The sequence below is a fragment of the Bordetella pseudohinzii genome (assembly GCF_000657795.2).
Classification (GTDB): Bacteria; Pseudomonadota; Gammaproteobacteria; order Burkholderiales; family Burkholderiaceae_B; genus Bordetella; species Bordetella pseudohinzii.
In genome coordinates, this window is sequence record NZ_JHEP02000011.1 from 53,547 (window position 1) to 110,390 (window position 56,844).

At 67.6% G+C, this 56,844-nt stretch carries 50 protein-coding genes and 4 tRNA genes (1 of these 54 cut by a window edge); 22 read left to right on the plus strand and 32 right to left on the minus strand.

The features are described 5' to 3' along the window. Window positions 1-48 precede the first annotated feature (48 nt). Complete coding sequence (locus L540_RS14740; RefSeq protein ID WP_043214290.1) at window positions 49-597, minus strand: NADPH-dependent FMN reductase; 549 nt, start codon at window positions 595-597, stop codon at window positions 49-51. Window positions 598-666: 69 nt separating this feature from the next. Continuing rightward, window positions 667-1,038, minus strand: a complete 372-nt coding sequence (hpxZ, locus tag L540_RS14745) for an oxalurate catabolism protein HpxZ (RefSeq protein ID WP_043214292.1) — start codon at window positions 1,036-1,038, stop codon at window positions 667-669. Window positions 1,039-1,228: 190 nt separating this feature from the next. On the opposite strand from hpxZ, the gene L540_RS14750 reads away from it, so the two are divergent. Then, a complete protein-coding gene (locus L540_RS14750; protein WP_043214294.1) occupies window positions 1,229-1,759 on the plus strand; it encodes an antibiotic biosynthesis monooxygenase in 531 nt (176 codons plus the stop codon). On the opposite strand, the gene L540_RS14755 is transcribed toward L540_RS14750, so the two are convergent. The 5 genes from L540_RS14755 to L540_RS14775 form a co-directional block, all read right to left on the minus strand. Next, entirely contained in the window at window positions 1,756-2,433 is a 678-nt protein-coding gene (locus L540_RS14755) for a GntR family transcriptional regulator (RefSeq protein WP_043214296.1), read from the minus strand. The two genes, L540_RS14750 and L540_RS14755, sit on opposite strands and share 4 nt — an antisense overlap. Before the next feature lie 112 nt (window positions 2,434-2,545). Then, complete coding sequence (locus L540_RS14760; RefSeq protein ID WP_043214298.1) at window positions 2,546-2,728, minus strand: AtzG-like protein; 183 nt, start codon at window positions 2,726-2,728, stop codon at window positions 2,546-2,548. Between the two features lie 19 nt (window positions 2,729-2,747). After that, on the minus strand, window positions 2,748-3,569 hold the full coding sequence (locus L540_RS14765) for an ABC transporter ATP-binding protein (protein WP_043214301.1): 822 nt from the start codon (window positions 3,567-3,569) through the stop codon (window positions 2,748-2,750). A 3-nt stretch (window positions 3,570-3,572) separates the two neighbouring features. After that, complete coding sequence (locus L540_RS14770; protein WP_043214303.1) at window positions 3,573-4,349, minus strand: ABC transporter permease; 777 nt, start codon at window positions 4,347-4,349, stop codon at window positions 3,573-3,575. A 3-nt stretch (window positions 4,350-4,352) separates the two neighbouring features. Beyond that, window positions 4,353-5,354: an ABC transporter substrate-binding protein gene (locus tag L540_RS14775; RefSeq protein WP_043214306.1), complete on the minus strand. Its 1,002-nt coding sequence runs from the start codon at window positions 5,352-5,354 to the stop codon at window positions 4,353-4,355. Window positions 5,355-5,652: 298 nt separating this feature from the next. On the opposite strand from L540_RS14775, the gene L540_RS14780 reads away from it, so the two are divergent. The 5 genes from L540_RS14780 to L540_RS14800 all read left to right on the plus strand — a co-directional run bounded on the left by L540_RS14780 (window position 5,653) and on the right by L540_RS14800 (window position 11,493). Then, window positions 5,653-6,951 carry an imelysin family protein gene (locus L540_RS14780; RefSeq protein WP_043214307.1) on the plus strand — a complete coding sequence of 433 codons (1,299 nt, stop codon included), beginning with the start codon at window positions 5,653-5,655 and terminating at the stop codon, window positions 6,949-6,951. Between the two features lie 86 nt (window positions 6,952-7,037). Then, complete coding sequence (locus L540_RS14785; protein WP_372432927.1) at window positions 7,038-8,444, plus strand: di-heme oxidoreductase family protein; 1,407 nt, start codon at window positions 7,038-7,040, stop codon at window positions 8,442-8,444. Then, a complete protein-coding gene (locus tag L540_RS14790; protein WP_043214310.1) occupies window positions 8,441-9,511 on the plus strand; it encodes an imelysin family protein in 1,071 nt (356 codons plus the stop codon). The genes L540_RS14785 and L540_RS14790 overlap by 4 nt, the downstream gene beginning before the upstream one ends. Continuing rightward, window positions 9,501-10,589 (plus strand): DUF1513 domain-containing protein, encoded by a 1,089-nt coding sequence (locus tag L540_RS14795; protein ID WP_043214313.1) that lies wholly within the window; start codon window positions 9,501-9,503, stop codon window positions 10,587-10,589. Before L540_RS14790 ends, L540_RS14795 begins: the two co-directional genes overlap by 11 nt. A gap of 58 nt (window positions 10,590-10,647) precedes the next feature. Next, window positions 10,648-11,493: a mechanosensitive ion channel family protein gene (locus L540_RS14800; protein ID WP_043214315.1), complete on the plus strand. Its 846-nt coding sequence runs from the start codon at window positions 10,648-10,650 to the stop codon at window positions 11,491-11,493. A 9-nt stretch (window positions 11,494-11,502) separates the two neighbouring features. Here the strand turns inward: L540_RS14800 and L540_RS14805 are convergent, their stop codons facing one another. After that, the gene (locus L540_RS14805; RefSeq protein ID WP_043214318.1) at window positions 11,503-12,258 is read right to left on the minus strand and encodes an IclR family transcriptional regulator; all 756 of its coding nucleotides are present in this window, start codon (window positions 12,256-12,258) and stop codon (window positions 11,503-11,505) included. A 175-nt stretch (window positions 12,259-12,433) separates the two neighbouring features. On the opposite strand from L540_RS14805, the gene L540_RS14810 reads away from it, so the two are divergent. Next, a complete protein-coding gene (locus tag L540_RS14810) occupies window positions 12,434-13,429 on the plus strand; it encodes a Bug family tripartite tricarboxylate transporter substrate binding protein (RefSeq protein WP_043214320.1) in 996 nt (331 codons plus the stop codon). Window positions 13,430-13,502: 73 nt separating this feature from the next. On the opposite strand, the gene L540_RS14815 is transcribed toward L540_RS14810, so the two are convergent. Beyond that, entirely contained in the window at window positions 13,503-14,312 is an 810-nt protein-coding gene (locus tag L540_RS14815; protein WP_109842542.1) for an RNA methyltransferase, read from the minus strand. 129 nt (window positions 14,313-14,441) lie between these two features. Between L540_RS14815 and L540_RS14820 the strand changes: the two genes are divergently transcribed. The 3 genes from L540_RS14820 (at window position 14,442) to L540_RS14830 (ending at window position 17,856) form a co-directional block, all read left to right on the plus strand. Continuing rightward, on the plus strand, window positions 14,442-15,221 hold the full coding sequence (locus L540_RS14820; protein WP_043214322.1) for an inositol monophosphatase family protein: 780 nt from the start codon (window positions 14,442-14,444) through the stop codon (window positions 15,219-15,221). Window positions 15,222-15,385: 164 nt separating this feature from the next. Then, window positions 15,386-16,972, plus strand: a complete 1,587-nt coding sequence (locus L540_RS14825; protein WP_043214323.1) for a TerC family protein — start codon at window positions 15,386-15,388, stop codon at window positions 16,970-16,972. Between the two features lie 20 nt (window positions 16,973-16,992). Further along, on the plus strand, window positions 16,993-17,856 hold the full coding sequence (locus L540_RS14830) for an undecaprenyl-diphosphate phosphatase (protein ID WP_043214325.1): 864 nt from the start codon (window positions 16,993-16,995) through the stop codon (window positions 17,854-17,856). 80 nt (window positions 17,857-17,936) lie between these two features. Here L540_RS14830 and L540_RS14835 read toward each other — a convergent pair whose 3' ends face one another. The 3 genes from L540_RS14835 to L540_RS14845 are packed head-to-tail and all read right to left on the minus strand — an operon-like array spanning window position 17,937 to window position 20,012. After that, window positions 17,937-18,707, minus strand: a complete 771-nt coding sequence (locus tag L540_RS14835) for a UDP-2,3-diacylglucosamine diphosphatase (protein ID WP_043214327.1) — start codon at window positions 18,705-18,707, stop codon at window positions 17,937-17,939. Then, the gene (locus tag L540_RS14840; RefSeq protein ID WP_180961734.1) at window positions 18,700-19,341 is read right to left on the minus strand and encodes a peptidylprolyl isomerase; all 642 of its coding nucleotides are present in this window, start codon (window positions 19,339-19,341) and stop codon (window positions 18,700-18,702) included. The genes L540_RS14835 and L540_RS14840 overlap by 8 nt, the downstream gene beginning before the upstream one ends. Further along, window positions 19,338-20,012: a tetratricopeptide repeat protein gene (locus L540_RS14845; RefSeq protein ID WP_043214330.1), complete on the minus strand. Its 675-nt coding sequence runs from the start codon at window positions 20,010-20,012 to the stop codon at window positions 19,338-19,340. Before L540_RS14845 ends, L540_RS14840 begins: the two co-directional genes overlap by 4 nt. 200 nt (window positions 20,013-20,212) lie before the next feature. Between L540_RS14845 and cysS the strand changes: the two genes are divergently transcribed. The 6 genes from cysS (at window position 20,213) to L540_RS14875 (ending at window position 25,933) form a co-directional block, all read left to right on the plus strand. Continuing rightward, on the plus strand, window positions 20,213-21,670 hold the full coding sequence (cysS, locus tag L540_RS14850) for a cysteine--tRNA ligase (RefSeq protein WP_043214332.1): 1,458 nt from the start codon (window positions 20,213-20,215) through the stop codon (window positions 21,668-21,670). A gap of 10 nt (window positions 21,671-21,680) precedes the next feature. Next, the gene (locus tag L540_RS14855) at window positions 21,681-22,325 is read left to right on the plus strand and encodes a DNA-3-methyladenine glycosylase family protein (protein ID WP_043214334.1); all 645 of its coding nucleotides are present in this window, start codon (window positions 21,681-21,683) and stop codon (window positions 22,323-22,325) included. A gap of 33 nt (window positions 22,326-22,358) precedes the next feature. Then, window positions 22,359-23,324, plus strand: a complete 966-nt coding sequence (locus L540_RS14860; protein ID WP_043214336.1) for an acetyl-CoA carboxylase carboxyltransferase subunit alpha — start codon at window positions 22,359-22,361, stop codon at window positions 23,322-23,324. An 81-nt stretch (window positions 23,325-23,405) separates the two neighbouring features. Continuing rightward, window positions 23,406-24,389 (plus strand): tRNA lysidine(34) synthetase TilS, encoded by a 984-nt coding sequence (gene tilS, locus L540_RS14865; protein ID WP_372432912.1) that lies wholly within the window; start codon window positions 23,406-23,408, stop codon window positions 24,387-24,389. Between the two features lie 97 nt (window positions 24,390-24,486). Next, complete coding sequence (locus L540_RS14870; protein ID WP_043214341.1) at window positions 24,487-25,746, plus strand: aspartate kinase; 1,260 nt, start codon at window positions 24,487-24,489, stop codon at window positions 25,744-25,746. A gap of 94 nt (window positions 25,747-25,840) precedes the next feature. Next, window positions 25,841-25,933, plus strand: a tRNA-Ser gene (locus L540_RS14875). 49 nt (window positions 25,934-25,982) lie between these two features. On the opposite strand, the gene L540_RS21585 is transcribed toward L540_RS14875, so the two are convergent. Then, window positions 25,983-26,702, minus strand: coding sequence for a C39 family peptidase (locus L540_RS21585; RefSeq protein WP_231584819.1), 720 nt, complete (start codon window positions 26,700-26,702; stop codon window positions 25,983-25,985). 499 nt (window positions 26,703-27,201) lie between these two features. After that, entirely contained in the window at window positions 27,202-27,672 is a 471-nt protein-coding gene (locus L540_RS14880; RefSeq protein ID WP_043214342.1) for a nuclear transport factor 2 family protein, read from the minus strand. Between the two features lie 124 nt (window positions 27,673-27,796). Here L540_RS14880 and L540_RS14885 point away from each other — a divergent pair, with 124 nt between their 5' ends. Then, window positions 27,797-29,179: an MFS transporter gene (locus tag L540_RS14885; protein WP_043214344.1), complete on the plus strand. Its 1,383-nt coding sequence runs from the start codon at window positions 27,797-27,799 to the stop codon at window positions 29,177-29,179. A 21-nt stretch (window positions 29,180-29,200) separates the two neighbouring features. On the opposite strand, the gene L540_RS14890 is transcribed toward L540_RS14885, so the two are convergent. From L540_RS14890 to L540_RS14900, 3 genes are read right to left on the minus strand one after another with little or no spacing between them, the layout of a single operon-like run. Next, a complete protein-coding gene (locus tag L540_RS14890; protein WP_043214346.1) occupies window positions 29,201-31,291 on the minus strand; it encodes a TonB-dependent receptor in 2,091 nt (696 codons plus the stop codon). After that, window positions 31,288-31,953 (minus strand): TetR/AcrR family transcriptional regulator, encoded by a 666-nt coding sequence (locus L540_RS14895; RefSeq protein ID WP_043214347.1) that lies wholly within the window; start codon window positions 31,951-31,953, stop codon window positions 31,288-31,290. The genes L540_RS14890 and L540_RS14895 overlap by 4 nt, the downstream gene beginning before the upstream one ends. Before the next feature lie 16 nt (window positions 31,954-31,969). Next, the gene (locus tag L540_RS14900) at window positions 31,970-34,330 is read right to left on the minus strand and encodes a membrane-bound PQQ-dependent dehydrogenase, glucose/quinate/shikimate family (protein ID WP_043214348.1); all 2,361 of its coding nucleotides are present in this window, start codon (window positions 34,328-34,330) and stop codon (window positions 31,970-31,972) included. A gap of 194 nt (window positions 34,331-34,524) precedes the next feature. Between L540_RS14900 and L540_RS14905 the strand changes: the two genes are divergently transcribed. Beyond that, window positions 34,525-34,601 (plus strand) — tRNA-Arg (locus L540_RS14905). 52 nt (window positions 34,602-34,653) lie between these two features. On the opposite strand, the gene L540_RS14910 is transcribed toward L540_RS14905, so the two are convergent. From L540_RS14910 to L540_RS14935, 6 genes are all read right to left on the minus strand, one after another. Continuing rightward, window positions 34,654-36,246: an MFS transporter gene (locus L540_RS14910; protein ID WP_043214350.1), complete on the minus strand. Its 1,593-nt coding sequence runs from the start codon at window positions 36,244-36,246 to the stop codon at window positions 34,654-34,656. Between the two features lies 1 nt (window position 36,247). Then, window positions 36,248-38,161, minus strand: coding sequence for an amidohydrolase (locus L540_RS14915; protein ID WP_043214352.1), 1,914 nt, complete (start codon window positions 38,159-38,161; stop codon window positions 36,248-36,250). A 176-nt stretch (window positions 38,162-38,337) separates the two neighbouring features. After that, entirely contained in the window at window positions 38,338-39,171 is an 834-nt protein-coding gene (locus L540_RS14920; RefSeq protein WP_043214354.1) for a metal ABC transporter permease, read from the minus strand. Next, complete coding sequence (locus L540_RS14925) at window positions 39,168-40,016, minus strand: metal ABC transporter permease (RefSeq protein ID WP_043214356.1); 849 nt, start codon at window positions 40,014-40,016, stop codon at window positions 39,168-39,170. Before L540_RS14925 ends, L540_RS14920 begins: the two co-directional genes overlap by 4 nt. Next, the gene (locus L540_RS14930; RefSeq protein WP_043214357.1) at window positions 40,013-40,873 is read right to left on the minus strand and encodes a manganese/iron ABC transporter ATP-binding protein; all 861 of its coding nucleotides are present in this window, start codon (window positions 40,871-40,873) and stop codon (window positions 40,013-40,015) included. The genes L540_RS14925 and L540_RS14930 overlap by 4 nt, the downstream gene beginning before the upstream one ends. Then, window positions 40,873-41,781, minus strand: coding sequence for a metal ABC transporter substrate-binding protein (locus tag L540_RS14935; RefSeq protein WP_043214360.1), 909 nt, complete (start codon window positions 41,779-41,781; stop codon window positions 40,873-40,875). The genes L540_RS14930 and L540_RS14935 overlap by 1 nt, the downstream gene beginning before the upstream one ends. A 193-nt stretch (window positions 41,782-41,974) precedes the next feature. Here L540_RS14935 and L540_RS14940 point away from each other — a divergent pair. The 4 genes from L540_RS14940 (at window position 41,975) to L540_RS14955 (ending at window position 43,833) form a co-directional block, all read left to right on the plus strand. Further along, window positions 41,975-42,051, plus strand: a tRNA-Arg gene (locus tag L540_RS14940). Window positions 42,052-42,251: 200 nt separating this feature from the next. Next, window positions 42,252-42,551 (plus strand): ArsR/SmtB family transcription factor, encoded by a 300-nt coding sequence (locus L540_RS14945; protein ID WP_082149649.1) that lies wholly within the window; start codon window positions 42,252-42,254, stop codon window positions 42,549-42,551. 41 nt (window positions 42,552-42,592) lie between these two features. Then, window positions 42,593-43,711 carry an alkene reductase gene (locus tag L540_RS14950; protein ID WP_043214362.1) on the plus strand — a complete coding sequence of 373 codons (1,119 nt, stop codon included), beginning with the start codon at window positions 42,593-42,595 and terminating at the stop codon, window positions 43,709-43,711. Window positions 43,712-43,756: 45 nt separating this feature from the next. Next, window positions 43,757-43,833, plus strand: a tRNA-Arg gene (locus L540_RS14955). A gap of 41 nt (window positions 43,834-43,874) precedes the next feature. Here L540_RS14955 and L540_RS14960 read toward each other — a convergent pair. The 9 genes in view from L540_RS14960 to L540_RS15000 are tightly spaced (at most 50 nt apart) and all read right to left on the minus strand, a layout consistent with a single transcriptional unit that may run on beyond the window. After that, window positions 43,875-45,539: an AMP-binding protein gene (locus L540_RS14960; RefSeq protein ID WP_043214364.1), complete on the minus strand. Its 1,665-nt coding sequence runs from the start codon at window positions 45,537-45,539 to the stop codon at window positions 43,875-43,877. 7 nt (window positions 45,540-45,546) lie between these two features. Continuing rightward, window positions 45,547-46,089, minus strand: coding sequence for a chalcone isomerase family protein (locus L540_RS14965; RefSeq protein WP_231584822.1), 543 nt, complete (start codon window positions 46,087-46,089; stop codon window positions 45,547-45,549). Beyond that, window positions 46,086-46,658 carry a DUF4442 domain-containing protein gene (locus L540_RS14970; protein ID WP_043215516.1) on the minus strand — a complete coding sequence of 191 codons (573 nt, stop codon included), beginning with the start codon at window positions 46,656-46,658 and terminating at the stop codon, window positions 46,086-46,088. Before L540_RS14970 ends, L540_RS14965 begins: the two co-directional genes overlap by 4 nt. Further along, complete coding sequence (locus L540_RS14975) at window positions 46,659-47,852, minus strand: acetyl-CoA C-acyltransferase (RefSeq protein ID WP_043214366.1); 1,194 nt, start codon at window positions 47,850-47,852, stop codon at window positions 46,659-46,661. A gap of 9 nt (window positions 47,853-47,861) precedes the next feature. Further along, window positions 47,862-50,246, minus strand: coding sequence for a 3-hydroxyacyl-CoA dehydrogenase/enoyl-CoA hydratase family protein (locus tag L540_RS14980; protein WP_043214367.1), 2,385 nt, complete (start codon window positions 50,244-50,246; stop codon window positions 47,862-47,864). A 50-nt stretch (window positions 50,247-50,296) separates the two neighbouring features. Then, the gene (locus L540_RS14985; protein ID WP_043214370.1) at window positions 50,297-51,589 is read right to left on the minus strand and encodes an OmpP1/FadL family transporter; all 1,293 of its coding nucleotides are present in this window, start codon (window positions 51,587-51,589) and stop codon (window positions 50,297-50,299) included. A gap of 20 nt (window positions 51,590-51,609) precedes the next feature. Beyond that, window positions 51,610-53,568 (minus strand): 3-hydroxyacyl-CoA dehydrogenase NAD-binding domain-containing protein, encoded by a 1,959-nt coding sequence (locus tag L540_RS14990; protein ID WP_043214371.1) that lies wholly within the window; start codon window positions 53,566-53,568, stop codon window positions 51,610-51,612. Then, complete coding sequence (locus L540_RS14995; protein ID WP_043214372.1) at window positions 53,568-54,857, minus strand: acetyl-CoA C-acetyltransferase; 1,290 nt, start codon at window positions 54,855-54,857, stop codon at window positions 53,568-53,570. Before L540_RS14995 ends, L540_RS14990 begins: the two co-directional genes overlap by 1 nt. 10 nt (window positions 54,858-54,867) lie before the next feature. Beyond that, a protein-coding gene (locus L540_RS15000; protein WP_043215518.1) for an acyl-CoA dehydrogenase crosses the window boundary here: on the minus strand, window positions 54,868-56,844 show its 3' portion. It continues 345 nt past the right edge of the window; 1,977 of the gene's 2,322 nt are visible here — the last part of the coding sequence; its start codon lies off the right edge, out of view; the stop codon is at window positions 54,868-54,870.

A 56,844-nucleotide genomic window follows, 5' to 3' on the forward strand; every position in this document is an offset into this window, starting at 1 on the left:
ATTGGCCGGGGATAAGGCCGCCGCCCGGGGCGGGCGGCGGCTGGAGCATCAGGCGAGCTTGGAGACCCAGTCCACGTAGCGGTCGATCCAGCCCTGCAGGAATTTGCGGGTGTCTTCGTTGGTGATCTGGTATTGATCGTCGATCAGGCCGTCCTTCATCTGCAGGAAGATCTCCGGCGTGGTCAGGACATTGACGCCCTCGGCGGCCAGGATATTGCGCAGGTGCTGTTGCGCCATGGCCGTGCCGGCGGCGCTGGGCGAGGTGCCGACGATGCCGGCCGGCTTGCCTATCCACACGTTCTGGCCCCAGGGGCGGGTGCCCCAATCGACGGCGTTCTTCAGGGCCGCCGGAATGGAACGGTTGTGTTCCGGCGTGACAAACAGAATGCCTTGCGCGTCCTTGATTTGCTGCTTGAGCTTGGCCGCGCCCGCGGGCATGTCGTTCTCGATGTCCTGGTTAAAGAGCGGCACGTTCAGATCGACGTAGTGGAATTTCACGTTCGCGGGAACGAGTTTTTCCAGTGCCCGGGCCAGGCGCAGATTGATCGAGGCGGCGCGCAGGCTACCGACAAAAACCGCGATATTGAGGGTGCTCATGAGGGGCATGCTCCGGGGTTGACGGGAAGCCCAGTGTAGACCCGCGGCGATGACGGCTCAATGTATTGCTCAGGCCATCTGACTGACGTGGGCGGCCACCACGCGCCAGCCCTGCGGCGTGCGCATCCAGGTCTGGCTCTGGCGGCCGATGCGGTCGGCCCGGCGGAATTCCAGATGCGTGGTGGCGAAGTCTTCGCCATAGGTCGTGACCTGGGTGCGCAGCACTTCGCGCGCCAGGCCGGCGGCCGGACGCTGCTTGCGGAACTCCCGGATCGCGTCGTAGCCATAGAGGTTTTCGCCGGCGCCATAGCGCAGGGTGTGCGGGCTGTCCCAGAACAGCTCGTCCAGGACCGCGATGTCGTTGCCGACCAGGGCGCGTTCGTAGCGTTCAAAGGCATGCTGGACTTCGGCTAGGACGTGGGGAAGGTTGATGGCGGTCATGAGGGCTCCGATGCACCAGGGCGGTGCTAGGGTTATCACCAATATGGTGTGTGTTGCGGTGCAATAAAAAAGGGGGATGGGGTGCCGAGGCCTCTCTCAGAGGGAGAATGCTGCGCTGCAAGGTTGGCACGGCGATTGCTAGGGTAAGTACCGAGGCGCGTTGTCGGCGCCGCTTGCCTAGGAGTCTGCGATGTCCCACCCCGTCACGATGTTGGTCACCCGGCGCATCTCGCCGCAGCGCTATGGGGATTTTCTGGCCTGGATGCGCCAGGGCGAAATCCTGGCCGCCGGTTTTCCCGGCTTTCTGGGATCGGGGGTACTGCAGCCCCCCGAAGGCGGCGACCTCTACCAGATCGTGCTGCGCTTCGAGGACGAGGCCAGCATGAAGCGCTGGGAGGGTTCGCTGCCGCGCCGGATGTGGCTGGAGCGCGGCGCGAAGCTGGTGCAGCACAGCCGGATCGAGCGCGTGGCCGGCATCGAGAGCTGGTTCGGGCCGCGCAAGCTCACGCCGCCGCGCTGGAAGCAGGCCATCAGTATCTGGCTGGCCTATTTCCCCATGCTGCTGTTGTTCAGCACGCTGCTCAATGAGCAACTGAGCGCCTTGCCCCTGTTCTGGCGCGTGCTGGTCACCACACTGAGCATGACCCCGGTGCTGTCCTTCATCTGTATTCCCGTGATCTCGCGTATCTTGCATCGCTGGTTGCACGCCGGGCGCGTCTAGGCCGCCGTCCGGCGGGAATACAGGCGGTGCAGCGTGATCTTGCGCACTTCGGCCTGGCTGTCGGCGATATGCGCCCGCAGCAGGCCCAGTGCCCGCCTTGCGTCGCCGGCCAGGATGGCAAGCAGGATGGCGCCATGTTCTTCATAGGTTTTCTCGACCCGCCCGGCCAGCGTGAAGTCCAGGCGCCGCACGATGCGTATGCGCTCGGTGGCTTCGCGGTGCACGCGGGCGATCTCGGGATTGCCGGCCGCGCGCACTAGGTCCAGGTGGAAGTGCTCGTCCAGCCGCGCCACTTGCGCGCCGTCGCGGCAGGGCTGCCGCGCCAGCCAGATATCGGCCAGCGCCTCCAGCGCGGCGCTGGCGTCCGGCAGCGCGCATAGCCGTTCGACCGCCGTTTGCTCCAGCACCAGGCGCAGGTCGTAGAAGTGATCCAGTGTCTCGAAGTCCAGCGGCCGCACCAGCCAGCCATTGCGGTGCCTGACTTCCAGATAACCTTCACGCTGCAGGCGGAACAGGGCTTCGCGCACGGGCGTGCGGCTCACCAGCAGCCGTTCGGCCACCTCGGTTTCGGTGAAGCGGTCGCCGGGCGCCAGCCGATAATCCAGGATGTCCTGCTTGACCGCGTCGTAGACGGAGTCGGCGCGCGACCGGGGTTCGGCGGCGCCTGCGCTCATGGGACGGCCTTGCGGTAATCGGCCAGACCGGCGCGCGCCAGCGTGTCGTCCAGGCTATCGACGGCCCGGCGTTCGCCCGAGGCGGCCTGTCGTGCCAGGGTCAGGGCGTCGGTCATGCGCGATACCCCGCGGCCGCTTCGGCTTCCCGCGGCAGGGCCTCATCGGCGAAGCTGGCGGCGATCGCCGGGATGCGCTCGAATCGCCGCGTGGCTTCGCGCGTGGCGGCCTCGCCCAGGCGGTAGCCTTGCAGCATCAAGGCGCTGCGGACATAGCGGTCTATGGTGTCTTGCGTCATGGCGGTCTCCGGGCGGCGCTTACTTGCGGACCTCGCGCTGGAAGATCTCCAGGCTCAGTTTCTTGGCGCGGATGAAAGAGGGTTCGCTCAGTGTTTCCACGGTGCGCGGGCGCGGGTCGTCGTAGTGCAGGATCTCCGCGACCCGGGTCGGGCGCTTGGTCAAGAGCAGGATCTCGTCGGCCAGGTAGACGGCTTCCTCGAGGTCATGCGAGACCAGCAGCATGGTGGTGCCCGTTTGCATATGCACCTCCTGTAGTTTCTCGCGGATGAACAGCGTCATCTCGAAATCCAGCGCGGAGAAGGGCTCGTCCAGGAAGAGCACCTCGGGTCCGGGCGCCAGCGCGCGCATGATGGAGGCGGTCTGCTGCTGTCCGCCCGACAGTTCGCAGGGATAGCGGTTCAGGTCGAACTTGACGTCGAAGGAGGCGATCAGCTCTTCGACGCGGCGCTGCACCTCGGCCTTGCCGCGTCCCTCCAGCCGCAAGGGATAGGCGATGTTGTCGATGGTGCGCAGCCAGGGAAAGAGCGCTTCGCGATAGTTCTGGAAGACATAGCCTATCTTGGTCTGCGCCAGGGACTTGCCGTCAAAGAGGATCTCGCCCGAATCGATGGGAATGAGGCCGGCGATCATATTGATCAGCGTGGATTTGCCGCAGCCATTGGGCCCGAAGACGGAGACGATCTTGCCCTTGGGGATATCCAGATTGAAGTCGGTGTACAGCGGCGCGCCGGCGAAGGTCTTGTGCAGCCCGCGTATCGTGATGTGAGTGCCGGCCGGGCCCGGAACAAAGGGTTCGGGCTGGGGGTCGGGCCAGATGGCGGGATTGATGACGGTACTCATGGCTTACCTGCCGCTCCAATGGACGATGCGTTTTTCGATCAGCAGAAAAAGGATGTTCAGCACATAGCCCAGGGCGCCCGCGGCCAGGATGGCCGCGTACATCTCGCGCACATTGAGCACTTGCTGGGCGTTGATGATGCGGTTGCCCAGGCCGTTTTCGGCGCCGATGAACATTTCGGCCACGATGACGATCACCAACGCCATCGACACGCCGCTGCGCAGGCCCACGAACGTCGGCTGCAGGCTTTCCCAGATCAGCACATCCTTGAAAATGCGCCAGCGCGAGGCGCCCATCACCCGGGCGGCCATCACGCGCTGCTTGCGGGCATTGAGCACGCCATAGGCGCTGTTGAACAGGATGACCAGCACCGCGGCGAAGGCGGCGATGGCGACCTTGTTCAGATCGGTGACGCCGAAAATCATCAGAAACAGCGGGATCAGCGCCGAGGAGGGCGTGGAGCGGAAGAAGTCGATCAGGAACTCGACGCTGCGGTAGAGCTTTTCATTGCTGCCCAGCAGCACGCCCAGGGGCACGCCGATGACCGCGGCGATGATGAAGGCCTGCAGGCTGCGGCTCACCGAGGCAATGAAGTCGGTGAGCAGCGGACCGCCGGCCATGCCTTGCGCCAGGGCGCTCAGGGTCGCCGCCGGCGTGGGCAGCAGCACGGGGCTGACCAGGGCCAGCCGCACGGCCAGGTCCCAGACCAGGAACAGGGCCAGCGGGCCGACCAGGGGAAGCCAGCGCGTGAGATCAGGGGCTCGCTTGGAGGAAGTCGGCATGAATCAACCCTTGTAGAGCATGCTGTCCACATTGACCTTCTGCGCGAACACGCCCTTTTCGGCGAAGAGGTCGAAGAATTTCTGGAAGTACTGCACGTCGCTGGCGGTGAATTCGTTGTAGAGCGTGTAGGCGGCCAGCGGCACTTCCTGGGTCATCGGGCCCTCGATGGCGGTGTAGCCCTTCAGGTATTGACGGGCTTCTTCAGGCTGCTTGCGCACCAGTTCGATGCCCCGCGCATAGGCCTGGATAAAGCGCTTGGACTCTTCGGGATGCTTCTTCAGGAAGGCCGTCGTCAGCGAGGCCGAGCCGCCGAACCAGGGCGCCATGGGGTCGCCCAGCACATATTTGGCGATGACGCCGGACTCCAGCACCCGCGTGGTGCCGTTCAGGCGGCCTACCGTGCCGGTGGGCTCCAGGGTGTAGCAGGCGTCGAGCTGGCCGGCGGCCACGGCGGCCACGTGCTGGCTGATGGCCAGTTCGACCACGGTCGCGCCGGTGGCGCCGGCGCGCTCAAGCACCGTGCGCGCCAGGGTCGCGTTCTGGATGCCGGGGCCCGAGCCTACCTTCTTGCCCTTGAGATCGGCGATGGACCGCACCGGGCTGTCCTTGGCCACGATGAATTCGTCCAGCACATGCTGGGCGTTGCTGGGATTGGAGGCAAAGATCTTGAACAGTCCCGGCGAAGCGATCTCGCCGATGGCGAGGTTGGCCGAGCCGGTGCCGTTGGCGCTGCCATCGGAACGGCCGGCCAGCATGGCCTCCATCACCTGCTGCGCGCCGGCGAATTTCTGGGCCTCGACGTTCAGGCCGGCTTCCTTGAAATAGCCCTTTTCCATGGCGGCATAGAAGGGCAGGCCGGCGGCCACCGGCCAGAAGCCGATGCGGATGACCGGGCTGGCTTGCGCGCGGCCCAGGGACGGCAGGCCCAGGCAGGCCGCGCCCAGGGCGGCGGTTTGCACCAGACGGCGGCGGGACAGGTTGATCAAGGACGAACGTTGGCTCATGAAGGCGCTCCGGGTTGGCGCTTGCCTTGGCGACAAGCTTGTATACCAACCCCAAGCAAAGACCGTGCCAGTTCTCTCCCCGCGGCGCGCCTGGCGTTTTGCCAAGGGCGGACGCTTCCGGATGGCCGGTCGCGCACTGCCGTGGTGCATGCGTCTGCCCCAGAACAGGCGCCGCCGCCCGGCAAGCTGACGAAAATCTGAACAGCAAACGAAAATTGTTTACACTCGCATTCGCTGAAAAATGTGATCAAACGGGTCGGCCGCGGGGCGGTCCGCACCCACACTCAGGAGAAGTTGGATGCGCAAATTGCTGCAAGGCATGTTGCTGGTGGCCGCCGTCGCGGCGGGGGGCGCCCAGGCGGCGGTCGAGCCCAAGGCCGTGGTCAAGACTTACGCGGATATCGCCGCCGCCGGCTACAAGGACTCGCTGAGCACGGCGCAGGCCCTGCAGCAGGCGGTCGATGCGCTGATCGCCCAGCCGAGCCCGGCCACGCTGGCCGCCGCGCGCCAGGCCTGGATCGCCGCCCGCGTGCCTTATCAGCAGACCGAGGCCTTCCGCTTCGGCAACCCCATCGTCGATGACTGGGAAGGCCGCGTGAACGCCTGGCCCCTGGATGAGGGCCTGATCGACTATGTGGACGCTTCCTATGGCACCGAGAGCGACGAAAACGCTTTCTATGCGGTCAATGTGATCGCCAACGCCAAGATCTCGGTCGGCGGCAAGACCATCGATGCCAGCAGGATCACGCCTGAATTGCTGTCCGAGGTGCTGCACGAGGCCGACGGCAACGAGGCCAATGTGGCGACCGGCTATCACGCCATCGAATTCCTGCTCTGGGGCCAGGATCTCAACGGCAGCGGCCCGGCGCCCAAGGACCGCGCCGGCACGCCCCAGGAGCGGCACGCCGGCAACCGGCCGCACACGGATTTCGATCCCAAGCAGTGCACGGGCGGCCATTGCGAGCGCCGCGTCGAGTTCCTCAAGGCCGTGACCCAGCTGCTGGTCGATGACCTCAAGGAGATGGCGGGGCAATGGGCCGAGCAGGGCGCCGCCCGCCAGGCCGTGGAGGAAGATCCCAAGGCCGGCCTGGTGGCCATGCTCACGGGCCTGGGCAGCCTGTCGTATGGCGAGCTGGCCGGCGAGCGCATGAAGCTGGGCCTGATGCTGCACGATCCCGAAGAAGAGCACGATTGCTTCTCCGACAACACCCACAACTCGCACTATTACAACCAGATCGGCATCCGCAACGTCTATCTGGGCAGCTATACGCGCCCGGATGGCAGCCAGGTGCAGGGCGCCAGCCTGTCGAGCCTGGTCAAGGAAAAAGACGCCAAGCTGGACGCCGAGGTGCGCGCCAAGCTGGATGCGACCGTGGCCGCCATGCAGGCCATGCGTGACCGCGCCGAGAAGGTCGAGACCTACGACCAGATGATTGCCGAGGGCAACAAGGAAGGCAACGCCGTGGTGCAGGCCGCCATCGACCGCCTGATCGACCAGACCCGCAGCCTGGAGCGCGTGATCGCCTTGCTGGAGCTGGGCGATGTCGCCATCGAAGGTTCCGACAGCCTGGACCAACCGGACGCCGTATTCAAGTGAAACCGCTGGTCGTATTGCTCCTGGCGGCGCTGGCCTCGGCCGGCGCCAGCGCCCGCGGCGACCTGAGCGCCGAAGACCTGCAGCGGGTGCGCGGCATCACCGCGCCCACCCGGGATTTTTCGGCGCCCGAGGCCTTCGAGACCATGCAGGCGGGGGCGGCCACCGTCAAGAAGCTGATCAACGCCGATATCTTTTCGCACGCCTCGGCCAACCTGAGCTTCGAGGGCCGCCAGCAATTCCTGGTGGGCAATGGCCTGTTCCGCAAGGACTGGGTGTCGGCGCCGTCTTCCACCCAGGCTTCCGACGGCCTGGGCCCCTTGTTCAATGCGCGTTCCTGCCAGGCCTGCCACGTCAAGGATGGGCGCGGCACGGTGCCGGGCTTCGACCCGCTGGCGCGCACCGATGCGGTGGCGCTCCTGCTGCGCCTGTCGGTGCCGCCCGCGACCGAAGCCGAACGCCGCGCGCTCTCTTCCGGAGAGCTGGCCGCGCTGCCCGAGCCCGTCTATGGCGCGCAGCTGCAGAACTTCGCCGTGGCCGGCCTGCCCAGCGAGGGGCGCATAGCGGTCGAGTACACGCCCATCACGGTGCGCCTGGCCGGCGGCGAGACGGCCATCCTCATGCGGCCCGCCTATCGCATCGAGGACCTGGGCTATGGCCCCATGCGCGCGGACACGCAGATCTCGCCGCGCCTGGCGCCGCCCATGATAGGGCTGGGCCTGCTCGAGGCCATCCACGAGGACGACATCCTGGCGCATGCCGCCGCCGACAAGGGCGACGGCATCAGCGGCAAGCCCAATTGGGTGCATGACCTGCGCACCGGCGCCAAGGTGCTGGGGCGCTTCAACTGGAAAGCCGGCCAGCCCACGGTCGAGCAGCAGAGCGCGGCGGCCTTCTCCAACGACATGGGGCTGTCCTCGCCGCTGTTTCCCAGCCACCATGGCGATTGCACGGCCGCGCAGCAAGCCTGTTTCGACATGCCCCATGGCGCGCAGCCGCATCTGGGCGAGCACGAAGTGCCGGCCCGCCTGATGGACTTCGTGAGTTTTTATTCCAACAACCTGGCCGTGCCGCAGCGGCGCGACCCCGACGATGCGCGCGTGCTGGCGGGCAAGAAGCTGTTCTACGAGGCCAATTGCATAGGCTGCCACGTGCCCAAGTACGTCACGCGGCGCGATGCCAAGCAGCCCGAGCACCAGTTCCAGCTGATCTGGCCGTATACCGATTTGCTGCTGCACGATATGGGCGAGGGCCTGGCCGATGGCGTCAGCGAAGGCCAGGCCAACGGCCGCGAGTGGCGCACGCCGCCCCTGTGGGGCATCGGCCTGACGGCGGTGGTCAATCCCAACGCCACGTATTTGCATGACGGCCGCGCGCGGAGCTTGCTGGAGGCCATCCTCTGGCATGGGGGCGAGGCCCAGGCCGCCCGCGACCGCGTGGTCGCCATGACACCGGCCGAACGGGCCGATCTCATCCGCTTTCTGGAGTCCCTATGAAATTCCTGCTTTTGGCGGCGGCGGGCCTGTTGGCCGCCGCGCCGGCCGCGGCCGCGCCGCCGGCCGATCTGGGCCGGCGCCTGGCCGAAGGCTATGCGCGCCCGGCCATGGCGCGGCTGGACGACAGCGCCCGCGTCATGCGCCAGGACCTGCGGGCCTGGTGCGCCTCCCCGGGGCAGGAAGGCGCCGCCAAGGTGGCCGACGCTTTCGGGCGCCTGGCGCAGGCCTGGGCCGGCGTGGCTTTTCTGCGTTTCGGGCCGCTGGTCGACGGCAATCGTTTCGAGCGGCTGTCTTTCTGGCCGGATACGCGCGGCGTCATGCCCAGGCAGGTGCAGGGCGCGCTGGCCGCGGCCGACCCGGCCTTGCTCGCCGAAGGCGCGTTAAAGGGCCGCAGCGTGGCCGTGCAGGGCCTGCCCGCCCTGGAATACCTGTTGTATGGCGAGCCGGGGCTGCTGCGCCACGCCGCGCGCGATGCTGCCGGATCGGCCTATGCCTGCGCCTATGCCGTGGCCGTGGCGGGCAATATCCAGGGCCTGGCGGGCGAGTTGCGCCAGGCCTGGGGCGGGCAGGGCGTTTTCGGGCGCCAGTTCACGGCCCCTGGCCCGGACAATGCGCTTTACCGCAGCGCCCAGGAAGTGGCGGCCGAGGCCATGAAAGCCCTGTCGACCGGCTTGCAGTTCGCGCGCGAAGTCAGTCTGCTGCCCGCGCTGGGCGCCGATGCCCAGGCGGCCCGTCCCAAGCGCGCCGCCTTCTGGCGCAGCGGCCAGTCCACCGCCGTGCTGGCGGCCAGCCTGCGCGGGCTGCTGGCCTTTTACCAGGCCGGCGGCTATGTCTTCGCGCCGGGTTCGCAGGGCCTGGCCGATACCTTCAAGCATGAACTCGGGCAAGCCGAGGGCCTGGTGGCCGCGGCGCCGGACGACGCCGAGGCGGCATTCACGCAGGGCGAGGCGCGGGCCGCGCTGACGCTGGCCGCCATGATCCTGAAGAACGCCAAGGACGTGATCGACCAGGACATCGCGCCGGCCCTGGGCGTGACCATCGGATTCAATGCGCTCGATGGCGATTGACCGGCGCGGTTTTCTTGCCCTGGGCGCGCTCCTGCTGCCCGGCCGCCTGCTTGCCGCGGCTGACGCGCGCTATGTGACGGCGCGCCAGCGGGCCGCCCGACACGAGGTCGTGGTGCTCGATGAGCGGGGGCGCGACCTGCTCGTGCTGCCCATGCCCGACCGCGGGCACAGCTTTGCCATCGACGGCGAACGGGCCACGGTCTTCGGCCGCCAGCCGGGTTTTTTTGCCCTGAGTTTCGATCTGCGCGGCCGCCAGCCGCCCCAGGTGATCGAGGCCGCCCCGGGCCGGCATTTTTTCGGCCACGGGGTCTATCTTCCCGGCGGCCAGCTGATGCTGGCCACCGAAAACGACTACGAGGCCGGGCAAGGCGTGATCGGCGTCTACGACGTCAGCGGCAAGCCGCGCCGCGTGGGCGAGTTTTCCAGCGGCGGCATCGGGCCGCACGAACTCATCCTGATGCCGGACGGCAAAACCCTGTGCGTGGCCAATGGCGGCATCCTGACCCACCCCGATTACGGCAAGCTGGAACTCAACCTGGACACCATGCGGCCTTCGCTGGCCTATCTGGACGCGGCCAGCGGGCGATTGTTGGAGACGGTCGAACTCGATCCGCGCTGGCATCGCCTGTCCATCCGCCACCTGGCCCTGGCCGCCGACGGCGCGGTGTGGTTCGGCTGCCAGCATATGGGGCCGGCCCACGAGCGTCCGGCCCTGGTCGGCCGCCATCGGCGCGGCCGCGCGCCCGAGTGTTTCGCCGGCGATCCCGAGCGGCTGCGCGGCATGCGTAACTACGTGGGCTCCGTGGCGGCCGACGCCAGCGGCAGCATCATCGCGACCTCCAGTCCGGTCGGCGGGCAGGTGCTGTATTGGGATGCGGCCAGCGGCAGGCAGCTGGGCGCCACCGACCTGGCCGACGGCTGCGGCGTGGCGCCGGCGCCCGGCGGCGGCTTTCTGCTCTCCAGCGGCCTGGGCGCCATGCTGCGCGCCGGGCCGCAAGGCGTCGCGGCCGCCCTGTTGCCGGCCGGCCGCGAGCAATCCTGGGACAACCATTTCCGGCGGGCGGCGCGCTTGGGTTGAGCACGCGCATCTGCTAGAGTCCTGGGGTCGATTTTGCCGAGATAGACAGGGAGGACTCATGAAAGAATGGTTGGAAGGCCTGGGCGCTGCCATGCCCCAGTTGCTGGACCTGGGCTGGAACCTGCTGGTGGCGATCCTGATCCTCATCATCGGCTGGTGGGCGTCCGCCTTGCTGGGCCGCTGGGTGCGCCGCGCCGCGCAGCGCTCGCCCCGTATCGATCCCACCATCGTGCCCATGTTCCAGAGCACCGTGGTGTGGGCCGTGCGCATCTTCACCGTGATCGCCGTGCTGGCCCGCTTTGGCGTGCAAACGGCCAGCCTGATCGCGGTGCTTGGCGCCGCCGGCCTGGCGGTCGGCCTGGCCTTGCAGGGCACGCTGCAGAATATCGCCGCGGGCATCATGCTGCTGATTCTGCGGCCGATACGCAGCGGCGAATACGTGGGCCTGAGCACCGGCAACGAGGGCACGGTCGAGGAGGTCGGCCTCTTCCTGACGCGGCTGGTGCAGGTGGACGGCATACACATCACCCTGCCCAATAGCGCGGTCTGGACGGCGACCATCATCAACTACAGCCGCAACGTCAACCGCCGCTGCGATATTCCGGTCATCATCCATTACGCCGACAACCTCGACGCGGCCATCGGCCGCCTCGAAGCGCTGGTGAAAGACCACCCCATGATCGAGGCGACGCCCGAGCCCGTGGTGCGCGCCATGGAGTATCGCGACAACGGCACCGTGGTCAATGTGCGCGTCTGGACCAAGGCCGCCACTTACTGGGACCTGCGCTGGGACCTGTTTCAGCAGATCCGCCGCAACCTGGGCGAAGCGGGATTCCGCGCGCCGATTCCGGTGCGCGAAATCCAGGCGCCGCCGTCCTCGGACAAGGACGCGGCGGCGGCCTGAGACCGGCGTTCAGGTCTTGAGGCGGGCCAGCTCGGCCTTGATCCAGCCGGCGATTTCGCGCTGGCGCTGGGCCGGCATGCGGTCGATGATGGCCGTCACGCTGACGGCCAGCAAGGGCGTGCCCTGCGCATCGAGCAGGGCGCAGCCCACGCCCAGCGCGCCGCGCACGGCGTGGTTGCCCACGACCGAATAACCGCGCGAGCGGGTGTTTTCGATGAGCCGATGCATTTCGTGCGGCGTCATGCCGCCGAATTCGTCCAGGCGTTCGGAGTTGCGCGCCACGATGCCGTGGGCGATCTCATCGGGCAGGGCGGCCAGGATGGCCATGCCGCCCGATCCCACGCCCAGCGGCTGGCGCTTGCCGGCATAGGTCGCCAGGATCTGCACCGGATAGCTGCCGATCTCGCGGTGCAGGCTGACGGAGTCGTCGCCGTCGCGCACCACCAGGAAGACGGCATCGCCGGTACGGTCGGCCAGGCGCTTGAGGGTGGGCAGCAATTGGCGCACGCGCGGGTCGGGCGAAACGACGTCCGGCTCGCCGCCGAGCTCGGCGCGGTATTTCTTGGTGCCCTGGATGGTGGATACCAGCCCCGCCTCCAGCAGGGCGGCCAGCAGCCGGTAAATCGTCGGGCGCTGGATGCCGGTTTGCCGGGCGATGTCGGTTACGCTCAGCCCGTTATTGCCCTGGTCGCGCAGCGCCGCCAGCACGGCCAGCCCTCGCCTCAGGGTACGCGGCCCGGCGGCCGCGGTCTCACTCTCTTGCATGTATGTCTCTGATTATCAAGGCAAAATCGCGGATCGTCCGGCTTTCCCATCGCGGGTAAACCAGCGTCCGTAGGGTGGACTCTACCTTGCCTGGGCACGGGTGTATAGCGCATCATCCTGCGAACCATAATTTTTATACGTCCATACCGTGGACATTTTGCATGGAGACAGTCGCATGACAACGGCCAAAAAGCCTCGTCTGGCGCGCGCCCTCACCGGTCTGATCGCCGGTGCCGTAAGCGCCTTTGCCCTCAGCACCGCCCCCGCCCAGGCCGCCTACCCGGACAAGCCCGTGCGCATCGTGGTGGGTTTTTCCGCTGGCGGCACGACCGACGTGATCGCGCGCATCATGGCCAAGGAGTTGACCGAATCGCTCGGCCAGTCCTTCGTGGTCGAGAACAAGCCGGGCGGCGGCAGCAATATCGCCACCGACTATGTGGCCCGCGCCACGCCCGACGGCTATACGCTGCTTTTCGTGGCCGTGACCAGCGCCATCAACCAGACGCTCTATACCAACGTCAATTTCGACCTGGTCAAGGATTTCGCGCCGGTTGCCCTGGGCGCCAAAGTGCCCAATATCCTGGTGATCAACCCGCAGGTGCCGGTCAAATCGGTGCAGGAGCTGGTGGCCTATGCCAAGGCCCATCCGGGCAAGCTGGCGTTTGCCTCCTCGGGCAGCGGCACTTCCATCCACATGGCGGGCGAACTGTTCAAGCAGCGCGCCGGCATCGACGTGCTGCACGTGCCCTACAAGGGCAGCGCCCCGGCCGTGACCGACCTGATCGGCGGGCAGGTGCAGTTCATGTTCGACAACATGCCTTCGTCCTGGCCGCATGTGCAGTCGGGCAAGCTGCGCGCGTTGGCGGTGACGACGACCGAACGCTCCAAGAGCGCGCCGGACCTGCCCACCATGCAGGAATCGGGCTTTGACAAGTTCGACGTGTCGTCGTGGTTCGGCCTGATCGCGCCGGCGGGCACGCCGCCCGATGTGATCGAGAAGCTGAACGCGGCGATGAACCAGGCCCTGGACAAAGCCTCTGTGCAGAAGTCCTACGAAAGCCTGGGCGCGGTGGGCCAGAAGACCACGCCGGCCGAATTCGGCGCTTTCATCAAGTCGGAAGTCGAAGGCTGGGCCCCCGTGGTCAAGGCCTCCGGCGCCAAGGTCGACTGATACGCAAGGCAGGGAAATCGAAAAGCTGGCGCATGGGCGCCAGCTTTTTTTTGGCGGGCAGGCGCCCCGGGCGTCAGTCGTCGCCGTCCTTGCGGCTTGCGCGCGGCGCGGCGCGGCCGGCCACCTCCAGCATGGCGGTGCAGACGCCGCGCAGCATGTCGATCTCGTCGCGCGTCAGTTCGGCGCGCGTGAACAGGTGCCGCATGCGCGGCATCAGTTTCTTGGGGTGGGCGGGATTGAGGAAATCCACCGCCACCAGGGCCTGCTCCCAGTGCGCCAACATGGCCTGCACGGCCTGGCCGCTGGCCGGCTGGGCGCCGGGGTCGGGCTGCAGGGCGCGCGAGGCCGGCAGCAGGGTGGCCCCCGAGGCTTCGAGCAGGGCGTAGCGCAGCTCCCAGGCCGCCAGCTGCAGGGCCTGGGCCACGTTCAGCGAGCTGTATTCGGGATTGGCCGGGATGTGGCAGATGCGCTGGCACAGGCCGATCTGCTCATTGGTCAGTCCGGACCGTTCCGTCCCCAAAACAATGGCCACGGCGCCGGCCGGATTCTGCGCCAGGTGCTCGCGGCTCAAGGCCGCGGCCTGGCGGATGTCGCAGGGCGGGGGGCCCAGGTCGCGCACGCGCGCGGTGAGCGCGAAAGCCAGGGTGACCGGCGCCAGGGCCTCCTGCAGCGTGGCGCAGGTCTGGGCGCGTTCCAGGACATCGGCCGCGCCGCTGGCCAGGGCCACGGCCTCGGGCTGGGCCGTCATGCCGGGCAGGCGGGGGTCGACCAGCACCAGCTCGGAAAAGCCCATGGTCTTGATGGCGCGCGCCGCCGATCCCACGTTGCCGGGGTGGCTGGGCTGCACCATGATGAAGCGCGCGCGTGAAAATTCTTGAGTCATTTAAAATGCGTGGTTTGGCTTTGTGCTTTCCTGGGTTTCCGGGGCGCCATGGGCCACTTGCCCTTGGCGAAGTACGATACTCCCTTGCCACGCACCTGCGCAGGCCAGGCCTTTACCGAACGGAATTCTATGCACCCGATGCTCAATACCGCCATCAAGGCGGCTCGCCGTGCCGGCGCCATCATCAATCGCGCCAGTCTCGATCCCGACCGCCTGACCGTGGCGCGCAAGGGGCCGCGCGATTATGTCACGGAAGTCGATCGCGCCGCGGAGGAGGCCATCGTCGAAGCCCTGCGCATCGCCTATCCCGACCACGCGGTGCTGGGCGAGGAATATGGCCTGCAGGGCCCCGACCAGGCCGAGTTCCAGTGGATCATCGATCCCCTGGACGGCACCACCAACTTCATCCACGGCCTGCCCAATTACGCCGTGTCCATCGCCCTGACGCAGCGCGGCCAGGTGACCCAGGCCGTGGTCTACGACCCGGCGCGCAATGAGCTGTTCACGGCCAGCCGGGGCGGCGGCACCTTCCTGAATGACCGCCGCGTGCGCGTCTCCGGCCGCATCCGCTATCACGAGGCGCTGCTGGGCGCGCACTGGCCCACGCCGGCCGATGCCGACCAGGGCCCCTCGCGTTTCCGCAATATGGCCGAGGGCAGCACCGGCGTGCGCCGCCTGGGCTCGACCGTGCTGGAGCTGGCCTATGTCGCCACCGGCCGCCTGGACGGCTTCTGCGGCGTGGGCCTCAAGCCCTGGGACCTGGCCGCCGGCAGCCTGCTGGTGCTGGAGGCGGGCGGCCTGGTGGCGGATTTCGACGGCGAGCAGGGCTGGATGGATTCCGGCAATGTGCTGGCCGGCAGCCCCAAGATCTTCACCCATATGCTCACGGCGTTGCAGACCAAGGCCTGATCCGGCCCGCCTCGCGATGAAAAAACCGGCCCGGCGCCGGTTTTTTCATCTGGCGGTCAGCCCGGCCGGACAGAATGTCCGGGCCGGCGCCGCAAGGGTTTGTCACCCGCGTGTCGCCGCTTTTCCATGTACGATTATCCGTCGTGTAACTTCTGGAGTGCCTGATGGAGTGGCTGCTGGACCCCGCCGCGTGGGTCGGCCTGCTTACCCTTGTCGTCCTTGAAATCGTCCTCGGGATAGACAACCTCATCTTCATCGCCATTCTGGCGGACAAGCTGCCTGCCTCGCAGCGCGACCGCGCGCGCATCGTGGGCCTGAGCCTGGCGCTGGTGATGCGCCTGGGCCTGCTGTCCGTGATGTCCTGGCTGGTCACCCTGACCAAACCCCTGTTCGTCATCGGCCCCTTCTCCTTCGCCGGGCGCGACCTCATCCTCATGCTGGGCGGTTTCTTCCTGCTGTTCAAGGGCACGATGGAGCTGCACGAGCGCATCGAGGGCGGCGGCCAGCAGGTGGTCGGCGGCTCGCGCTCCTATCCCAGCTTCTGGGTCACGGTCACGCAGATCGTGGTGCTCGACGCGGTGTTCTCGCTCGACTCGGTGATCACGGCCGTGGGCATGGTCGACCACCTGGCCATCATGATGATCGCGGTCGTGATCGCCATCGGCATCATGCTGGCGGCTTCCAAGCCACTGACCCGCTTCGTCAATGCCCACCCGACCGTGGTCGTGCTGTGCCTGGGCTTTTTGCTGATGATTGGTTTTTCGCTGTTGGCCGAGGCCTTTGGCTTCAAGGTGCCCAAGGGCTATCTCTATGCGGCCATCGGCTTTTCCGTGCTCATCGAGGCGCTCAATCAGGTGGCCCGGCGCAACCTGCTCAAGCTGGATGCGCGCCGGCCCATGCGCGACCGCACCGCCGAGGCCGTGCTGCGCATGCTGGGCAAGCGCCCGCTGATGGCCGAGCCCGATCTTGAGCCGGATCGGCAGACGCCGGCCGCGCCGGCCTTCGGGGTGGAGGAGCGCAATATGGTGAGCGGCGTGCTGACGCTGGCCGAGCGCTCCATCCACTCCATCATGACGCCCCGCATCGACGTCTCCTGGGTCAATATCGAAGACGAGCCGCAAGTCATCCAGAAGCAGATCATGGCCGCTCCGCACAGCTTCTTCCCGGTGTGCCGGGGCTCGCTGGACGAGGTCATCGGCATCGGCCGCGCCAAGGACATGGTGGCCGATCTCATCGCCGAAGGGCAAGTACGGCGCAACCAGCTGCGCGATCCCATCATCGTGCACGAGTCCATCGGCATCCTGCGCCTGATGGAAACCCTGAAGCGCTCGCGCGGCCAGCTCGTGCTGGTGGCCGACGAGTTCGGGGCCATCGCCGGCCTGGTCACGCCCATCGACGTGTTCGAGGCCATCGCCGGCGAATTCCCCGACGAGGACGAGGTGCCCGATATCGTCGCCACGGGCGACAGCGTCTGGCAGATCGATGGCGCGGCCGACCTCCGGCATGTGGAGCAGGTGCTCGACACCGAAGGGCTGATCGACGAGTCGCAGGATTACTCCACCTTGGCGGGCTATCTGCTGATGCGCTTCGGGCAGCTGCCCAAGCCGGGCGACAGCTGCGAGTACGAGACGCCGTACTTCCGCTTCCGTTTCGAGGTGCTGCGCATGGAAGGCCGGCGCATCGCCTCGGTGCGGGTGGAACGTTCCATCAACGAAGCGCTCGAAGATCCCGACAACTACGACCACGACTAAATCTTTCCAGGTATCCCTTTGTGACTGACAGCACGCTCTATCTTCTGAAGGCTTTTTTCCTCGGCATCATCGAAGGCCTGACCGAGTTCATTCCGGTGTCCAGCACGGGCCATCTCATCCTGTTCGGCGACTGGATACAGTTCGAGTCCAGTTCGGGCAAGGTCTTCGAGGTGGTGATCCAGCTGGGCTCCATTCTTGCCGTGATGTGGATCTTCCGCGCGCGCCTGTGGCAGCTGATCCGGGGCACTCTGGCCGGCGAGCGCCAGGAGCTGATGTTCACGCGCAATCTGCTGCTGGCCTTTCTGCCGGCGGCCGTGATCGGGGCCGTCTTCATCAAGGTCATCAAGCAGACTTTCTACCACCCCGGCGTGGTGGCGGTCACGCTGGTGCTGGGCGGCCTGATCATGCTCTGGGTGGAGCGGCGCGCGCCGCACACGCCGGGCGACGCCCCGGGCGCGTCCGACGACACGGCCTCGGATGAGCGGGCCACGGCCCGGCGGCTGGAGGACATCAGCTGGAAGCAGGCGCTGGGCGTGGGCGTGGCGCAGTGCCTGGCCATGATTCCCGGCACCTCGCGCTCGGGCGCGACCATCATCGGCGGCATGATCGCCGGCATCCAGCGCAAGACGGCCACCGAGTTTTCTTTCTTCCTGGCCATGCCGACCATGCTGGGCGCCGCCGTCTACGATATGTACCGCAACCTGGACGTGCTCACCCAGCATGACCTGAGCGGCATCGCGGTCGGCTTCGTGGCGGCTTTCCTGAGCGCGCTGGTGGTCGTGCGCGCCGTGCTGCGCTTCGTGGCCAACCACACCTATCGCGGCTTTGCCTGGTATCGCATCGCCCTGGGCCTGGTGGTGGCCGTCTGGCTGTTTGCCCGCTAGGGCCGGCGGGCGCGGTCCCGCCATAAAACAAACCCCCGACAGCCTGACCGGGCTTCGGGGGTTTTTCGCTGGAGGCGGCCTTACTGCGCCGCGTCCAGGTCGTAGAACTGCAGGCCGTCGCGGTCGATGACCAGCCAGCCGCCGCGCGCGGCGCCATGGTCGCAATCCCAGTCGGGCAGGACCCAGCGTTCGCGCTTGCCGCCGTCGACGACCAGCACATGGCGGTCGGGACGGTGCGTGTGGCCGTGGACGATGGTGGCCACGCCGCTATCGCGGAAAGCCGCCTCGACGGCTTGCGCGTTGACGTCCATGATCTCCATCGTCTTGTTCTGGTTGGCCGCCATGCTTTCGCCGCGCGCCTGCTGGGCCATCTGCAGCCGCTCGGGGATGCTCTTGGCCAGGAACTGGGCCTGCCAGCGCGGATCGCGCACCATGGCGCGGAACTGCTGGTAGGCCGCGTCGTCCGTACAGTACTCATCGCCGTGGGTGATGAGCAGCGTGCCGAAGTCGCTCTCGACCAGGGCGGGCTCGGGCAGCAGCCTGGCGCCCAGCGCGTCGGCCAGCTCCTGGCCCATCAGGAAGTCGCGGTTGCCGCGTCCCAGGTAGACCGGGATGCGGGCCGCCGTGGCCTTGATGGCCTGCAGCGCCTGGGCGAGCCAGGGCGGCGCGGCGCGGATGACATCGTCGCCGATCCAGGCGTCGAAGATGTCGCCGGGCAGCAAAAGCGCATCGGCCTCCTCGGCGGCGGCCTGGAGAAAACCCATGAAGGCTTCGGCGGTCGCCGGCGTGGCCGGCCCCAGGTGCACATCGGAGGCCAGCCAGAGCGAGCCCGGCAGTACGAGCTTATTCAAGGACTTCGGCCTTCTCGATGATCACGTCCTCCTTGGGGACGTTCTGGTGAAAGCCGTTGTTGCCGGTCTTCACGCCCTTGATCTTGTCGACCACCTCGGTGCCTTCGGTGACCTTGCCGAACACGGCATAGCCCCAGCCCTGCGGCGTCGGCGCGGTGAAGTTCAGGAAGTCATTGTTGGCGACGTTGATGAAGAACTGGGCGGTGGCCGAGTGCGGATCGCTGGTGCGGGCCATGGCGAGCGTGTACTTGTCGTTCTTCAGGCCGTTGTTGGCCTCGTTTTCGATCGGGGCGCGGGTGGGCTTTTGCTTCAGGCCCGGTTCGAAGCCGCCGCCCTGGATCATGAAGCCGTCGATGACGCGGTGGAAGACGGTGCCGTTATAGAAGCCGTCCTTCACGTAGGCGAGGAAGTTCTCGACCGTCTTGGGGGCCTTTTCGGCATCCAGGGTGATGACCAGGTCGCCTTGATTGGTGTGCAGCTTGACGCGAGGATTGCTCATGGATGTAGTGCCTTCTGAAAGAGAGGGGGAGGGGGAGGCCGGCTGCGCGCCGGCGCTCAGGGGCAGCAGGGCCGCCAGCAGGAAAGCGCCGGCCCACCGGCCCAGCGGCTTGATGCGGGAAACAAAAGCGGTCATGAGTGCGATTTGTCCTTCAGTAGTTTTTCCAGCTCCTGGGCTTTTTCCTTCATGCCAGGAACGCCGCGCGCGGCTTCTTGCCGATAGGTGCGCAATGCGATCATGAGCTGGACATCGCCCAGGTTGGCGCGGGCGGCCGCGTAATTCGGATCGGCCCGCAATGCCATGTTAAGCGCATCCTGGGCCTGGTCCAGCTCTCCGCGGGCGGCATACAGCGCGCCCAGATTGTTCCAGGGTTCGGGCAGCTCGGGAAAGCGCGTGGTCATCTCGTCGTAGATGGCCTCGGCCTCCTGGCCGCGGTTCAGCGCGGCCAGGGCGCGCGCATGCTGGAACATCAGCTGGACGTCGGTGCCGGGGATCTTGCGCGAAGCTTCGATGCGCGCCTCGATCATCTTCAGCGCTTCTTCGTTGCGGCCGGCGTTGAGCAGGCGCTCGATATGGTCGGTGATCTGCGAGGGCGTGGGGTCCAGGCGGGTGTCGACGCCCGGCTTGGCGGCCTCCAGCAGCCGGGCCAGGCCGTCCCAGCCGCCTTCGGGCGGCGGCTCGTCCAGCTTGGTCATGTTGGGATCGCGGCCTTCGGACGAGCCTCCGTACATGGATTGGGCATGGGCGGCCGCGCCGCATAAGGCCAGCGCCAGCACAAGAGAGCAGGTAAGCGGCTTGTAGGTCATGGGTATCCGTCGGTGGAGGGCCTGTCCGAAAGCGCGGCGGCAGACCGCTTGCTATACTTTACGATCGCCATTTTAGCCCCGGTTGCGGCAATGGCCTTCAGGCATGCCCGCCCCGGGCGGCATGCGGGTATGTCCGCCCTCGATGTCGGGGCCGGGCCGGCAACCCTCCAACGACGCCCAGATAGCCAAACACGAGCGCCATGCTGCACATCTACAACACATTGTCGCGTACCAAAGAAGCCTTCAAGCCGGTCCATGCCGGCGAGGTGCGCATGTACGTGTGTGGCATGACCGTCTATGACTACTGCCACCTGGGCCACGCCCGGATGCTGGTGTCCTTCGACGTGGTGCAGCGCTGGCTGCGCGCCAGCGGCTATGCCGTCGATTATGTGCGCAATATTACCGATATCGATGACAAGATCATCCGCCGCGCCGTGGAGACCGGCCGCCGCATGCACGAGGTCACCGATTACTTTATCGACGCCATGCACGCCGACGAAGGCGCCCTGGGCGTGGCGCGGCCCGACCAGGAGCCGCGCGCCACGCAATACGTGGGCGAGATGCTGGACATCATCGGCCGCCTGGAGCAGAAGGGCCTGGCCTACCAGGCCGACGACGGCGACGTGAATTATTCCGTGCGCGGCTTTCCGGGCTACGGCAAGCTGTCGGGCAAGACGCTGGACGACCTGCGGGCCGGCGAGCGCGTGGCCGTGGATTCCTCCAAGCGCGATCCCCTGGATTTCGTGCTCTGGAAGGCCGCCAAGCCCGAGGAGCCGCCGGAAACCAAATGGGAGTCTCCCTATGGCTTCGGCCGTCCGGGCTGGCATATCGAGTGCTCGGCCATGAGCAAGAGCCTGCTGGGCCTGCCGCTGGACATTCATGGCGGCGGTCCGGACCTGAAATTCCCGCACCACGAAAACGAAATCGCCCAGACCGAGGGCGCCTTCGGCGGCACCTTGGCCAATATCTGGATGCATTGCGGGCCCTTGATGGTCGATGCCGACAAGATGTCCAAATCGCTGGGCAACTTCCGCACCATCCGGCAGACCATCGCGCAGGGCGAAGCGCCTGACAGCCAGGCGGAATACACCGTCAATCCGCGCGAGGCGGAGATGCTGCGCTTTTTCATTGTGCGCAACCATTACCGCAGCCCGCAGAACTACACGCCCGACAATCTGGTCGACGCCCAGAATGCCCTGGACCGCCTCTACCAGGCCTTGCAGAACGTGGCGCCCGACGGCGCCGGCATCGACTGGGACGAAACCCAGGCGCAGGCCTTCAAGGCCGCGATGGACGATGATTTCAATAGCTCCGGCGCGGTGGCCGCGCTGTTCGAGCTGGCGGGCCAGGCCAATCGCCAGCGCGATGGCCGCGCCGCCGGCCAACTCAAGGCGCTGGGGGCGCTGCTGGGCCTGCTGCAGCAGGATCCGGTGGCCTATTTCCAGTCGCCCACCCGGTACTCTTCCGCCGCCATGCAGCAGGGCGGGGCGGGCGAGCAGCTGGATGCCGCCGCGATCGAGGCCTTGATCGCCGAGCGCGCCCAGGCCAAGCAGGCGCGCGATTTCGCCCGCGCCGACGCCATCCGCGCCGAACTGCGCGCAGCCGGCATTGAACTGGACGACAAGCCTGGCGGCGTGACCCAGTGGCGGCGCGCCTGAGATCCCGCCCATGCCCAGTTCCGATCTCGAATCCATCAAGCCCGATTATTGGGAAGACGCCGTGGCGCACCTGATGCGCCGCGACCGCATTCTCAAGAAAATCATCCCCCAGCACAGCCATACTTGGCTGATGTCGCGCGGCACGCCATTCGTGACGCTGGCCCGCGCCATCGTCGGGCAGCAGATCTCGACCAAGGCCGCCGACGGCCTCTGGACGCGGCTGCTCGACGTGGCCGGCAAGCGGCCCACCCCGGCCACGGTGCTGCGCGCCGGCGTGGCTGGGCTGCGCGCCGCCGGCCTGTCCCAGCGCAAGGCCGAATATGTGCAGGATCTGGCCGATCATTTCGGCCAGCGCAAAGTTCACCCCGAGCGTTGGGCGACGATGGACGACGAAGCCGTCATTTCGGAGCTGGTTGCCATCCGCGGCATCGGGCGCTGGACGGCGGAGATGTTTTTGATTTTCAATCTCCAGCGCCCGGATGTGCTGCCGCTGGATGATCTTGGGTTGCTCAAGGCAATCTCGTTACACTATTTCAGCGGCGAGCCCGTTTCGCGCTTCGAGGCCCGAGAGGTCTCTTTGGCGTGGCAGCCCTGGCGTACCGTGGCGACCTGGTATTTGTGGCGCAGCCTGGAACCGACCCCGGTCCAGTACTGAGCCCGCCAGCGCCCATCAACGGAACCACACTTCATGCGCAATACATTTCTGGAATTTGAACAACCGCTAGCCGAACTTGAGAACAAGATCGAGCAGCTGCGCTATGTGCAGGCCGATTCCGCCGTGGACATCTCCGATGAAATCGGCCGTCTGCAGCAGAAGAGTCAGACGCTGGCCAAGGACATCTATGCCAAGCTGACGCCTTGGCAGACGGCGCTGGTGGCCCGCCACCCGCAGCGCCCCTATACCTTGGATTATGTGCGCGAGATCTTCACGGATTTCCATGAATTGCACGGCGATCGCATGTATGCCGACGACCAGTCCATCGTCGGCGGGCTGGCCCGCTTCAACGGCATGCCCTGCATGGTGATCGGCCACCAGAAGGGCCGCGACACCAAGGAGCGCGCCGCGCGCAACTTCGGCATGCCCCGGCCCGAAGGCTATCGCAAGGCCCTGCGCCTGATGCGCCTGGCCGAGAAATTCAAGCTGCCCATCTTCACCTTCGTGGACACGCCGGGCGCCTATCCGGGCATCGGCGCCGAAGAGCGCGGCCAGTCCGAAGCCATCGGCCACAATCTTTACGTCATGGCCGAACTCAAGGTGCCGGTCATCGTGACCATCATCGGCGAGGGCGGCTCGGGCGGAGCGCTGGCCATCGCCGTGGGCAATGCCGTGCTCATGCTGCAATACTCGACGTATTCGGTGATTTCGCCCGAAGGCTGCGCCTCCATCCTGTGGCGCAGCGCCGACAAGGCGCCCGAGGCCGCCGAGGCCCTGGCCATCACGGCGCCGCGCCTGAAGGACCTGGGCCTGATCGACCGCGTGGTCAACGAACCGGTGGGCGGCGCCCACCGCGATCCCCGCGTCATGGCGCGCCTGCTGCGCCGCGCCCTGGGCGATTCGCTGCGCCAGCTTCAGGGCCTGAGCCCCGAAGCGCTGGTCGCGCAGCGTCTGGAGCGCGTGCTGGCTTACGGCCGCTACCAGGAAGTCCGCGGATAAGTCCGCCGGGGCGACGCCATGTCCCGCCGCCCTCTCCCCGACACTTACGCCCAGGCCCTGGGGCCGGTTCCGGTGGCGCGCGTGCGCGCGGCGCTGGCCGGACTGCCCCAGGATGAGACCGTCGCCGTCGCCCTGAGCGCGGGCGCCGACTCGGCCATGCTCGCGCTGGCCGCGGCGTTGGCCGACCCTGGGCGGCCCTTGCTGGCCTTCCATGTCCATCACGGCCTGCAGGCCCAGGCCGATGATTGGGCGCGGCGCGCCACGCAATTGGGCGATCTGCTCGGGATCGCCGTGCATGTGGCCCATGTGGACGTGCCGGCGGACGGCAGCGGCATCGAGGCGGCCGCGCGGGCAGCCCGCTATGCCGCCCTGGCCGAGCTGGCCCGCCGCCATGGGGCGGGCCGCGTCCTGCTGGCCCATCACCGCGATGACCAGGCCGAGACCGTGCTGTTGCGCCTGTTGCGCGGCACCGGCGTGGACGGCATGGCCGCCATGCGGGCGCGGAGCCTGCGCGACGGGCTGGTCTATCTGCGGCCCTGGCTGGATCTGGCCCGCCAGGACATCCGCGAGGCGGCCCGGGCCTTCGCCGGCCTGACCGGCTGGCAGGCGGTCGAGGATCCCAGCAACGCCGACCCCCGCTATACCCGGGCGGCCGTGCGCACCGCGCTTGCGCCGCTGCTGGATGCGCGCTGGCCGGGCTGGCAGGCCATCGTGGCCCGCCATGCGCGCCAGATGGGCGAGGCCGTGGAAATTCTGCAAGAGGTGGCGCGCGAGGACTTTGCGCGCCTGCAGCCGGATGGCGATGGGCGGGGTTTCGGGCTGGCGCCCTGGCGCGCCTTGTCGCCGCCGCGCCAGGCCCAGGTGCTGCGCTACTGGCTGTCGGCGGCCGGCCTGCGCATGCCGACCGAGGCGCGCCTGGCCGACTTGATGCGGCAGCTGCGCCAGCTGCATGCCCTGGGCCATGACCGCCAGCTGCGCGTGGTCCATGAGGGCCATGTCATCCGCTGCCATCGGGGCAGGGTGTGGCTGGAAGCCTTGCCGCCGCCTGCCGCGACGCGGCCCTGATATCGGGCCGCGCGCGGGCGCTGTCTGCGCAAAATTTCACCATGCGCTAAAATCATGGACTTTGCCCGCCCTGGCGGGCCCCAAGCCAGAGTACGAGATGTCCCTGATCGTTCACAAGTATGGCGGTACGTCGATGGGCTCCATCGAGCGCATCAAGAATGTGGCGCGCCGCGTCGCGAAGTGGCACGCCGCCGGCCACCAGGTCGTGGTGGTGCCCTCGGCCATGTCGGGCGAGACCAATCGCCTGCTGGGCCTTGCCCGCGAAATCACGCCGCAACCCAACGGGCGCGAACTCGACATGATCGCCGCCACCGGCGAACAGGCCTCCAGCGGCCTGCTGGCCATCGCGCTGCAGGCCGAGGGCGTGGCCGCGCGCAGCTATGCCGGCTGGCAGGTTCCCATTGTGACCGACTCGGCCTACACCAAGGCCCGCATCAATTCGATCGACGACGCTCGCATCCGCGCCGACCTGGACGCCGGCCGCGTGGTCATCGTCACCGGTTTCCAGGGCGTGGACCCGGAAGGCAACATCACGACGCTGGGCCGTGGCGGCTCGGACACCTCGGCCGTGGCCGTGGCGGCCGCGATCAAGGCCGACGAGTGCCTGATCTATACCGATGTGGACGGGGTCTACACCACCGATCCGCGCGTGGTTCCCGAGGCGCGCCGCATGCCCGTGGTCTCTTTCGAGGAAATGCTCGAAATGGCCTCGCTGGGCTCCAAGGTGCTGCAGATCCGTTCGGTCGAGTTCGCCGGCAAATACCGTGTGCCGACCCGGGTGCTGTCCTCCCTGACCGACCCGCTCATTCCGCTCGAAGAAGAAATGGTTTCGGGCACGCTGATTACTTTTGAGGAAGACGAAAAAATGGAAGCCGCCGTTGTCTCCGGCATCGCCTTCAGCCGCGACGAAGCCAAGATCACCCTGCTGGCCGTGCCCGACAAACCCGGTATCGCCTACTCGATCCTGGGTCCGGTCGCCGCCGCCAACATCGACGTCGACATGATTGTGCAGAACCAATCGGTCGCCGGCACCACCGATTTCTCCTTCACCGTGAACCGCAACGAATACCTGCGCACGGTCGAACTGCTCAAGCGCGACATCATCCCCGCCGTCGGCGCGCGCGAGCTCGTCACCGACGAGAAGGTCGCCAAGGTCTCCATCGTCGGCATCGGCATGCGCTCGCATGTCGGCGTGGCCAGCCTGATGTTCCAGACGCTTTCGCAAGAAGGCATCAACATCCAGATGATCAGCACCAGCGAGATCAAGACCTCGGTCATCATCGACGACAAATACATGGAGCTGGCCGTCCGCGCCCTGCACAAGGCCTTCGGCCTGGACCAGGCGCCCGCGGCTTGAGGCCGGGCGGACGCCGAGGCGTCCGCTTTTTGCGTATTTTTCCCGGCCAGCCGGCAAAAACCGCAAAAAATTCGTGTAGAATCTCGGATTCTTCGGAGACGTGCCCGAGAGGCTGAAGGGGCTCCCCTGCTAAGGGAGTATGTGGCTAAAAACTGCATCGTGGGTTCGAATCCCACCGTCTCCGCCAAGATACAAAAGGCCCGCGATGCAAATCGCGGGCCTTTTCCTTTTTAGGCTTATCGCCCAAACCAAGGTGTTTTGACTCGGTTTGCTGGATGGACTACCGATCTTGTCTGTCGGACAGGCCTGCGGGTGAAATAATCCGTTTCGATTTCTATGCTGTCGGTGCCGGGGGAAATGGCAAGGAATTTTCCGACCAATTCGGCATCGGGCTTGTCGCCGCGAGTAGTCCACATCGATAGGAACTGTTGCCGGCTGTAGGTGCGGTTTCCATAGGCAGGGTCAGCCAGCCATACCGTTTCATCGCTGATGCCGCGTAGCACCGAGAAGTGATTCTCATCACGCTGCCTGATATAGACAATTACTGGTTTCCGCAGCTTTTTCAGTTGATGCCAGGTCGTGGCGAAACCTTGCGCCCTAAATCCGAATTGCGGCAGGACTCGTGCCATGTCGGCAAAGCTTGCACGACCATCGCCTTTGTTCATGGCCCGCAGTAAAACTGCCTCAGTCAAGTTTTGGCCGTAGTAGGCGTTAAGCAGCGTGGCGAGAGCTGCGGACCCGCAGGAATAGTCTAGATCCTGCTTGACGATCCGTTGATCCCGCAACGCCTTCCAGCTGACAATCCGGATCATGCCATTGACGGAGTGCGTGACTAATATCGCTCGTTCTTCAGACGAGATTGATGGGATACGTGGAACTGCCGTTGACGGCAGACATGCCAGGGCAAGGAGTAGCGCCAGGGCCTTGTGCAGTTTGTGGGCGTGCTGCTTATTCACCAAAAACTAACCAACTCATCCATATGGCATAGCTTAGAAAAAATGCCAGCCAAGGGTTTTGAATGATGCGCCAGCCGCGCAGCTCTCTGTAAGGATTGATTTCCCCGCTTTCCGCAACTCGGTCGAGTATCACGATGCTTAGTATCATGAACTGGGGAAGAAGACGAACCCTGTCCCAGTACACAAGTATCAATAGCATTGACGCGATCACTATTCGTGCCTGCCAGATCGGCGGTAGGCGCATCATTATGTATCACCAGCCGTAGTGCTTACCTATACCACTCACGATGCCACCGGTTGTCAGGACATTTGCTCCCCATATTGACATTCACGCAAGCGTCGCAGCAGGTTGTCACTCGCCTCTGCGCGGCATGCATGCGCGCAAGGTAGTCATCCGGGGGCGGGCCGGCCGTGCCGGGCGAACACAATCGGCCCGAATCACGGCGGTTTGATAATGAGGGGTTGCAATGGCAGGCGCTTGATGGCGCCGCCAGCCGCGCTACAGCCCGAGTTCGGTCAGGCCGGGGTGATCGTCGGGCCGCCGGCCCAGCGGCCAGTGGAACAGGCGCTCGTCCTCGCGCAAGGGCAGGTCGTTGATGCTGGCATGGCGCTGGCGCATGAGGCCCTGGTCGTCGAACTCCCAGTTCTCGTTGCCATAGGAGCGGAACCAGTGGCCGGAGTCGTCGCGCCATTCATAGGCAAAGCGCACGGCGATGCGGTTGCGGTCGTGCGCCCACAGTTCCTTGATGAGGCGATAGTCCAGTTCGCGGGCCCATTTGCGCGTGAGAAAGGCGATGACTTCCTGGCGCCCGTCGATGAACTCGGCGCGATTGCGCCAATGCGTGTCCGGCGTATAGGCCAGGCTGACTTTGGCCGGGTCGCGGCCATTCCAGGCGTCTTCGGCGGCGCGCACTTTGAGCATGGCGCTTTCGCGGCTGAAGGGAGGCAAAGGCGGTCGGGATTCCTGCATGGCGTTCTCCTTGGCGGTGGCCGCCGACAGCCGCCTGTAAGCACGAATTTCGCGGCGGGCGGATGTTGGAAGTATAGTGACGCTCAACTCATATATAAGACCTGGGTCATCCCTTTTTGCCGCCATGCTGCTGACGTTCTCACGCAATGAAGTCTATCCGGCCGGCGCCGGTGTTCCGGAATCCGAACGCTTGAGCTCCATGGCGGCCGTCATGCTGGCGGTCTGCATGGCCAGCCTGGACACCGCGATCGCCAATACCGCCCTGCCCACGATCGCGCGCGAGATCAACGCCACGGAGTCGGCCTCGATCTGGGTGATCAGCGCCTACCAGCTCGCCATGGTGGCGGCCCTGCTGCCCGCCGCGGCCATGGGCGATGTGTTCGGCCATCGGCGCGTCTATCTCTCCGGCCTGATCGTTTTCATCCTGTCTTCGCTGGCCTGCGGGCTGGCGCCTTCGCTGCCGGTGCTGGTGGGCGCGCGCATCTTGCAGGGCCTGGGCGCGGCCGGCGTGATGGGCGTGAACGGCGCGCTGGTGCGCTTTATCTACCCTTCGCATGCGCTGGGACGCGGCCTGGGGATCAATGCGCTGGTGGTGGGGTTGTCGTTTGCCGCCGGCCCCACGCTGGCTTCGCTGATCCTGGTCTATGGATCCTGGCACTGGCTGTTCCTGGTCAACGTGCCGGTTGGCCTCGCGGCGCTGGTGCTGGCCTTGCGCGGCCTGCCGGCCACGGCCCCTTCGGGTCATCGCTTCGAATGGCGCGCCGGCCTGCTGTGCGCGGGGTTTCTGTCTTTCCTGGTGCTGGGCCTGAGCGAGGCGGCGCACTACGCGCCCGGGCTGCGCGTGGCCGCCGAATTGGCCGTGGCGCTCGTCTGTCTGCTGCTGCTGCTCTACCGTCAGGCCGGCCATCCGGCGCCGATTCTGGCGGTGGACCTGCTGCGCCGCCCGGTCTTCGCCTTGTCGGCCGCCACGGCGGTCTGCGCCTTCGCGACTCAGGCCCTGGCCTTCGTGTCCCTGCCTTTCATGCTGCAGCAGGTGCTGGGCTATTCCCAGGTCGCGACCGGCTTTCTGATCACGCCCTGGCCGGTGCTGGCGGCGCTGGCGGCGCTGATCGCGGGCCGGATGTCGGATCGCTATCCCGCCGGCATGCTGGGCGGCGTGGGCCTGGCCGTGCTGGCCCTGGGCATGCTCGGCCTGGCCATGATGCCGGACCAGCCTTCGGTGTGGGATATCGGCTGGCGCATGGCGGTATGCGGCGCCGGCTTCGGGTTTTTCCAGTCGCCCAATCTGCGCGCCATCATCAGCGCCGCGCCGCCGGGACGCGCGGGCGGCGCCAGCGGCATGGTGGGCACGGTGCGCCTGTTGGGCCAGTCCTCGGGCGCCGCGCTGGTGGCGGCCTGTCTGCACATGGCGGGCATGGGCGGCACCGGCTGGGCCCTGTGGCTGGGGGCGCTCTGCGCCGCGCTGGCGAGCGCCGCCAGCTTTGCGCGCCTGCGCTTTGCCGATTGAGGCCGGCGCGGCCCGGGCCGGCTAGAAGCGGTAGGCCAGCGTCAGGCCGGCGCTCCAGTTGCGCCCGGGCGCGGGCTCGAAATAGCGGCCATTGCCTTCGTTGACGATGACCGAGCCGGCGTAGCGGCGGTCGAAGACATTGTCCACGCGGGCATAGGCGTTCCAGGTCCAGGGCCCGTTTTTCCAGATATAGCCGCCCGACAGCGCCGCCACGACATAGCTGGGCGCCGCGTCGCTGTTGGCGTCGTCGACATAGAGCTTGTCGAGGTAGCGGGCCTCGATGCCGGCCTGCCAGCCTTCGGGCGGCGCCCAGGCCAGGGCCGCGTACAGCGCCTGGCGCGCCACGCCGGGGATGTTGTTGCCGGCCGAGATGCCGCTGCCGGCCACGTCGTCGCGGTAGCGCGCATTGATGAAGGTGTAGGCCAGGCGCGTGCGCCAATGCGAGCCGAACTCGTTTTCCCAGGCTAGTTCGGCGCCGTCGCGGCGCGTGCGTCCGGCGTTGCGATAGCTGCTGCGTCCGTCGATGCTGCCGGCCGAGACGATCTCGTTGTCGGTGCTGGTGTGGAAGACGGCTGCCGTGGCCAGGCCGCCGGCCAGGCGATGCTTGATGCCGGCCTCCAGATTGCTGCTGACCGAGGGCTGCAGGCCGAAGTTCAGGCCGGGGCGCGCGTCGGGACGATAGGAGATCTCGTTCATGGTGGGCGTCTCGAATCCCTTGCCATACGAGATATAGACATTGCTGTCTTCATCGATCGCGTAGCGCAGCGCCGCCACCGGCAGGGCGCGGCGATAGCGCGCCCTGCCGCTGTCATCGCCATTGCCGGGCGCGATGTAGTGGTCGCGCGAATCGAAATCCACCGTGCTGTAGCGCAGGCCCGCATCCAGCGTCCAGCGGGGCAGGAATTCCCAGGATGCCTGGAGGTAGGGATCGATGTTGTAGACCTCGTTGGTCTCGTCGCGGCGCAGCGCGCCCTTGACGCCCAGGATGGCGCCGCCGTCCACGAAGTTCTGGTAGCCCTTGCGGCGCTCGCGCAGGCTGTCATAGGCCACGCCGCCGACCAGGGTGAGGGGACGGCCGGCCAGGCGCGTGCGCGAGGTCCAGCGCGCGTCCACGCCGCCGTAGTCGCGTTGCAGGCCGATGACGCCGCCGGGCTGGGTCGGCGGACGCTGCACGGCCACCGGAATGCTCTGGTATTGCCAGGTTTCGCGCTGGCCGTAATAGACCATGAGGCGCAGGTCGTTGTCGGCGTCGATCTTGCGCTCATAGATCAGGCCGCCCTGGGTCTGCCGCACGGTCTTGCGGGTGTTGAAGCGTTCGGCCGCGGGCGAGGCGCCGGCCGGGTCGCTGTCGAACTCCTGGCGCGTCAGGCCCATGGGATCCAGGGCCTTGAGATCGACGCTGTTCAGGACCAGGGTCAGGCGGCTGGCATCGTCCAGCTGCAGGCCCAGCTTGGCATTGGCCAGGTTCTTGCGCGCGCCGCTATGGTCGCGATAGCCGTCGGTGGTGAAGCGGCTGAGGTTGACCACATAGTCCAGCTCGCCGATGCCGGCGCCGGCCGCGCCGCTGGCCTGGGCGCCATAGCGGAAGGTGCCGTAGCTGCCGGCGGCCATGCTGGCCTGCAGGCGCGGCGGGCGGGCGCCGTCTTCGGTGAAGACCTGCACCACGCCGCCCGAGGAGTTGCCGTAGAGCGCCGAATAGGGGCCGCGCAGCACTTCCACCCGGTCGGCCGACCCGATGTCGATGTTGGAGGTCTGGCCCTGGCCGTCGGGCATGGTGGCCGGGATGCCGTCCACATAAAGCCGCAAGCCGCGCACCCCGAAGGTCGAGCGCGCCCCGAAGCCGCGGATCGACAGCTGCAGATCTTGCGCATAGTTCTGGCGGTTCTGGATCTGCAGGCCGGGCACGCCGCCGAGGTTTTCCGACAGATTGATCTGCAGCGCATGGGCGCGCAGGGCCTTGCCGTCGATCACGTCCACCGAGGCGGGCGTATCCAGCACCGAGGTTCCGTTGCGGGTGCCGGTCACGACGATGGGGGCCAGGGTGGGTGTCTGCGCCAGGGCGGGCAGGGGCAGCAGCAGGACGAGCGGACAGAGAAAACGGGATGGGGTCACTGAGCGTCGGGGGAAAGCCAGCGCTTGGCGCTGCGCACCAGCGCATCGATGGCCGCTTCGACATCCGCGTTGTCGGGATGCGCGCCCAGCATGACGGTGCGGGTGAAAAAATCGTAGACCAGGGCGCCATGCAATTGAGCGGCGACTTCGTCCACGCGCGTGCCGGCGTCGATGCCGCCCAGCGCGATCTGGGCCCGCAGCAGGCGGGCGAAGGCCGCGCGCGAGGCCGCCGGGCCATGGGCGAACCAGGCCCGGCCGACTTCGGGCAGGCGCGCCGAGGTGGCCACCACCATGCGATAGAAGGCCACCTGGCGCGGTTGCAGCATGGCGGCGACCAGGGTGCGGGCCAGGCGGCGCAGCGCGCCTTCCAGTCCGCCGGTCTCGACGTCCAGGCTCAACAGGGGAGCCAGGAAACCATCGCAGAGATATTCCACCACATGGCGGAAAAAACCCTGCTTATTGCCGTAGTAGCGGTAGATATTGGTCTTGGAGCCGCCCGCCAGCGCCACGATCTCATCCAGCGTGACGTTGTCATAGCCGCGCGCCAGGAAGAGATCGGCGGCCACGCGCAGCAATTGCTCGCCGCGGTCGCGCCCGCGCCGGGTGACCCGGCCGCGCGGCGAGGCAGCAGGCATGGCGGCGGTCGGGTCGGGGGCGGTCATGGTCTTGCGGGCGGGCTCAGGGTTTGCCGGGCAGGGCGTAGGCGATCACGTAGTCGCCCCGGTCGGGCGATTGGCGCGAACCGCCGACCGACAGTACCACATACTGCCGCCCGCTCTTGGGCGAGACAAAGCTCATCGGCGTGGCCTGCGCGCCCACCGGCAGGCGGGCTTTCCAGAGCTCCTGGCCCGAGGCGGTGTCCATGGCGCGCAGATAGTAATCCTGCGTGCCGGCGTAGAACACCAGACCCGACGCCGTGGCCAGCGGGCCGCCCAGCGTGGGCATGCCGATGGGAATCTGCAGGCCGGTCTTCATGCCCAGCGGGCCGGTGTCCTGCAGCGTGCTCATGGGAACCTGCCATACCAACTGGCGCGTCTTCAGGTCAATGGCCGACAGCGTGCCATAGGGCGGCGCATGGCAGGGCACGCCCAGCGGCGACATGAAGCCGTTCTTGGACACGCCATAAGGCGTGCCGGTCTGCGGGGCGAAGCCGTCGTGCACGCCGGCCGCGCCCTCCTTGTCGGCGTCGGCGCGCGGGATGAGCTGTATCCATTGCGGCATGCGGATGTCATTGACGATGAGATAGGCGCGCGACTCATCGACCGCCGCGCCGCCCCAGTTCATGCCGCCGTAATAGCCCGGGTATTGCAGGCTGCGCTGGGTCGTGGGCGGCGTGAACTCGCCTTCATAGCGCATCTTCTTGAACTCGATGCGGCACCAGAGCTGATCGAAGAAGGTGGCGCCCCACATGCGGGCCTCGGTAAAGGGCTCGGTGCCGATGGCCGGCATGCCGACCGAATAGGGCTGGGTGGGCGAGGTCCAATCGCCTTGCTGTCCGCCTTGCGGCACCGGCAGTTCCTTCACCTCGGCCAGCGGCTTGCCGGTGGCGCGGTCCAACAGGAAGATCTGGCCGCGCTTGGTCAGCTGGATGAGCGCATGCTGCGCGCCGCCCTTGCCATCGGGGATATCGTAGAGCGCGGGCGGCGAGGCGACGTCATAGTCCCAGAGATCGTGATGCGTGGTCTGGAAGGTCCAGCGTTCCCGGCCGGTGGCGATGTCCAGCGCCACCACGGCCGAGGCATGCTTTTCGGCGGCGTCGCTGCGATGGGCGCCCCAGAAGTCCGGCGGCGAGTTGCCGGTAGGCAGATAGATCAGGCCCAGCTTGTCGTCGAAAGCCGGCGTCGACCATACATTGGGCGTGCCGCGCGTGTAGGTCTTGCCCTCGGGCGGCACCCCCGTGATGGACGGATCGCCCATGTCCCAGGCCCAGGCCAGTTCGCCGGTGTCGGCATTGAAGGCGCGCACCGCGCCGGAGGGTTCGTCGACGGCGCGGTTGTCGAACACCCAGCCGCCGATCACGATCATGTTGCGCACGACCGTGGGGGCGGAGGTCTGGAAGTAATAGCCGGGCTTGACCTCGCCCATGCCTTGCTTGAGATCCACGGTGCCGTGCTGGCCGAAGTCTTCGCAGGGTTTGCCGGTATCGGCGTCCAGCGCGATCAGGCGCGCATCGATGGTGCTCAGGATGATGCGCTTGCGGCAGGCCGCCGCTGACGCCTCGCCAGCCGCCGGGGCGGCGGCGGTTTCGTAATAACCGACGCCGCGGCAGCGTTGCCATACCGGCGAGGAAGCCTCGGGATCGAAATGCCAGCGCTCCTTGCCGGTGTCCGCTTCCAGCGCGAAGACCTTGTTGCGCGGCGTGCAGACATAGAGGGTGTCGCCGATCTGTATGGGGGTGTTCTGGTTCTCGGCGCCCTTGTCGGCGATATCGCCGGTGCGGAAGGTCCAGGCCACTTGCAGCTGGTCGACGTTCTTGGGGTCGATCTGGGTCAGCGGCGCGTAGCGCGTGCCCGCGGGCGTGCGCCCATAGTGTTGCCAATCGGCCGCCGGCTGCGGCGCGGCGGCGACTTGGGGCTGGGCGCCCGCCTCATTGCGGATCACGCCTTGCGGGCGGAACATGCCTACGCCGAAACCGATGAGCGCCAGCACGGCCACGCCGGCCAGGGGATAGGCATTGCGGCGCACGCGGCTGCGCATGCCGCCCTCATGCAGGGCCGGCCAGATCAGCAGCGTGACCAGCGCCAGGACGATGGGGCCGACCAGGCGCGGCACCAGCTGCCAGAAATCGCTGCCGACTTCCCATAAGGCCCAGGCCACCGTTCCCACGAATACGAGGGCATAGAGCCAGGCGCCCAGGCTGCGGCGGCGCATGAGCAGGATGCCGGCCGCCAGCATGCCCAGACCGGCGATCAGGTAGTACCAGGAGCCGCTGAGGCTGACCAATCGGGCGCCGCCCACGGTCAGCGCCAGGCCGATCAGGGCCAGCACGATGCCAAAGAGCGCCACGTACCAAGGGGGACGATAAGGGGAGGGGACCATGGGTGTCTGCCTTTGTGTTCTCACCCGCGCGGCGGGCGCGGGGGGCCGGGCGGAGGCGCCTGGCCATGTTTGGGGGGAGTCCTAGAAAATGATACCTGTGGGTATCATTTGCGGCAACGTCCGGGCGGGCGTGCGCGTGGCGGGGGTGTGGATTTGTGCTTGCCGGCGGCGCATGCTATAAACACGCCTCTTTAGCGCCCGTAGCTCAGTTGGATAGAGTACTTGGCTACGAACCAAGGGGTCGTGGGTTCGAATCCTGCCGGGCGCGCCAGATTGTCGGAAAAGCCCGCAAGCCATGCTTGCGGGCTTTTTTCATCCGGGCGTCAAAGCGCAAGAAAGTGTTGCGCCACCGGCTTGCCGGGGCCCATGTGAAAGCGCGCCGCCTCGTTTTGCAGATCCGCGTCGGCGTGCGAGACGCGGCGATGCTGGCGCAGATGCTCGGCCCAGGATTCCACCAGAAACCATTCCATCACCCGCTCGGGGTCGCTGGTGTGTTCGGTCACGCCCCAGGCGTAGGCGCCGTCGCGCATGCGTTCGAGCGACAGGCGCTTGATCGCGGCCAGGAAGGCGGGCCGGTCCTCCTTGCGGATGCGGTATTCGATCTGCACCATGACCGGGCCGCGGTCGTGCGCGACCGGCTCCGTCAGGAGCGGCTCGGGCCAGTGGTTGGAGGGCTGCAGGTCCGCCTCGCCCGCCGGCAGCCGGGCGCGGTGAAACAGCAGGGCCACGATCACCAGGCCGGCCGCGCTCGACGCCAGCGCGCCCGGCACGCCGATTCCGCGGGCGACCGCGCCCCAGCCCAGGCTGCCGGCGGCCATGGCGCCGTTGAACACCATGAGGTAGACGGCCAAGCCGCGGCCGCGCACCCAGTTGGGCAGGATGGCTTGCGCCACGCTATTGAAGGTGGTCAGGGCCATGATCCAGCCCATGCCCAGCAGCAGCAACAGGGCCACGGCCAGCCACTGGGGCGGACCGAGCACCAGCGCGCCCATGACGGCGGCGCTGGCCAGCGAGGCCAGCAACACCAGGCCATCGGCGTCCAGCCAGCGGCGCAACCGGGGCATGACCAGGGCGCCCGCGATGGCGCCCGCGCCCACGGCGCCCAGCAGCACGCCATAGAAACTCGCCGTGCCGCCCAGCATCTGGCGTGCCACCAGCGGCAGCAGGGCCCAGACGGCGCTGGCGAACAAGAAGAAGGCCGCCGCGCGCAGCAGCACGCGGTGCAGCTCCTTGCTGGCGCGCGTGTAGCGCAGGCCGGCGCGGAAAGCGCCCAGGAAGTTTTCCGATAGCGCCGTGTCCGTGGCCGCCGGCCGCTTCCACCACAGCAGCGCCGCGATGACAAAGACATAGCTCAGCACGTCCATGCCGTAGGTGACCGCCGCGCCGAAGCTGGCCAGGATCAGGCCCCCGGCGGCCGGGCCGATGGCGCGCGCGATATTGATGCCCAGCGAATTCAGGGCCACCGCCCCCTTGAGGTCTTTTTGCGGCACCAGTTCGGGCACGATGGCCTGCCAGGTCGGGCCCATGAGCGCCGCGCCGATCCCGCCCACGAAGGTCAGCGCGATCAGGTACTCCACCGTCAGGGCGCCGGTATACGACAGCAGCAGGAGCGTGCCGCTGACGCCGGCCAGCACCAATTGCACGAAAATCAGGAAACGGCGGCGGTCCAGAATGTCCGACAGCACACCCGCCGGAATGGCCAGCAGAAAGACCGGCAAGGTCGCCGCGGTCTGGATCAGGGCCACCGCGGTCGGGTTGGCCGACAGATCGGTGATCAGCCAGGAGCTGGCCACATCGCGCATGAAACTGCCGATATTCCCCAGCACCGCGGCGGCCCACAATACCGCGAAGACCGATTGCCTGAGCGGCGCGAAAGCCCCCGGGGCCGGCGTGTTCGGTTGGGTGTTCTCAGCCATGTCACACCGCCCAGCAGGCGCAGCCCAGCGCGCCCCAGAAACTCTTCAGATCGGCCACCGGCAGTTTGCTGCTCCAGGCGGTGGCATGGCGATGGCCGTGCACATTGCACTGATTGGCGCAGCCGCAGGCCGCGGCGGCGTGGCGCATGACCTTCTGCAGGGGCGTGCCATCGGCCGGGGCGGCCGTGTCGGCCCAGCCGGCATAGCCGCCGAAGGTGCGCGCCGGCGACCAATCGGGCATGGCGGGGGGCGGGGCGCTTTCATCCAGCGAGGCGAAGGGGCCGGCGCCATAGACCACCTTGCCGCCGACCATGGTGAGCAGGGCCGTGGTGTCGGCGATCTCCGCTTCGGGGCAGGCGAAGAAATCGCGGTCGGGGACGATGAGGTCGGCCAGCTGCCCGGCCTCGATGCACCCCTTCTTGCCGACTTCGTTGGAGAACCAGGTGACCTTCTCCGTCCACATGCGCAGCGCCGTCTCGCGGTCCAGGCAATGGCGCTGGGGGTAAAGCTGGGTGCCGCCCACGGTCCGGCCGGTGATCAGCCAGGACAGCGAGACCCAGGGGTTGTAGGACGCCACGCGAGTGGCGTCCGTGCCGGCCGAGACATTCACGCCCAGTTCGAGCATGCGCTTGACCGGCGGGGTGGCCGCCGCGGCCGCCGCGCCATACCGTTCGATGAAGTATTCGCCCTGGTAGGCCATGCGGTGTTGCACGGCGATGCCGCCGCCCAGCGCCGCGATACGGCCGATCGATTTTTCGGAGATGGTCTCGCAATGGTCGAAGAACCAGTTCAGGCCGGCAAGCGGGATGTCGCGGTCGACCTTCTCGAACACGTCCAGCGCCCGATCTATCGTTTCGTCATAGGTGGCGTGCAGGCGCCAGGGCCAGCGGTTCTGCGCCAGCACCCGCAGCACTTCCTCCAGCTCGCCTTCCATCTCCGGGCCCATCTCGGGCCGGGGCTGGCGGAAGTCCTCGAAGTCGGCGGCCGAGAACACCAGCATTTCGCCCGCGCCGTTATGGCGGAAGTAGTCGTCGCCCTGCTTGTACTTGGAGGTCGAGGTCCAGTTCAGGAAGTCCTGCTTCTCCTGCTTGGGTTTCTGCGTGAACAGGTTGTAGGCCAGGCGCAGGGTGAGCTGGCCGGCATCGGCCAGTTGCTGAATCACCTGGTAATCCTCGGGGTAATTCTGCGAGCCGCCGCCGGCGTCGATGGCGCCGGTCACGCCGAGCCGATTGAGTTCGCGCATGAAGTGGCGCGTGGAATTGATCTGGTAGTCCAACGGCAGCCTGGGGCCCTTGGCCAGGGTGGCATAGAGGATGGAAGCGTTGGGCTTGGCCAGCAGCAGCCCGGTGGGATTGCCCGCGCTGTCGCGCACGATTTCGCCGCCCGGGGGCTGCGGCGTGTCCTTGGTATAGCCCGCGGCGCGCAAGGCCGCGCCGTTGAGCAGCGCGCGATCGTAGAGGTGCAGGATGAAGACCGGGGTGTCGGGCGCCACGGCGTTCAGTTCGGCCAGGGTCGGCAGGCGTTTTTCGGCGAATTGGTGTTCGGTGAATCCGCCCACCACGCGCACCCATTGCGGCGCGGGGGTGATCGCCACCTGGCGTTTGAGCATGTCCATGGCGTCGGCCAGGCGCTTGACCCCGTCCCAGCGCAATTCCATGTTGTAGTTCAGGCCGCCGCGGATGATGTGCAGGTGATTGTCGATCAGCCCCGGCAGCACGCTTTTGCCATGCAGGTCGATGACCCGGGTGGCGCCGCCGGCCAAGGGCAGCACGTCCTCGTCGCGGCCGACCCGCAGGAAGCGGCCCTCCTTGATCGCGACCGCGCCGGCCGTGGGGTTGGCGCGGTCCAGGGTGGTGAAGCGGCCATTGTGCAGGATGACATCGGGGGCAGGGCTGGGGACGGGGGCGCCGGTCATGTCGGTTTTCCTTTGAGCGCTGGGCAGGGATGCCGCCTTACCCGCTGATTGTGCGCCTGCCGTGCCCGTAAGGACAGCCCCCCCGGCGCTGCCCGGGCGCGGGCGGATCGCTGGCCGCCAGGCCGGTCAGCCGCGCGGAAGACCGATTTTCGTTATGGTTTTGCCGCCGAGGCTGTTCATGCCGCGGCCGGCCGCTTGATCCGCCGGCAGGCCAGCGCGGCGAGAAACAGCAGCGACAGGCAGACCACGATGGTGGGCGCGGGCGCGCTGTCGAGGAAAAAGCTCAGGTAGACGCCGGCCAGGCTGCCCCCGGCCGCGACGGCGACGGCGCAGACCAGCATGGCGCCGAAGCGGCGGGTCAGGAGCAGGGCGATGGCGCCGGGCGCGATCAGCAGCGCGATGATCAGGATGATGCCGACGGCCTTCATGCCGCCCACGATGGATAGCGACAGCAAGGCCAGCAGCCCGTAGTGCAGCAGGCCGGCCGCCAGGCCCAGGGCGCGCGCCTGGACGGGATCGAAGGCCTGCAGCAGGAGGTCGCGCCACTTCAGGACGATGACGCCCGTCACCAGCAAGGCGATGGCGCCGCTTTCCAGCAGATCGGGCCAGGCCGTGCCCAGCATGTCGCCAAAGAGGATGTGGTCCAGGTGCACATCGCTGCGTGCGCCGGCATGCAGCACCACCCCCAGGCCGAACATGCCGGAGAAGACGACGCCCATCACGGTTTCCTGCTTGAGCCGGCTGTGGGTCTGTAGATAGCCCGTGCCCGCGGCACAGAGCATGCCCGCGGCCAGGGCGCCCGCTTCGAGCGGCAGGCCGGCCATGTAGGCCAGCACCACGCCCGGGAAGACGGCATGGGAGACGGCGTCACCCATCAGCGCCCAGCCCTTGAGCACCAGGAAGCACGACAGCAGCGCCGTGGGGACGGCGACCAGGACGGCAATCATGAGCGCCTGGCGCATGAAGTCGAACGCAAGCGGCGCCGACAGCAGTTCGGACAGCGGGCTCATGGCGTTTTCCGGGCGCGGCGGCGCGCGGCCAGCAGCCCATGCTTGGGCGCGAAGACAAAGGCGGCCAGAAAGCACAGCGTCTGCAAGAGCACGATGATGCCGCCGGTGGCGCCGTCCAGAAAATAGCTGGCGTAGGCCCCGGCAAAGCTGCTGGCCGCGCCGATGGCCGTGCTCAGGGCCAGCAGGCGCGCGAAACGGTCGGTCAGCAGATAGGCCGTGGCGCCGGGCGTGACCACCATGGCCACCACCAGAAAGGCGCCCACCGTCTGCATGGCGGCCACCGTGCATGCCGCCAGCAGGGTGAAGAACAGCGCCTTGAGGGCTTGGGGATCGAGGCCGATCGACCAGGCATGGTTTTCATCGAAGAAGGCCACCATCAAGTCCTTCCATTTGCATAGCAGGACGGCCAGCGAGACCAGGCCGATGATGGCCAGCTGCAGCGTGTCTTGCGGCGTGATGGCCAGGATGTTGCCCATGATGATGGTCTGCAGATTGACCGCCGAGGGCGACAGCGAAGCCATGAACAGGCCCAGGCCGAAGAAGGCCGCGAACACCAGGCCGATGACCACGTCTTCCTTCAGCGGTGTGCGCTGCTTGAGCAAGAGCATCGCGCCCGAGGCCAGCAGGCCCGATAGAAAGGCCCCGCCGGAAAAAGGCAGCCCCAGCATGTAGGCGCCCGCCACGCCGGGCACGATGGCGTGCGACAGGGCATCGCCGATCAGCGACCAGCCCTTGAGCATCAGGTAGGCGGACAGAAAGGCGCAGACCATGCCCACCAGGGCGGAAACCCACATGGCCTTGAGCATGTAGTCATAGGCGAAGGGCGCGGCCAGTTGGGCGATCATGGCGTGGGACGGGGTTCGCGCGGGGTCGCGGTGTCGCCATAGAACACTAGCGGACGCTCGTCATCGGAGAAAATGCCCACGGCCTGGGCGCGCCGCTCGTCGCTGTCGCTGAGCACGAATTGCCTGAGCACGCCGCCGAAAGCCGCTTGCAGATTGGCCTGCGTGAAGACCTCGGTGACGGGGCCATGGGCCAGCACGGTCCGGTTCAAGAGCACGGCGCGGTCGCAGAACTCCGGCACGCTGCCCAGGTTGTGCGTGGAGACCAGCACGACGCGGCCCTCGTCGCGCAGGCGGCCCAGCAGGGCGATGATGGCATCCTCGGTGGCCACGTCCACGCCGGTGAAGGGCTCATCGAGCAGAAGCAGGCGCGCATCCTGGGCCAGCGCCCGGGCGAGGAAGACCCGTTTTTTCTGGCCGCCGGACAACTCGCCTATCTGGCGGGCGCGCAGCGCGGCCATGCCCACGCGCGCCAGCGCCGAGGCCACGGCCTGGCGATCCGCCGCGCGCGGCCGGCGCAGCGGACCCATATGCCCATAGCGTCCCATCATGACGACATCCTCGACCAGGACGGGGAAGTGCCAGTCCACGTCTTCGCTTTGCGGCACATAGGCCACCAGCTTGCGGCGCAGGGCCGCGCGCGCCGTCATTCCCAGGACCTGGACCTCGCCGCGCGCCAGCCGCTGCAAGCCCATGATGGCCTTGAACAAGGTGGACTTGCCGCTGCCGTTGACGCCCACCAGGGCGGCGATGCTGCCGGGCGGAATCTCGAAGCTGGCGTCGCGCAGCGCCGTATGGCCGTTGCGGTAGGTGACGGTGGCCTGCGCGACGCTCAGGCCGGCGGCTTCGGGCGCGCGCATCAGGGCTGCAATCCGCGTGCGATCGTGTCGGTCGTGACCCGCAGCAGATCCAGATAGGTGGGCACCGGGCCGTCGGATTCGCTGAGGGAATCCACATAAAGCACGCCGCCATAGCGCGCGCCGGTCTCGCGCGCGACCTGCATGGCCGGGGCGGGCGAAATCGTGCTCTCGCTGAAGACGGCCGGTATGCCGTGCTCGCGCACCAGGTCGATGACGCGCCGCACCTGTTGCGGCGTGCCCTGCTGGTCGGCATTGATGGGCCAGAGATAGAGCTCCTTGAGGCCGAAGTCGCGCGCCAGATAGCTGAAAGCGCCTTCGCTGGACACCAGCCAGCGGCGTTCGGGCGCGATGTCCCGCAGGCGCGCGCGGATGGGGTCCAGGGTTGCGCGGATGCGGGCCTTGTAGGCCTGCGCATTGGCGCGGTAGGTATCGGCATGGGCCGGGTCATGCTTGACCAGGGCGTCGCGGATATTGTCCACGTAGATCAGCGCGTTGTCGGGCGACATCCAGGCATGCGGATTGGGCTTGCCCAGATAAGGGCCGGCCTCGATGCCCATGGGGATGATGCCCTGCGTGACCACGGCCCCGGGGACATCTTTGAGGCGGCTGAAGAAGCGCTCGAACCAGCGCTCGAGATTCAGGCCGTTCCAGAGGATGAGCTGCGCATCCTGGGCGCGGGCCAGGTCGCCGGGCGTGGGCTGGTAATCGTGGATTTCGGCGCCGGGCCGGGTGATGGCGGTGACCTCGGCCGCGTCTCCGGCCACGTTGCGCGCCATGTCGGCGATGATGGTGAAGGTGGTGACGACCTTGAATTTGCCGGCCGCCTGGGCGGTCGCGCCCAGGCAGGCGCCCAGGGCGAGGGTGAGAGCGAGCAGGAAGCGGCGGGTGTTATCCGATGATGGCGACACGGAAGGGACTCCTCAGAAACAACGGTCTTGCCGCGCGGGGCGGGCGACAGGAGCAGGGAAGCGTCATCGGACAGTCAATCAGAAAATAACAAGTCTCATTTATATTCATCGCCCCGGCGCGCGAGGCGGGCAAAAAGCGGGCAAACGGCAGGCGATTGGACAACCATGAAAAACACGCTATAATCTTTCTTCTGCGCCCGTAGCTCAGTTGGATAGAGTACTTGGCTACGAACCAAGGGGTCGTGGGTTCGAATCCTGCCGGGCGCGCCATATCAAAAAGCCTGCAAGCGATGCTTGCAGGCTTTTTTCTTTTTCCGCTTCGCCTAGGCGGCGTCCGCCGCGGCGTGGGCAGGATTCTGATGCGCAATACCCGCAACAATATCCCCACCCATATCCCTACGCATATATCGATATATCTGTATATTTAGATTTTTCGATATATGATGGAAGCCTCAATCCGAGAGAGTCGAATGAGCATCAACACCGAAGACATCCTCAAGGCGCTGGCCCATCCGGCGCGACGGAATATCCTGGCCTGGCTGAAAGAGCCCGAGCGGCATTTCGCCGGGCAGGAGCATCCCCTGGATATCGGCGTGTGCGCGGGCCAGTTCGAGCGCTGCGGATTGTCGCAGTCCACCGTGTCCACCCATCTGGGCATCCTGCAGCGCGCCGGGCTCGTACAGACCCGCCGCATGGGGCAGTGGGTGTTCTATCAGCGCAACGAGGCCACGATCGCCGAGTTCCTGAAGACCTTGCAGACCGAGTTGTAAACCGCCTGTTTCCTTCGCCCGTATTTTTTCGAGAGGCATTCATGTCCAAGTTGTTCCAGCCCATCACCGTCGGTGATCTGCAATTGGCCAATCGCATCGTGATGGCGCCGCTGACGCGCAATCGTTCGCCCAATGCCGTACCCCAGCCCATCACGGCGACCTATTATGCGCAGCGCGCCAGCGCCGGCCTGCTGATCACCGAGGCCACGCCGGTGTCGCATCAGGGCCAGGGCTATGCCGATGTGCCCGGCTTGTATGCGCCCGAGCAACTGGCGGGCTGGCGCCGCGTGACCGATGCGGTGCACGCCAAGGGCGGCAAGATCGTCGTGCAGATGTGGCATGTCGGCCGGATCTCGCACACCACCCTGCAGCCCGGCGGCCAGGCGCCGGTGGCGCCTTCGGCGATCCAGGCCAAGGCCAAGACCTATCTCGTCAATCCCGATGGCAGCGGCGCTTTCGCCGAGACCTCGGCGCCGCGCGCGCTCGACGCCGCCGAGATCCCGGGCATCGTCGATGACTTCCGCCGCGCCGCCCGCGCGGCCGTGGGCGAGGCCGGCTTCGATGGCGTGGAGCTGCACGCGGCCAACGGCTATCTGATCGACCAGTTCCTGCGCTCGGGCTCCAATCATCGCGATGACGCCTATGGCGGCAGCATCGAGAATCGCGCCCGCTTCCTGTTCGAGGTGCTTGACGCCGTGGTGGCCGAGATCGGCGGCGGCCGCGTCGGCATCCGTCTCTCGCCGGTGACGCCGGCCAATGACAGCAGCGACGACCGTCCCCAGGAGCTGTTCGACTACGTGGCCGCCCGCCTGGCCGGCTATGGCCTGGCTTATGTCCATATCATCGAGGGCGCCACGGGCGGCGCGAGGGATTTCTCGCAAGGCCCGCAGCCGTTTGATTATGCGCGGTTCAAGGCCGCCTACCGCAATGCCGGCGGCCGGGGCGCCTGGATGCTCAACAATGGCTACGACGGCAAGCTGGCAGAGGCCGCTGTCGAAAGCGGGGCGGCCGACCTGATCGCCTTTGGCAGGCTGTTCATCGCCAATCCGGACCTGGTCGAGCGCCTGCGCAATCATTCGCCCCTCAATACGCCGGACCAGAAGACTTTTTATGGCGGCGGCGAGCACGGCTATATCGATTATCCGGCCCTGACGGCCTGAGCCGCTGGACAAGCGCTGAAAAGGCGATATAATCTCGCCTCTTTAGCGCCCGTAGCTCAGTTGGATAGAGTACTTGGCTACGAACCAAGGGGTCGTGGGTTCGAATCCTGCCGGGCGCGCCAGATTGTCGGAAAAGCCCGCAAGCCATGCTTGCGGGCTTTTTTCATTGCGCCCCGCCTTCGTCGCGCAAGGTGCGTCTGAGGATTTTGCCCACATTGCTGCGCGGCAGTTCCTTGCGGAACACCACATGGCGCGGCACTTTGTAGCCCGTCAGGTAGCGGCGGCAATGGTCGATCACGGCCTGTTCCGTAAGCGCCGGGTCGTCGGCGATCACGAACAGGCGTACCGATTCGCCGGAGTGTTTGTCGGGCCAGCCCACGGCGGCGGCTTCGCGCACGCCGGAGCAGGTCGTGGCCACGTCTTCGACCTCGCTGGGATAGACGTTGAATCCCGAGACCAGGATCATGTCCTTCTTGCGGTCGACCAGGTAGAGATAGCCTTCGGGGTTGAGATAGCCCACGTCGCCGGTGCGCAGAAAACCGTCCGGATAGAAGACCAGGGCGGTTTCCTCGGGCTGCTGCCAATAGCCGCGCATCACTTGCGGGCCGCGCACGCAGATTTCGCCGGTCTGCCCCAAGTCCACCTCGCGCCCCTGGTCATCGCGGATGGAGATATCGGTGGAGGGCACGGGCAGGCCCACCGAGCCGTTGAAATCCTGCCGGTCCAGCGGGTTGAGCGCCACGGCCGGCGAGGCTTCGGTCAGGCCATAGGCCTGCGCCAGCGGCTTGCCCGTCAGGGCGCGCCAGCGGTCGGCCACGACCTTCTGCACCGCCATGCCGCCGCCCAGGGTGAGCCGCAGCGCGTGGAAGTCCAGCGCCTGAAAGCCTTTGTCGCCGAGCAGCGCGCAAAAGAGAGTGTTCACGCCCGTGAAGCACGTAAAGGGATGGCGGCGCAGCTCGCGCACCATGGCCGGTATATTGCGCGGATCGAGGATGAGCACATTGCGCGCGCCCAGTTTGAGAAAGGTCAGGCAGTTGGCCGTCAGCGCGAAGATGTGATAGAGCGGCAGGGCGGTTATCACGCACTCTTGGCCGTCGACCGTCAGCGGGCGGACCCAGGCATGGGCCTGGTTGAGATTGGCCACCATATTGCCATGGCTTAGCATGGCCGCCTTGGCCACCCCCGTGGTGCCGCCGGTGTATTGCAGAAAGGCCAGGTCGTTCTCGGCGACGGCGGGGCGGGTATAGGGCTGTTCGCCGCCTTGCCGCAGGGCCTCGCGCCACCGGATATGGCCGGACAGCGCCCAGGCCGGCACGCCTTTCTTGAGGTGGCGGACCACGAAGTTGACCAGGCGCGCCTTGACCGGACGCAGCATGTCGCCCACCGCCGTCACGACGATATGCCGGACCTGGGTGTCGGGCAGCACGGCCTGCAGCGTGGCGGCGAAGTTCTCGGCGATGACGATGGCGCGCGCGCCGGAGTCGGCCAGCTGGTGGCGCAGTTCGCGCGCGGTGTAGAGCGGGTTGCAGTTCACGACCACGCATCCGGCCCGCAAGATGCCGAACACCGCCACCGGGTACTGCAGCAGGTTGGGCATCATCACGGCCACGCGGTCGCCGGGCCCCAGGCCCCGCGCCTGCAGCCAGGCGGCGAAGTGGCGCGACAGGCGGTCGAGATCGCCGTAGCTGATGGCCGCGCCCAGGCTGAGGTAGGCCGTTTTGTCGGCAAAGCGCGCAACGGCTTCTTCCAGCACGTCAAGCAGCGAACCGTTGGCCTGGATCTCGGGGGGAACACCTTCGGGATAGTTGCGCAGCCAGAGTCTTTCCATGGGTTTCCTAGCGCAGGCCGAGCAGGGCCTGTTTGAGCGAAGTTTGCGTCGGGTTGTCGCCCAGCCATACGCGCATGAGCGCCGCCGGCAGCCGCGGATCGTCGATGCGGCCTTTGTTCTGGCGGTTGTACAGGATGGCGACCGCGCCGGCGTCGATTTCCAGATCTATGGTGTCGCCTTCATGCAGGCGATCCGTGGTCTTGAGCAATTGCGACAGGCGCTCGATGGCCGGCGTGAGCGCCCGGACGTCGTCGGCGCTGTGGTTGGCCTTGAGCTCGTCGTGCATGGCCTCTTCCAGCGTCGCGCTGTCGACGTCGCGCAGCATCTGCAGATGCAAGCGGCGCGCGCCGGGGCCTTCGATCAGGCGGCGCGCGTCTTGGCTGGGTTCGAGCGCATAGAGCGCGGCCACATAGATCCTGAAGACGAACTTGGTGCGCACCCCCGCGCCCACCAGCTTGAGGGTCCGGGGGCCTTGGGTGACCTCGGAGGCGATGGCCACGCCGTCTATGGTCTGGTCGGCGCGCGCCGGCGCCGCGCAAACGAGGATCAAGGCGGCGAGCCCTCCTCGGGCGAGGGGGGGCAGGCAGGAGAGTCGGTAGCGGCAGACCATGGCGCGGCTCCTGAAGTCTTCTGGCGGTAGAAGGCTTTGTCTGCGAGATAGACCGTGCGTTCGACCACGGCGTAGACCACGCCGGCGGCGTCCTTGAGCTCGACCGTGTAGACGCGCGTGGTTTCGTGCTGGCTATCGAGCAGGGTGCGTATCTGCGCGATTTCTTCGCGAGGCAGATGGAACTGAGCATACAGCGTTTCGTAGGCGGGGCGGCGAAACCGGATGCTGGCCGCCTTGTCCCAGACGATGACTTCCCGGCCCAGGGCGAGCATGAGCATCGTCGGATGCGCCCCGTCGGTGACGGCGAACAGCGAGCCGCCGTAAATGGATCCCATGAGATTGCGCGTGCGCCGGTTCAGGGGCAGGCGCACGCGCAGGTTGCGGTAGTCGCTGGACACCTCGGTCACCCGTCCGCCCGTGGCGCGAAAGGCCGGGTGCAGGTTGAACCCCAGGCGCAGGGCGGCGGGCCGCCAGGCGGCCGGCAGATAGCGCAGCCATTCCAGCTTCACTTAGAGCGCCTCGAAGATGCCGGCCGCGCCCATGCCGGTGCCGATGCACATTGTCACCATGCCGTAGCGGGCCCCGCTGCGGCGCAGCCCATGCACGAGCGTGGCGGTGCGCAGCGCGCCGGTCGCGCCCAGGGGGTGGCCCAGGGCGATGGCCCCGCCCAGCGGGTTGACGCGGGCCGGGTCGAAGCCCAGATCGCGGATCACCGCCAGCGACTGCGCGGCAAAGGCCTCGTTCAATTCGATCCAGCCGATGTCCGGCAGCGCGATGCCGGCGCGCGCCAGGGCCTTGGGCACGGCGGCGATGGGGCCGATGCCCATGATCTCGGGCGGCACGCCGGCCACCGAGAAGCTCACGAAGCGCGCCAGGGGCTGCAACTGGAACTGTTTGAGCATGCGCTCGGAGACCAGGATGACCGCGCCGGCGCCATCCGACATCTGCGAACTGTTGCCGGCCGTGACGCTGCCACCCGCGGCGAAGACGGGCTTGAGGCGGGCCAGCGCGTCGAGGGAGGTGTCCGGACGCGGGCCTTCGTCGGTGTCGGCCAGTCGTTCGGTCACGCGCACCGCGCCGCTGCGGCCGTCGGGCAGGTGCTTGACGATGGTGTAGGGCGTGATCTCGGCGCGGAAGTGGCCGGCCGCGATGGCCGCGCAGGCTTTTTGGTGCGAGGCCAGCGCGAAGGCGTCCTGGTCGGCGCGCGAGACCTTCCAGCGCTGGGCCACCTGCTCGCCGGTCAGGCCCATGCCATAGGCCATGCCCAGGGTTGCTTCGCGGGCGAAGATGGCCGGATTGAGGGCGACCTTGTTGCCCATGATCTGCGGCATGGCGCTCATGGACTCGGTGCCCGCGCCTATCATGACATCGGCTTCGCCATTGCGGATGCGGGCGGCGGCATCGGCCACGGCCTGCAGGCCCGAGGCGCAGAAACGGTTGACGGTCACGCCGGCCACCGATTGCGGCAGCCCGGCCAGCAGCAGCGACATGCGGGCGACGTTCATGCCCTGTTCGGCCTCGGGCATGGCGCAGCCCGCGATGACATCCTCGATCAGGGCGGGATCCAGCGAGGGGACCTGGGCCAGCGCGCCTTGCAAGGCGGCGGCCAGCATATCGTCGGGGCGGGTGGTGGCGTACATGCCGTTGCGCTTGCCCACGGGCAGGCGGGTGGCGGCAACGATATAGGCGTCGGTGTGGCTCATGCGGTTTCCTCAGTTGCGCAGCGGCTTGCCGGTGTCCAGGGTGTGGCGGATGCGGGCCTGGGTCTCGGGCGTGCGCAACAGCGCCACGAACTCGCGCCGCTCCACAGCGAGCATCCACTCCTCGTCGACCACGGTGCCGGCCTCGACTTCGCCGCCGCACAGAGCCACGGCGGCGCTGCGCGCCACGCGGTAGTCATGCGCGCTGATCATGCCGCCGGCGCGCATATTGACCAGCGCCATCTCGAAGTTGGCGATGCCCGTGCGGCCGGCCACGGGGATGGCCGCGCGTGGCCGGCGCGGCACATGGCCGGCGTCGGCCGCGGCGCGCGCCACGCGCAGCGCGATCCACAGCAGCTCGTCGGGATGGAAGGCGATGATGTCCTGGGCCTGGGCATAGGCCATGGAGACCGCCTGCGGCGCGCTCTTGCTGACCTGGGCGGTGGCGATGTTCTGGAACACCGGCTGCAGATAGGGGAAGACCTCATTGGGCGTGGCCGTGGCCCGCGCCAGGTCGGCGGCCCGGCCGGCCAGGAAGGCGCTGCCGCCGCCGGCCGGGATCAGGCCCACGCCGGCCTCCACCAGGCCGATATAGCTCTCCAGCGCCAGCACGCGGTGGCTGGCGCGCATGAGGAATTCGCAGCCGCCGCCCAGGGCCATGCCCTGCACGGCCGCCACCACGGGGATGCGGGCTTCCTGCAGGCAGAGCGAGGTGCGCTGGAACTTCTCGACCATGGCCTCCAGCATGTCGAACTGCCCGGCCTGGCAGGCCTGGTAGACCTGTTCGAGATTGGCGCCCACGGCAAAGGGGGCTTCATGCCAGAAGACCAGGCCATCGAAGTCGCGTTCGGCGCGCGCCACGGCTTCTTGTATGCCCTGCAGCACTTCGCTGCCCAGCGTGTGCATCTTGGAGGTCAGCGACAGGATGGCCAGGCCGCTGTCCTGCCCGGGCAGCCGCCACAGGCGCACGCCTGCGTTTTCCCAGACCGTGTCGCCGCGCGGCGCGGGCGCTTCGCCCACCAGGCGCTCGGCGACCAGCTGGCGCTGATAGACGGGCAGGCTGGAGCGCGGCCGCAGCGTCTGCGCGCGGGCGGACCAGGAGCCGGCCTCGCTGTGCACGCCGTCGCGCGCCGCGACCCAGTCGGGCAGGGGAGCGGCGCTCATGGCGCGCCCGGCGGCGATATCCTCGGCGATGGCCTGGGCCAGCGCCTGCCAGCCGGCCGCCTGCCAGGTCTCGAAGGGGCCTTGCGCCCAGCCGAAGCCCCAGCGCATGGCCAGGTCCAGGTCGCGCGCATTGTCGGCCACGTCGGCCAGGTGCACGGCGCTGTAATGGAAGGTGTCGCGCAGCAGGCTCCAGACGAACTGGGCTTGCGGCTCCTGGCTGGCGCGCAGCGCGGCCAGGCGCTTGGCCGGATCGCGCTCTTTGAGGATGGCCTCCACGGCCGGCGTGATCTTGCCTGCCGAGGGACGGTACTGCCCGGTGGCCGGATCGAGCACCAGGATGTCCTTGCCGGCTTTCTTGTACACGCCGGCGCCGCTTTTCTGCCCCAGCGCGCCCTGGTCGATCAGGGCCTGCAGCCAGGCGGGCACGGCGAAATAGCCATGCCAGGGATCTTGCGGCAGCTGGTCGCGCATGGTGCCCACGACATGGGCCAGGGTGTCCAGGCCCACCACGTCGGCGGTGCGGTAAGTGGCGCTCTTGGGGCGGCCCAGGCGCGGGCCGGTCAGCGCGTCCACCTCGTCAAAGCCCAGTCCCAGGCGCTGTGTGTGATGCAGCGCGGCCAGGATGGCGAATACGCCGATGCGGTTGGCCACGAAGTTGGGCGTGTCCAGCGCGCGGATCACGCCCTTGCCCAGGCGCGAGGTCAGCCAGGTTTCGAGATGGTTCAGCACCTCGGGCCGGGTGTGGGCCGTGGCGATGATTTCCACCAGACGCATATAGCGCGGCGGGTTGAAGAAGTGCACGCCGCAAAAGCGCGGGCGCAGGGCTTCGGGCAGGGCGTCGGCCAGCGTGTTGATGGACAGGCCCGAGGTATTGGAGGCGAGGATGGCGTCGGGCGCCACATGCGGCGCGATGCGGTGATAGAGCGCGGTTTTCCAGTCCAGCCGTTCGGCGATGGCTTCGATGACGAGATCGCACTGCTTCAGGCGGGCCAGGTCATCGTCATAGTTGGCCGGCGCGATCAGGGCGAGCCGGTCGGGGCTTGCCAGGGGCGCCGGCTCCAGCTTGCGCAGCCCGGCCAGCGCCCGTTCGGCCACGCCGTTGCGCGGCCCTTCCTTGGCGGTCAGGTCGAATAGCGTGACCGGAATGCCGGCGTTGGCCAGGTGCGCCGCGATCTGCGCGCCCATGACGCCGGCCCCGAGGACGGCGGCATGCTTGACGGTGAACGTACTCACGAAAACCTCCTGTCGTTGCGCCGGGCGGGCCCGCCGCCCGGCTCCTGGGGTCAGAAGCGGGTCGAGACCTGCAGGCCGATGATATTGCCCTTGCTGGTGTAGTCGCCCGCGACCCGGCCCTTGGTCAGCGGATTGCCGGACGTGGAGTCAATGCTGGAATCGCGCACATAGAGATAGGTATAGCCCAGATCGATGGTCGTGTCCTTGCTGACCAGGTACTGGACCCCGGTCGAGAACCACCAGCGGTCATTGTCGGGCAGCGAGGCCGGGCGGTCGCTGGCCTTGTAGACCGGCGATTGGTCGAAGGCCACGCCGAACTTCCACCTCCATTGTTCGGCGAATTTATAGGTCGCCCCCAGGGCCACGCGCCAGCTGTCGCGGAAATTGAGCGGTAGCTCGTCGGTGCCCGCGCCGTCGTTCTGGATCCGCAGCTGGGGGATGCTGCTCCAGCCGGTCCAGGATATATCGCCCAGCAGCTGCCATTTTTCGTTCAGCTGGTGGCTGACGCTCAGCAGCAGGGTGTCGGGCAGGTCCACCTTGGCCTTGGCGTCGTAGGAGGCGCTGCGCATGCCCAGCGGCGTGCGGATGTTGTCGACGTCGGTCGTGCCGGTGGCGGTCTGACGGATCTTGGAGCGATAGGACAGGCCGATGCGGGTGGCTTCGGTCGGCTGCAGCATCATGCCGATATTCCAGCCCCAGGCGTCGCCGTCCATGTTGAGCGTGGCATCGCCCGTGGTGACCAGCGGCCCGACCGGCACCACGGTCTTTTTCTTGTACTCGGCGTCGATGCGCTGCCAGTTCAGGCCCGCGCCCAGCGAGAACATCTCGTTGACCTTGTAGGCGACCGTGGGATTGATGTTGATGGTCTTGATGTCGAATTTATTGGAGTGGTATTGGCCTTTCCAACCGTCGTCGTATTCGGTCATCAGGCCGAAGGGCGCGCCCACGCCCAGGCCCAGATACCATTTGTCGGTCACCTGCCACGACAGATAGAAGTTGGGCACATAGCCCCAGCTGCCCGCGTCCCCGCCATTGCCGCCGGTGGGGATGCCGCCGCCCAGGGCCCTGGGATTGCGGCTGTCGCCGTTGTCCTTGAACTTGAAGGACGGCCGGATGGCGTTGATGCCCGCGCTGACCGATACGCCGGGCAGATAGGTGAGGCCGGCGGGGTTGTAGTACATGATGCTGGCGTTTTCCGGATTGGCGCCCGAACCGGCGTAGGCGTTGCCCAGGCCGCTGGCGTTCTGTTCGAGCAATTGGAAGCCGGCGGCGTGGGCTTGCGCCGCGCCCAGGCCGGCCAGGGCGGCGACCAGGGTCTTCAAGGCGAGGAGGCGTCGAGTCATGGTGGATAGTCTCCGGGTGTTTATTTTGGGGGCTGCGGGGGATCGGCGGGCCGGTCGCTGCCGCCGGCCAGGGATAGGCGGTAATGCAAGGGGCCGCCGGTAAAGGGTGCGAAACCGGTGCCGAAGATCACGCCGGCATCGGCGAGGTCGGCGTCGGCCACGATGTCGGTGTCGACCAGGGCCTGGGTGCGGTCGATGAGGGGCGTGATCAGCCGTTGCGCCAGGCCCGGGGGCGCGCGGCCGGCGCTGCCGCGTTCCGGCCTGTCATCCTGCCAGCGGTAGAAGCCGCGGCCCGTCTTGCGTCCGAGTTCGCCGCGCGCCACGCGCTGGGCCAGGCAAGCGGGCGGCTCCGCCTGGCCGGCCAATTGGCGGCCCGCCGCCAGGGCGATGTCCAGCCCCACCGTGTCGGCCAGTTCCAGCGGGCCCATGGGCATGCCGAAGGCCGTCATCGCCGCATCGACGGTGTCGGGCGCCAGCCCTTCGTCCACGCAGCGCATGGCTTCGAGCATATACGGGGCCAGCACCGCATTGACCAGAAAGCCCGGCGCATCGCGCACCGGCAGGGGCAGCTTGCCCAACTGCCCCACGAAGGCGCAGGCGCGCGCCTGCGCGGCCTCGCTGCCCGGCGCGGCGATCACCTCGACCAGCGGCATCTTGGCCACCGGATTGAAGAAATGCATGCCCACCAGACGCAGCGGGTCGGCCAGGCCTTCGCGCAGCGTGGCCAGCGACAGGCTGGAGGTGTTGGTGGCCAGCAGGGCCCCCGGCTTGAGGCGCGGTTCGATCTGGCGGTAGAGGGCCTGCTTGGCCTCGACCTGTTCGGTGATGGCCTCGATGACCAGGTCGGCGCGCGCCACGCCGGCGCCCTGGGGATCGGGGATCAGGCGGTCGAAGGCCGCGCGGGCGGCGCGCCGGTCTTTCAGGCGCCGCCCGAAGAGGGCGCCAGCGCGCTTGAGCGCCGGCGCGATGCGTTCCATCGTGGTGTCCTGCAGGGTCACGTCCAGGCCCTTGTAGGCGCACCAGGCGGCGATGTCGCCGCCCATGACGCCGGCGCCGATCACATGCACATGGCCGATCCCCGACTCGCCCCGGGCATGGGCCTTCAGGCGCTCCTGCAGGCGGAAGACGCGCAGCAGGTTGCGCGCGGTGGGCGACTGGATGATGCGCGCCAGCAGATGCGGCGCCAGCAGCGCGTTGCCCTGATGGCGCTCCCAGATGTCGATGATGGCCAGCGGCGCGGGGTAATGCCCCTGCGGGTCCTTGCGCGCGACGGTCTTGCGCGCCCGCGCGGCAATGATGCCGCGCAGCGGCCAAAGATTGCTCAGGGCGGCTAGGCCGCGCGCGCGGCGCGGCGGCCGGCCCGACAAGACGGTCTGGCGGGCCGCCTGGCGCAGCAGCCGGGTGGGCACGCGGGCATCGGCCAGGCCGAGCGCGGCGGCCCGCCGGGCGTCGATGCGCCGGCCGGTGAGCATCATGTCCAGCGCCGCCGGCGCACCGATCAAGGCGGGCAGGCGCAGCATGCCGCCCCAGCCCGGGAAGATGCCCAGCATGACTTCGGGCAGCGCGAGCGCCGTGCCGGGCTCGTCGGCCACCAGCCGGTAGCGGCAGGCCAGCGCGAGCTCCAGGCCGCCGCCCAGGCACATGCCGTGGATCAGGGCCAGGGTGGGATAGCGCACATCGGCCAGCCGGCCGAACAGCCGCCAGCCGCGCTCGACCAGGGCGCGCGCATCCTCGGGGGTGTCCAGGCCGGCGAACTCATCGATGTCGGCGCCCACCACGAAGCCGCCGGGCTTGGCCGAGCGAATGATCAAGCCCTTGGGCGGGGCGGCGTCGAGATGATCGAGCACCTGGGACAGTTCGGCCATGACCTCGGCCGACAAGGCGTTGACGCTGGCGCCGGCGCGGTCCAGGACCAGCCAGGCCAGACCGTCGGTCTCGGTCTCCAGGCGCCAGTGTTGCCATTGCGGGGTGGCGTTCATCATGCCTCCTCCAGGGTTTCGACCAGCATGGCGCCGCCTTGGCCGCCGCCGATGCAGATGGCGGCCATGCCGCGTTTGCCTCCGCGCGCGCGCAGGGCTTGCAAGAGGTGCAGCACGATGCGCGCTCCCGAGGCGCCGACGGGATGGCCGATGGCGATGGCGCCGCCGTCGACGTTCAGGCGCTCGGGGTCCAGCGCGCCCCAGGCCGGCGTGCCGAGGTGCTCGCGGCAATAGGCCTCGTCCTGCCAGGCGGCCAGGCAGGCAAGCACCTGGGCGGCGAAGGCTTCGTTGATCTCCCACAGGTCCAGGTCGTTAAGCGCCAGGCCGTGGCGCTGCAGGATGGGCGTGGCCGCATGGACCGGCCCCAGGCCCATCTGAGCAGGATCCAGGCCGGCCCACTGGCTGTCGAGAATGCGCCCGATGGGCCGCAGCTTCCAGCGCCGCACCGCGGCCTCGGAGGCCAGCAGCAATAGCGCCGCGCCGTCGCTGACCTGGGAGCTATTGCCCGCGGTCACATTGCCGAATGGTTTGTCGAACACCGGCTTGAGGCGGGCCAGCTTTTCCATGCTGGAGTCCGCGCGCACGCCGTCGTCGGCCAGGTAGAGCTTGCCCTGGCGGTCGGCCAGGGGCTGGATTTCCGCCAGCCGGCCCGCCTCCTGCGCCGCCAGCACCCGCTGGTGGCTGCGCGCCGAATAGGCGTCCATCATGGCGCGGTCGATGCCGAAGCGGGTGGCGAGATTTTCGGCCGTCTGGCCCATGGACAGGCCGACAACCGGATCGGTCAGCCCTTTGAGCAGACCGATCACCGGCGCCAGATAGCGCGGGCGCAGCTTGCCGATGAGCGCCAGGCGCGCGCCCAGGCCGCGGGCCGCGAACCACTGCGCGAGCCAGCCTGCCATTTCGTCGGAAAACAGCAGCGGCGCGCGCGACAGCGCGTCGGTGCCGCCGGCCAGCACCAGCTGGCTGCGCCCGAGCTGGATGTTGGCGATGGCGCTGTCCAGGGCCTGCATGCCCGAGGCGCAGTTGCGCTGCACCGTCCAGCCCGGCACGCGGTGGCCGCAGCCCAGGCGCAGGCCGATGACGCGCCCGATATTGACCTCTTCGGGCGACGGCGCGGCGCAGCCGATGATGACTTCGTCAAGATCGGGCGGGGCGAAAGGCTGGCGCAGCAGCAGCGCGCGTCCGGCCTGCACGGCCAGGTCCGAGGCCGCGAAGGGCCCGGGCCCGGTGCGGGCCTTCAGGAAGGGCGAGCGGGCGCCGTCGACGACATAAACCGGTTCGAAAGCCATGGCGAATTCCTCAGGCGGGGGGCGTGCGGCCCAGGTCGAAAGGGAAGTCGTCGACTTTCACGACCTGGTCGCGCAGGGCATTGCGCTTTTGCATGATGGCATAGTCCTCCTGGCCCAGCGCGCCGGCCTCGAAGGCCGCCGTGGCGATGTCGCGCACATTGGCCTTGGGATTGGCGCCCAGCGTGCCGCTCTTCTCCAGCTGGCGCACGCGCGTCTCGATGGCCTCGGCCTGCAGCGTGGCGGCCAGCGCCGCCTCGATGGCGGCCACGGGCTCGCGGGTGTCGGCCGGAATGAAGCAATTGGCGGTGAGCCGGTCGCGCGCGCCGCCGGGCGCGATCAGCAGCCGGGCCACTTGCTGCCCCAGCCGGTCGGACGGACGCTTCCAGGGCCGGCCCCAGGGGAAGGCGGCCAGGCGCACGCCGGCCGCCGCCCAGCGATTGGGCAGGTTCTCCAGCACGCCGAAGAAGGCTTCCTGCGCGCGCCAGAGCGCGTCCTGGACGGCCCAGTGCGCCAGCGGCAGATCCTCGGCCTGGCGTCCCTGGTCTTCGAAGCGCTTGAGCACGGCGCTGGCCAGATACATCTGGGCCAGGATGTCGCCCAGCCGGGCCGACAGGCTTTCGCGCCGCTTCAGGCTGCCGCCCAGCGCCAGCATGCAGCTGTCGCAGAGCAGGGCAAAGGCGGCCGACAGACGGCCGAGCTGGCGGTAGTAGGGCCGCATGGCCGCATCGGCCTGCGCGGGGGCGCGGTTCAGACGGCCCGCGGTCAGCGCGCTGCCCAGGGCGCGCAGCGTGTTGGCCGCCACAAAGCGCGCATGGGCCCAGAAGGCCTGGTCGAAGGCCAGCAGGCCCTCGTCGGTCTTGGGGTTTTGCGCGGCGCGCATTTCGTCGAGCACATGCGGATGGCAGCGGATGGCGCCCTGGCCGAAGATGATGAGGCTGCGGGTCAGGATGTTGGCGCCTTCGACGGTGATGCCGATGGGCAGTTGCTGGTAGGCGCGTCCCAGGAAATTGGACGGGCCCAGGCAGATGCCCTTGCCGCCGATGATGTCCATGCCGTCGTTGACGACCTGGCGCGCGCGCTCGGTGACGTGGTATTTGACGATGGCCGAGACCACCGAGGGGCGCTCGCCCAGGTCGATGGCGCCGGCGGTCATGACGCGCGCCGCATCCATGGCGTAGGTATGGCCGCCGATGCGCGCCAGCGCTTCTTCCACGCCCTCGAATTTGCCCACCGGCACGTGGAACTGGCTGCGCACGCGCGCATAGCCGCCCACCGCGCGGGCGGTAAGCTGCGACATGCCCGTGTTGGAGGAGGGCAGCGAGATGGAGCGGCCCGCCGCCAGGCATTCCATGAGCATGCGCCAGCCCTGGCCCGCCATGCCGGCGCCGCCGATGATGAAGTCCAGGGGCATGAAGACGTCCTGGCCGCGTGTCGGGCCGTTCATGAACATGGCGTTGAGCGGGAAGTGCCGGCGTCCTGTCTGCACGCCCGGATGATCGTGCGGCACCAGGGCGCAGGTGATGCCGATGTCGCGCGTCGGACCCAACAGGCCCTCGGGGTCATAGAGCCGGAAGGCCAGGCCCAGCAGGGTGCAGACCGGCGCCAGCGTGATGTAGCGCTTGTCCCAGGTCACGCGCATGCCCAGGACTTCGCGGCCCTGCCACTGGCCGCGGCAGACGACGCCGTGGTCGGGGATGGCCGCCGCGTCCGAGCCCGCCCACGGGCTGGTGAGCGCGAAAGCCGGGATCTCCTCGCCGCGCGCCAGGCGCGGCAGGTAATGGTCTTTCTGGGCCTGGGTGCCATAGTGCAGCAGCAGCTCGGCCGGCCCCAGCGAGTTGGGTACCATGACCGAGACGGCCAGCGCCGACGAGCGGGTCGACAGCCGCGTGACGATCTCGGAGTGCGCGTAGGCCGAGAACCCCAGGCCGCCATAGGCCTTGGGGATGATCATGCCGAAAAAGCCCTCGCGCTTGAGCGCGGCCCAGAC

Coding starts and splice junctions, on each gene's coding strand:
- L540_RS14740 (WP_043214290.1), bottom strand. CDS start 597: ATGAGCACCCTCAATATCGCGGTTTTTGTCGGTAGCCTGCGCGCCGCC.
- hpxZ (WP_043214292.1), bottom strand. CDS start 1,038: ATGACCGCCATCAACCTTCCCCACGTCCTAGCCGAAGTCCAGCATGCC.
- L540_RS14750 (WP_043214294.1), top strand. CDS start 1,229: ATGTCCCACCCCGTCACGATGTTGGTCACCCGGCGCATCTCGCCGCAG.
- L540_RS14755 (WP_043214296.1), bottom strand. CDS start 2,433: ATGAGCGCAGGCGCCGCCGAACCCCGGTCGCGCGCCGACTCCGTCTAC.
- L540_RS14760 (WP_043214298.1), bottom strand. CDS start 2,728: ATGACGCAAGACACCATAGACCGCTATGTCCGCAGCGCCTTGATGCTG.
- L540_RS14765 (WP_043214301.1), bottom strand. CDS start 3,569: ATGAGTACCGTCATCAATCCCGCCATCTGGCCCGACCCCCAGCCCGAA.
- L540_RS14770 (WP_043214303.1), bottom strand. CDS start 4,349: ATGCCGACTTCCTCCAAGCGAGCCCCTGATCTCACGCGCTGGCTTCCC.
- L540_RS14775 (WP_043214306.1), bottom strand. CDS start 5,354: ATGAGCCAACGTTCGTCCTTGATCAACCTGTCCCGCCGCCGTCTGGTG.
- L540_RS14780 (WP_043214307.1), top strand. CDS start 5,653: ATGCGCAAATTGCTGCAAGGCATGTTGCTGGTGGCCGCCGTCGCGGCG.
- L540_RS14790 (WP_043214310.1), top strand. CDS start 8,441: ATGAAATTCCTGCTTTTGGCGGCGGCGGGCCTGTTGGCCGCCGCGCCG.
- L540_RS14795 (WP_043214313.1), top strand. CDS start 9,501: ATGGCGATTGACCGGCGCGGTTTTCTTGCCCTGGGCGCGCTCCTGCTG.
- L540_RS14800 (WP_043214315.1), top strand. CDS start 10,648: ATGAAAGAATGGTTGGAAGGCCTGGGCGCTGCCATGCCCCAGTTGCTG.
- L540_RS14805 (WP_043214318.1), bottom strand. CDS start 12,258: ATGCAAGAGAGTGAGACCGCGGCCGCCGGGCCGCGTACCCTGAGGCGA.
- L540_RS14810 (WP_043214320.1), top strand. CDS start 12,434: ATGACAACGGCCAAAAAGCCTCGTCTGGCGCGCGCCCTCACCGGTCTG.
- L540_RS14815 (WP_109842542.1), bottom strand. CDS start 14,312: ATGACTCAAGAATTTTCACGCGCGCGCTTCATCATGGTGCAGCCCAGC.
- L540_RS14820 (WP_043214322.1), top strand. CDS start 14,442: ATGCACCCGATGCTCAATACCGCCATCAAGGCGGCTCGCCGTGCCGGC.
- L540_RS14825 (WP_043214323.1), top strand. CDS start 15,386: ATGGAGTGGCTGCTGGACCCCGCCGCGTGGGTCGGCCTGCTTACCCTT.
- L540_RS14840 (WP_180961734.1), bottom strand. CDS start 19,341: ATGACCGCTTTTGTTTCCCGCATCAAGCCGCTGGGCCGGTGGGCCGGC.
- L540_RS14845 (WP_043214330.1), bottom strand. CDS start 20,012: ATGACCTACAAGCCGCTTACCTGCTCTCTTGTGCTGGCGCTGGCCTTA.
- cysS (WP_043214332.1), top strand. CDS start 20,213: ATGCTGCACATCTACAACACATTGTCGCGTACCAAAGAAGCCTTCAAG.
- L540_RS14855 (WP_043214334.1), top strand. CDS start 21,681: ATGCCCAGTTCCGATCTCGAATCCATCAAGCCCGATTATTGGGAAGAC.
- L540_RS14860 (WP_043214336.1), top strand. CDS start 22,359: ATGCGCAATACATTTCTGGAATTTGAACAACCGCTAGCCGAACTTGAG.
- L540_RS14870 (WP_043214341.1), top strand. CDS start 24,487: ATGTCCCTGATCGTTCACAAGTATGGCGGTACGTCGATGGGCTCCATC.
- L540_RS14880 (WP_043214342.1), bottom strand. CDS start 27,672: ATGCAGGAATCCCGACCGCCTTTGCCTCCCTTCAGCCGCGAAAGCGCC.
- L540_RS14885 (WP_043214344.1), top strand. CDS start 27,797: ATGCTGCTGACGTTCTCACGCAATGAAGTCTATCCGGCCGGCGCCGGT.
- L540_RS14895 (WP_043214347.1), bottom strand. CDS start 31,953: ATGACCGCCCCCGACCCGACCGCCGCCATGCCTGCTGCCTCGCCGCGC.
- L540_RS14900 (WP_043214348.1), bottom strand. CDS start 34,330: ATGGTCCCCTCCCCTTATCGTCCCCCTTGGTACGTGGCGCTCTTTGGC.
- L540_RS14910 (WP_043214350.1), bottom strand. CDS start 36,246: ATGGCTGAGAACACCCAACCGAACACGCCGGCCCCGGGGGCTTTCGCG.
- L540_RS14915 (WP_043214352.1), bottom strand. CDS start 38,161: ATGACCGGCGCCCCCGTCCCCAGCCCTGCCCCCGATGTCATCCTGCAC.
- L540_RS14920 (WP_043214354.1), bottom strand. CDS start 39,171: ATGAGCCCGCTGTCCGAACTGCTGTCGGCGCCGCTTGCGTTCGACTTC.
- L540_RS14925 (WP_043214356.1), bottom strand. CDS start 40,016: ATGATCGCCCAACTGGCCGCGCCCTTCGCCTATGACTACATGCTCAAG.
- L540_RS14930 (WP_043214357.1), bottom strand. CDS start 40,873: ATGCGCGCGCCCGAAGCCGCCGGCCTGAGCGTCGCGCAGGCCACCGTC.
- L540_RS14945 (WP_082149649.1), top strand. CDS start 42,252: ATGAGCATCAACACCGAAGACATCCTCAAGGCGCTGGCCCATCCGGCG.
- L540_RS14950 (WP_043214362.1), top strand. CDS start 42,593: ATGTCCAAGTTGTTCCAGCCCATCACCGTCGGTGATCTGCAATTGGCC.
- L540_RS14960 (WP_043214364.1), bottom strand. CDS start 45,539: ATGGAAAGACTCTGGCTGCGCAACTATCCCGAAGGTGTTCCCCCCGAG.
- L540_RS14975 (WP_043214366.1), bottom strand. CDS start 47,852: ATGAGCCACACCGACGCCTATATCGTTGCCGCCACCCGCCTGCCCGTG.
- L540_RS14985 (WP_043214370.1), bottom strand. CDS start 51,589: ATGACTCGACGCCTCCTCGCCTTGAAGACCCTGGTCGCCGCCCTGGCC.
- L540_RS14990 (WP_043214371.1), bottom strand. CDS start 53,568: ATGAACGCCACCCCGCAATGGCAACACTGGCGCCTGGAGACCGAGACC.
- L540_RS14995 (WP_043214372.1), bottom strand. CDS start 54,857: ATGGCTTTCGAACCGGTTTATGTCGTCGACGGCGCCCGCTCGCCCTTC.